The sequence below is a fragment of the Ruegeria sp. BE10 genome, assembly GCF_056538905.1.
The window spans coordinates 848,763-905,598 of sequence record NZ_JBQFTX010000001.1; the positions used below are offsets into that span (position 1 = coordinate 848,763).

Genomic DNA, 56,836 nt, shown 5'->3' on the forward strand with positions numbered 1-56,836 from the left:
CTTTGGATGCCCGTGCCAGTTCAGCGTTCTTCCAAGCCATGGCAATTGCGAGGCTGTTGTCGTGTTCGATATCGAATCCGGGAACTATGGCGACACCGATCTGGCCGGGGTGCGCGCGGCTGGCGTGTACCACTGGCCCGGCCCCATTCACGAGGGCAATGGCCAAATGCAGCTGATCATTGACGAAGCCGCCAGCGCCGACCAGCGCGCCGCTATTGAGGCCATCATGAAAGGTGAAGACACCGACGAAATGGCGACCATGTGGTACGTATACAGCGCCATGGCCCCGACAAAACATGAGACTTTGTATGCCCCGATCGAATTGAAGTGGGACCGGGATGAGCGTGCTGGATACGCCAAAGTTTCGGGTATCTTCGATGTAGAGGTCAGCCCGATCCCGCATATCGTCTCGGGCATGCCGCATCGTGCCTCGATACAATTGCCCAACGGGTTCGAGTATCGCCACGCCGAGGCAGCCTCGGGGACCGCCAAGACAACAGGCGGCGCGATCAGCCTAACCTTTGACGCGACACACGCGCATTTGGCGCATCTCAACATCTCAGGCCACGGAGTCCTCGGCGCATAGCGGAGGCTAACATGAGCACGTCCCCTCCCCGTCCCGGAGTCGTAGATCGGGTGCTGCGGCGCGACAGCGGCATCGTTGTGTTCTGCGTTCTGCTGATCATTCTGGGCGCGTCCTGGTACACGATTGCGGGCATCGGTATGAACATGTCCGCCATCGACATGACCCGAATGGCTGGCCCGATTGGCGAGCCGATGAGTATGGCGACAGAAACACGCTGGACACCGATCTACGCCGTTCTGATTTTCCTGATGTGGTGGGTCATGATGATTGCCATGATGACCCCCAGCGCTGCCCCCACCGTTCTGTTGTATACGGCGATCAAACGAATGGGGCCGGACAAGTTGCGGGCGTCGCGTCTCAGCCTGCTTTTTTTGACGGGCTATCTGGTTGCCTGGGCGGTGTTCAGCATCATTGCAACCGGGGCGCAATGGGCGATGGAAAGCGTCGGACTGTCCGATGGGCCGATGATGACGATCCATTCAAAATTTTTTGCAGGATGCGTGCTGACCGCTGCCGGTTTGTACCAGTTGTCCAGCCTGAAAAACGCCTGTTTGCGCCACTGCCGCAGCCCCGCCCAATTCCTGGCCGACCACAACAGGCCCGGTGCCTATGGCGCGTTTCGTACCGGCGCGCTGCATGGTGCGTTTTGCCTGGGATGTTGCTGGGCGTTGATGTTGCTGCTGTTCGTGGGCGGAGTGATGAACCTTTATTGGATTGTGGGCATTGCCGTTTATGTCGCGTTGGAAAAGCTGATGCCGCGGGTGCGGTGGTTCGTTCCGCTCACTGGTGTTGCGTTGATCGTCGTGGGCGTTTGGCTGATCGCAATCTCATAGATCGCGACAGGCTGAAACGTTCATAAGGGCTGAAGGACCGGCCAAATTTCGGGTTCTGCATTAACTTTTTTGACAGGAGGTAGTCATGCCTATTTTTATCACCTACGCGTCCTATTCGCCGGAAGGCGTTAAGGGAATGCTCAAGAAACCCGTGGACCGTTCGGGCGCGGTCAGGGCATTGCTGAAAAAAGCCGGCGGTAAGCTGGTGGCGTTTTACATGACCTCTGGCGACAATGACGTGGTGGTTGTCAGCGAATTGCCGGAAAGCACGGATGCAGTTGCTATAGGCATGGCCGTTGCAGCATCAGGCGCGGTGTCAAAAGTTGAAACCGTGCGCGCATGGAAGGCAAAGGACTTTGTCGCTGTGACCAAAAAAGCCGCAAAACTGACCGGGGCCTACAAGGCGCCGGGCCGTTAATCGGGATCTACGCGCGGAGGGCCTGTAAGCCGGATCTTGTTCCAGGGTTACCCCCTTCGATGACCATTCCTCTAGGCCGTGCATTGCTGCGCGGCTCAAGCTGCCAACCCGGTCCCTCTCGGCCAAGACGCGCTTAGCGGCGGTATCGGCTGACGCCGACCGGCCCGCGCGAGGACCCTATTTGGCATTGCTCCCGGTGGGGCTTGCCGTGCCGCCGCTGTTGCCAGCGGCGCGGTGGGCTCTTACCCCACCGTTTCACCCTTACCGCGTATTGCCTGAGGCGAACCTCTGCAATGGTGCGGCGGTCTGATTTCTGTGGCGCTTTCCGTCGGGTTGCCCCGCCCGGGCGTTACCCGGCACCGTTGTCTTGTGGAGTCCGGACTTTCCTCTCGGGCATACGCCCCAGCGGCCATCCGTCCCTCCGCGCGGGGTGTGGGTATGCTTTGGGTACGGCGGCGTCAAGTGCCGATCAGGTTTTCTTGATCAAGGGTATAAGGTCAGCTGGTTCCAACGGGCCGTCACCCCATGGACGATATCTGAGGCGTACCGCGGCCAGAAGCGTGTCATGGTCCGTCTCCGCCGAGTAACCTGCTGCGCGCGCCAACGCATTGAACGTATTTAAAGGGGTTTTGCCAGGGTCGTGTTGAGAGCGCTTTCCGGCAAGGGCCATGTGTTCCAGTCGCTGCCAAGGGAAGCGCGGACCGGGATCGGACTTACGGCCCGGTGCCATGTCGGAATGGCCAATTACATGTTCAGGGGGGATAGCCCACCGGTTCATGATCTGGTGTAACAGGGTTTCCAAAACGTCCAACTGCAGCTCGGAAAAAGGGTGCGCGCCGGTGTTGTCCAGTTCAATTCCGATCGAACGGGAATTGATATCGCTCTGGCCATGCCACTCACCCGCCCCGGCATGCCAGGCCCGATCCTCCTCGCGCACCATCTGCCAGAGTGTACCATCCCCACCGATCAGGTAATGCGCGGATACTTCATGGGCAGGGTCGCACAGCCGGTGCAGCGCCTCGGTTGCGCTGTCCATCGCGGTATAGTGCAGCACGATCAGCGACGGGGTCAGCCCATCCCTGCGTTCGCCAAAGTTAGGGGACGGGTGCCAGTTAGGCGTCAGTGGCTCAGTTATTGACGGCACTGCGGAACGGGCTGGGGTCCCAGCCACAGGCATAACCATCGCCATCCGGGTCAAGTCCCTTGCGGTCGCGTTGCGGTCCACCGTTGGACAGGAACTCAATCTGAGCTTGATCCGGGGATGGAAAGCGGGCGCAATTGCGCTGCGCCTTGGCTTGCAGGTTCAGACCTGCACGGCTGTATAGCTGGGTCCCGACTGGGTTCGATGTGTTCAGCGCGTATTGCACGATATTGGGCTGACCATCCGTTCCACGTTCCGGAACGGCGGTGGGCGCGACCACCTCATAGGTCTGGCGGTTCTGTTCGATCAATGCGGCGTCGGATTCGATGGTGCGACGGTCAGAGACCGCTCCAAAATCCTGCTCATCGGAAATCGCGTTGCTGATGGGGTCTTCGACGGGCGACGGTGCCGGAGTGATCGCGCCTTGTCCTGAGGTGCCAGCCAGCGCAGCCGCGGTCGCCGAAGCGATGTCGGCATTTTCGCCGGTTGGCAACGGGGCTACTGTGCCAGGCGCGCCCAGCTGCTGTTCTGACACGTCTGGAGGGCCAAGCAGCGGGTTACCAGTATATCCCTGCCCCACCAACTGCGCCTCTCGCTGTGCCTGATAGGTGGGGGTGTTGAAATCCGTGCCACCTATCGGGGCCACCGTATTACAGGCGGCCACGAACCCGATTGCGGGGATCAGAAGCGTAAAGCGCATCCAGCTGCTCCGTATTGCGTTGTCTTGCCTGACTTGAGGATTACCACCATTTGCCAGGCTTGGCCACAAACCCGGCGGCGTTTTCCAGCGCATAGGCCGTGTTGAGCAGATCGCCCTCTTCCCACGGGCGACCAATCAGCTGCAGACCCAGCGGCAGGCCCTGTTTGTCCAGACCGGCAGGCACAGAGATGCCCGGCAGACCGGCCAGGTTCACTGTCACCGTAAAGACGTCGTTCAGATACATCTGAACCGGGTCCGCCTCGGTCATTTCACCCAGGCCGAAAGCGGCCGACGGCGTTGCCGGGGTCAGGATCGCGTCGACACCTGCGGCAAAGACATCTTCGAAGTCTTTCTTGATCAGGGTGCGGACGCGACGCGCGCGATTGTAGTAAGCGTCGTAGAAACCTGCGGACAGCACATATGTACCGACCATGACGCGGCGCTGCACTTCGTGACCAAACCCTTCGGCGCGGGTCTTTTCGTACATCTCGGTGATGCCGTCGCCCTGCGCCAACTGCGCGCGGCGGCCATAGCGGACACCGTCATAGCGCGCGAGGTTCGACGAGGCCTCAGCCGGTGCGATCACGTAGTACGCAGGCAGCGCGTATTTGGTGTGCGGCAGCGAGATATCGACGATCTCGGCCCCTGCCGCTTTCAGCATTTCGGCCCCTTCAGACCACAGCTTTTCGATCTCGGCGGGCATGCCATCCATGCGGTACTCTTTTGGGATACCGATTTTCTTGCCTTTGATGTCACCCGTCAGCATCGCCTCGAAATTCGGAACGGCCAATTCGGCGCTTGTCGAATCCTTGGCGTCGTGACCGCACATGGTTTCCAACATGATCGCCGCATCACGTACGTTCTTGGTCATCGGACCGGCCTGATCCAGCGAGGATGCAAAGGCCACGATACCCCAGCGCGAACAACGACCATAAGTCGGCTTGATACCGGTGATGCCAACAAAGGCGGCAGGCTGACGAATCGAGCCGCCTGTATCGGTGCCTGTTGCGGCCAGGCACAGGTCGGCTGCAACAGCCGAAGCGGACCCACCCGACGAGCCACCTGGTGTCAGCTGCGCGTCATCATTACCACGGCGCCAGGGGCTTACCGCGTTGCCATAAACCGAGGTTTCGTTGGACGAACCCATGGCGAATTCGTCCATGTTCAGCTTGCCCAGCATCACGGTACCCGCATCGGCCAGTTGCTGCGACACGGTGGATTCGTATTCAGGCTTGAAGCCATCCAGAATCTTTGACGCGGCCTGCGAAGGCACGCCCTTGGTGCAGAACAGGTCCTTGATACCAATCGGTAGACCACACATTGACGGCGCGTCGCCACCCTTGATCCGCTCATCCGCCGCTTTGGCGCGTTCCAACGCAATCTCGGGCGTTTTATGGACAAAAGCGTTCAGCGCGTCCGCGTCATCAATAGCCTTAAGGCAGGATTCGGTCAGCTCGACCGAGGTCACATCACCCTTACGCAGCGCGTCGCGGGCCTCGGCCAGGCCAAGTTTGTTCAGATCGCTCATGTCTTACTCCACCACTTTGGGGACTGCGAAAAAGCCTTCGCGTGCGTCGGGGGCATTGGCCAGAACCTTGGCCTGCTGATTGCCGTCGGTGACCACATCCTCGCGACGTTTAAGGCGCATCGGCTCGACCGAGACCATCGGCTCGACGCCTTCGACATCGACCTCATTCAGTTGCTCGATGAACCCAAGGATTGTGTTGAACTCGGATGCCAGCGCGGGCAGCGCGTCATCCTCAACCTTGATCCGGGCCAGTTTGGCCACCTTGGCGGCGGTGCTTTGGTCAATCGACATCGGAAAACCTCATATGCGTTAGGGGGCATTTACCCGTCTGATGCCCGGGTCGCAAGTCCGCCGAAGAGCGGATGTGACCCTGTTTCCGTCGTGGGCGCGTCCAGCCATTCAAAACTGAATAACCAGTATACGCAAAAGTAAACCAATTAGTTCAGTTTTCGCCTTGAAAAAGTGAACCAAACTGTTCACCTCATGATCCATGGCACAGCCAGAAACCGGAGAAAGAAAATGAAAACCTTCATTACCGCAGCCCTTTTGACCGCAACCATTCTGAGCACCCCCGCCATGGCCTTCGGCCCTACGACGCAAACCCTGATCCCCGACGTCTCGTTCCCGACCCCCTCGCCCGAGACGGTGACACAGGATAGCGCCAAAGTCGGCAAATAAGGTGCCTTTTGCCGCCGGGCCAGAATCCCCCCGACTGGCCCGGCCAGGGTGCAATTGACTGCTGCATCCGATGAAACCAACCGCTACGATGGTGCGAACTAACCGGTCGGATTGCATCGTAAATCCGGCAAAACCCAACGGAGCGGAAGATGAGCGCACGCAAGCAAGCGGTTCTGGACGCAATAGATGCGGCCAACAGGCAAGACCCCACAATCGAAGATGGCCAACCCGCTGCCCTGCTATACGGCCAGAGGATGAGCGCCGAGTTGGACCGGCTGTTTCCAGACGCGTCGGACCCATTGCAGATCGCGGCACGCGGTCAGCATGTGGAACGCTGGAAGCTGGCTCGTAGCGAATACCCCGAAGGCCGAACCGGATACCTGACCTGGCGCAAGGCACAGGCTGAACATCACGCCGAGATTGTCATGGGGCTGATGGAGCAAGCTGGATACAGCAAAGACGAGGCCGAATCCGCCGGTCGCATGCTGCGCAAACAGGGCATCAAGCGCGATGACGAGGTTCAGGCGCTAGAAGACGTCATCTGTTTCGTTTTCCTCAAGTGGTATTTCGCGCCTTTCGCGGAAAAACACTCGGCCGAGAAAATTCAACGCATTGTGGAGAAAACCGCGCGCAAGATGTCAGGCGACGGACGGACGCGGGTGCTGTCCGAATTTAACCTCCCGGAACATCTGGCCGCCGCGTTTCAGGTCTGAGACACGCGCGCCAGATGCCTACGATAGACCTCGATCATCCATCCCAGCATGGTGGCGTTCAGGATGTGCCACATGAAATGCGTGCCCAGCGGCACCTGCGCACAAATGGGGTCATCGAGCGCCCGAAATGCAATCGAGACGATAAGGATCACCGCCCCGATGGCCAGTCCCTGCGCTGTATCCGGCGCCCGATTGCGCAGCAGGAATGCATAAATCAGGATCAGCAGCGGAACCGGAGCGTAAGCCGCTGATCCGCCCAGTCCCGGAACAAGTTGGAACACGGGCACGGTCAGCGCCGCGTAAGGTATGAACAGGGCCGTCAAGATTGCCGCGATCATCGGTCTAAACCGCCAGACATCCCGGTTGATGGCAAAGGTATAGACCAGAATGTACAGCAGGATCGGCACGACATCCGCCATGGCCGCCCAGGTCTGCGCATGGGTATGGAACAGAAAACTGCCAACACCGATGGTGGCCAGAATGACTACAAGCGCCATTGCCAGCGGCATCCCCCGCCCCTGAACGCGCCGCCACATAACAAACGCCGCGATCAGAAACGCCGCGTTTGTCACAGCGTTGATCGGCTCGGCCCAATAGGCGGGCGACAGACGCTCACAATAGCCGTCAATTTCCTGAAACCAGTCCATGCACTTTTACATAGCCGATGCTAGGTTGATGCCAACAGTATGATCAGGAGGATTTTTTCAATGAATATCATCTGGCTGGGCCACGGCAGTTTCCGTATTGAAACCGGCGGGCAGGTGCTGTTGATCGACCCGTGGCTGACCGGTAACCCGGTGTTGTCCGAGGACCACCATGACAATGCGCTGGATGGTGCGACGCACATTCTGCTGACGCACACACATTTCGATCACGTCGCAGACGTGGTGTCGCTGGCCAAGCATCTGAAGGTTCCCGTGGTCGGCCAATACGACCTGATGGGGTATTGGAGCGAGACCGAAGGGCTGGAAACCGTCGGCTTCAACAAAGGCGGCACAGTGGATTTGAACGGGGTCAAGGTATCCATGGTGCCTGCCTCGCACAGCTCGACCTTTTCAACGCCGGACGGCCTGCGGACCGGAGGCAGCGAGGTCGGCTTCATGATCGCCTCGGAAGATCACATGCTTTACGTGTCAGGGGACACCGACATCATGGCGGATATGGAGTGGATGGGCGATTACTACAAACCCGACATCGGCATCCTGTCAGCAGGCGGACATTTCACCATGGACATGAAGGGCACGGCCTATGCGGCCAGACGGTATTTCAACTTCAAGACGGTGATTCCCTGTCACTACAAAACTTTCCCAATTCTGGAACAGTCTGCTCAGGCGCTGATTGATGGGTTGCCGGGGGTGGACGTGATCGAACCTGAGTTGATGAAACCTATCACTCTTTAATATCACGGCGTGCAGCGAAGAAGGCTCTCAGAAGATCGGCGGCTTCTTGGGCTGCGATGCCGTCGTAAATCTCGGGGACATGGTGCGCCTGTGTGTGGGTGAAAACCCGCGCGCCATGGGCCACACCGCCAGATTTCGGATCGGCAGCCCCATAATAAATGCGCCGGATACGCGCCGCGGCCAAAGCTGCCGCGCACATGGCGCAGGGTTCCAGCGTGACGTAAAGGTCATGATCCGGCAGCCGTTCAGACCCGGCCTCGGCACAGGCTGTGCGCAGGGCCAGAATCTCGGCATGGGCAGTGGGGTCGTTCATTTCGCGTGTTCGGTTGCCCGCCGCAGCCACGATCCGGCCGTCAGGCGCGACAATTACAGCCCCAACCGGAACCTCTCCGCGATCTGCCGCAGCGCGCGCCTCGACCAACGCCTTATCCATATGTGATTTGAACGTCATGCCTCTGACTGCATCAGAAACCTGTCTTTCGCAAGCGGGCGGGATGCGCTATGGGCTGCGGATGACAAAAACCCCTCCTCCCGGCGACCGGATCGCCAAAGTGCTGGCCCGCGCGGGCGTTGCCTCGCGCCGTGAAGCGGAACGCATGATCGAAGCTGGCCGCGTGGCAGTGAATGGCAAGCTTATTGATAGCCCAGCCCTAAACGTGACCGCCAAAGACAAGATCGTCGTCGACGGCAAACCTGTGTCGGAACCTGAACCCTCGCGTCTGTGGCTGTATCACAAGCCGTCCGGTCTGGTGACAACGACCCGCGACGAAAAAGGCCGCGCCACCATTTTCGACAACCTGCCCGAGGACATGCCCCGCGTCATGAGCGTGGGGCGGCTGGACCTGAATTCCGAAGGGTTGCTGCTGCTGACCAATGACGGCGGCATCAAACGCAAGCTTGAGCTGCCTTCGACCGGTTGGCTGCGCAAATACCGCGTTCGTGTGAATGGCCGCCCCAAGGACGAAGACTTTGCACCGCTGCGCAGGGGGCTTGTGATCGACGGAGAACGCTTTCTGCCGATGGACGTGTCTCTGGACCGCCAGCAAGGCGCAAACGCATGGCTGACCATCGGCCTGCGCGAAGGCAAGAACCGTGAGATTCGCCGCGCAATGGAGGATATCGGCTATGCCGTGAACCGCCTGCTACGGGTATCTTACGGACCGTTCCAGCTGGGCAGTCTGAAACCCGGCGAGGTTGAAGAGATCCGCCGCCGCGTTATGCGCGACCAACTGGGGCTGGACGCTGAGCCCGAAACCAAACCCAAACGCCCTGCTCGTCCGCAACGAAAACGACCGCCGGTCGGCAAGAAATCTCGCAAGTGACGCGGGTTTAGCAACCTTCCCCCTAGCGCCAAGCCCACGTATCGCCTAAATTTTCCGTAAGTTATTCCACGGGGGAACGCCATGTCAGGGACCGGAGTGCAAAAACTGGCCTATGCGGCCCTTCTTGTGCTGATGTTTGGTGTTTGCACCGGCGTGCTGGGGGGCCTGTAGCGCATGGCTAAGCGGTATGGCGGAAATTTCAGCCCCGAAGGCGGCAGCTCTGACGACGACCAACCGCAGCGCGGGCAATTTCATGGCGCGCGTGTCGAACCGGCGGGCGCACGGGCCAATATCCTGTTTCTGCCTGCCATTCCTCTGGTGTTTCTGTCGCTAAACGACGGTGCAGTCGGGATGACGATCGGGCTGATCGCCGCTGGCCTGCTGACCGCCGCTGCCTTTCTGTTGCGCGAAGGGTTGCGCGCCGAGGCCGAATTTAACACACGTCGCACCGCGCGACGCCCGGCCTTTCCACGCAAGATTTTCGCTAGCGTGTTGACCGGTATTGGTGTCGCTGTGGCCGCGTACCGGACGGAATACCTGGATGCCGAAACTGCTGCTCAGGCCAGCCTGCTGGCCCCGATCCTGTTCGGGGTGGTAGCAACGGTCCTGCATTCCCTGTCCTTCGGTCTGGACCCGATGAAAGACAAGGGCATGGAAGGGATCGATACCTTTCAGCAAGACCGCGTGGCCCGTGTGGTTGAAGATGCCGAAACCCATCTGACAGAGATGACCGATGCCATCAAACGTGCGGGCGACCGCCGGATCGAGGCGCGCGTCGAACGGTTTCAGGACACCGCCCGCGATCTGTTTCGCACGGTCGAAGAAGACCCGCGCGATTTGGCCGGTGCCCGCAAATACCTGACTGTCTACCTGCAGGGTGCCCGTGATGCGACCGTGAAGTTTGCCGATGTCTATGCCCGCACGCGGGATGCGCAGGCATTGGCTGACTATTCGTCCCTGCTGGACGATCTGGAACAGAATTTCGCGGCCCGCACCCGCAAGATGCTATTGGATGACCGCAGTGATCTGACGGTTGAAATTGACGTGTTGCGCGAACGGCTGCAGCGCGAAGGCGTCCGGTTGGACTAACCGGCCCATTTTTTGAGAAAGGATTACCCCATGTCCGATGAGATCAAGAACAAGGCGGTCGAAGCAGAAACGCTGGTACAGGAAGTGACCGCCGTTGCGTTGCCTGAACCCACGGCCGAAGTCATCTCGCTGGAAGACGCAGACGACCCTGTCGGCGCTGAAATCCGCAAACGCATGGACGAGCTGGATATGAGCAACACGAATTCGATCGTATCATTCGGTTCGTCCGCTCAGGCGGAATTGCAGGAAATCAGTCAGGCCATGCTGGCAGATGTGCGCAACAAGGATGTGGGGCCCGCTGGCGACAGCCTGCGCGATATCGTCACCTCGATCCGGGGCTTTTCGGTTAGTGAACTGGATGTGCGCCGTGAACGCAGCTGGTGGGAAAAGCTGATCGGCAAAGCTGCGCCCTTCGCCAAGTTTACCGCACAATACGAAGAAGTTCAGAGCCAGATCGACAGGATCACTGACGACTTGCTGGGTCATGAACACACGCTGTTGAAAGATATCAAGTCACTGGACTTGCTGTATGAAAAGACCCTTGGGTTTTACGATGAGCTGGCGCTTTATATCGCGGCGGGCGAGGAAAAGCTGACTGAACTGGACAGCCAGGATATCCCTGAAAAAGAGGCTGAGGTTCAGGCTGCGCCCGAGGATCAACAAGTGATGAAAGCGCAGGAGCTGCGCGACATGCGCGCTGCGCGGGACGATCTGGAACGCCGCGTGCATGACTTGAAACTGACGCGGCAGGTGACAATGCAATCGTTGCCCTCGATCCGGTTGGTTCAGGAGAACGACAAGTCGTTGGTGACCAAGATCAACTCGACGCTGGTTAATACTGTACCACTGTGGGAAACCCAGCTGGCCCAAGCCGTGACCATCCAACGCAGCGCCGAGGCCGCCTCGGCCGTGCGCGATGCAAATGACCTGACCAACGAATTGCTGACTTCGAATGCTGCGAACTTGCGTGAATCGAACAAGATGATCCGCGAGGAAATGGAACGCGGCGTGTTCGATATCGAAGCGGTCAAACAAGCCAATGCCGACCTGATCGGCACCATCAATGAAAGTCTGGCCATTGCCGACGAGGGCAAGGCCAAGCGTGCCGCCGCTGAGCAAGAGCTTCAGAAGATGGAGGCCGAACTGCGCGATACGCTGGCCGCGGCCAAAGCCCGCAAGGATGGTATTGGCGACAATGCCGGTACGGCAGTACCGGGCTGACGGCGGGCGAAGGGTGCGGTTTTCGGGATATCTGAAGCCGGTCATGGGCTTTCTATTGCTATTGGCTCTGGCCAATTGCGATGAAACGCTGACATCCTCTGTCGTTCCGCAACCGCGCCCAGAGGCACTGGCGCCTGCTGCCAATGCCTATGTCCCCCCATCCGCTGCCAGTCAGGACCTGGCCCGGTTCTATCAGCGGGTCGAGCGAGATCTGCTGACCCGCGGTTTGCTGCGAACAGACGGAGGAGGCCCTGACACACCGTATGACGCTGATGATTTAGCTCGCAATTTTGGCAAAATTGCTTTCATCAACGAACACTCCGGCAAATCCGCCGCATTTGTCAGCGGCCCGAGCGAGATTAAGTTAAATCGCTGGAAGAGCCCGATCCGCATCAGGACTGAGTTTGGTCCGAGCGTTTCTATGGAAAGCCGCGATGCTGATCGGCAAACCATTCAAAACTATGCCAAACGGCTGCAAAAAACGACCGGGCACAACGTTCGAAGTGTAAATGGTGACGGGAACTTTCTTGTTTTCATAGCAGGTCAGGACGACGTGGCTTACGCTCAGGATAGATTAAAATCACTTGTTCCGGGTATCCCTGACGACAGGTTGAATTTGCTGAGGACGCTGGACCGGCCGTTTTATTGTTTTGTCTTTACGTTTTCCGGCCAAGAGGACACCAATACCGTAATCCGTGCCGTAGCTTACATACGTGCAGAACTACCCAATCTGCTGCGGTTGAGTTGCATCCATGAAGAAATTGCGCAGGGACTTGGCCTTCCAAACGACAGCCCCGCAGCGCGGCCTTCGATTTTCAACGACGATGATGAGTTTGCGCTGCTGACCAGCCATGACGAAAAACTACTGACCATGCTTTACGACCCGCGCCTTCAGCCCGGGGTGACGGCGGATGACGCCCGCCCCGTGGTGCGGATCATTGCACGCGAATTGATGGGCCAGCAGCTCTGAGCCCAAGGAAAGGAGACCCCAAATGGGTATTTTCGATTTTCTGACCGGAGAATTTATTGATGTCATTCACTGGGTCGACGACACCCGAGATACGATGGTCTGGCGGTTCGAGCGTGAGGGCCATGAAATCAAGTACGGCGCTAAGCTGACGGTGCGCGAAGGTCAAGCCGCCGTGTTCGTGCATGAAGGGCAGTTGGCGGATGTGTTCACGCCGGGTCTCTATATGCTTGAGACCAACAATATGCCGATCATGACGACCTTGCAGCACTGGGATCATGGCTTTCAGTCGCCCTTCAAGTCCGAGATCTATTTCGTCAATACGACACGGTTCAATGACCTGAAATGGGGCACCAAGAACCCGATCATGCTGCGGGATCCCGAATTCGGCCCGACGCGCATCCGGGCTTTTGGTACTTATACAGTACGGGTAAAGGATGCCGCGAAGTTCCTGATCGAGATCGTTGGCACCGACGGTGAATTCACGATGGATGAGATCAGCTTTCAGATCCGCAACATCATCGTGCAGGAATTCAGCCGAGTGATCGCCGGATCAGGCATTCCGGTTCTGGACATGGCCGCAAACACCGCCGATCTGGGCAAGCTGATTGCAGCCGAGGTTTCCCCAGTGCTGGATGGCTACGGTCTGGAGATGCCGGAATTCTACATCGAAAACATCTCACTTCCGCCTGCAGTTGAGGCGGCCCTGGACAAACGGACCTCAATGGGGTTGGCGGGCGATCTTGGCAAATTCACTCAGTATTCCGCCGCCGAGGCGATGACAGCCGCGGCCAACAACCCCGGTCAAGGCGGCGGCATGGGCGCCGGGCTTGGCATGGGTATGGGAATGGCGATGGCCCAACAAATGTCGAACATGGCAGCGGGTCAACCCAGCGGCCCGTGGGGCAGTTCCGCCCCCGCTGCACCGCAACCGGCAGCACATGCCGCACCGCCACCTCCACCTCCGGTCGAACATGTGTGGCATATCGCGGTGGGCGGGCAGACCAGTGGGCCGTTCTCGAAAGCCAAGATGGGACGCATGGCAACTGACGGAGAGATCACCCGCGACACCCATGTCTGGACCGCCGGTCAGGACGGTTGGAAAAAGGCCGGAGACGTGCAGGAACTGGCGCAGCTGTTCACCATCCTGCCGCCGCCACCGCCTGGAGCCTAATGCGCCAGTCACCGGCGTAAGAATAAGGCTACACGATGAACGAAGAACACAGATTTCCCTGCGAGCAATGCGGCTCAGACTACCGATTCAACCCCGGCGACGGCAGCCTGACCTGTGACCATTGCGGGCATTCCGAAGCGATTGGCGCAGGCCCCTGGGGCGGTGCCAGTTTGAAAGAACTGGATTTCAACGCCGCCATCGCAGAACAGCTTCCGGACAGCGAGATCGAGGAAACGCGTGTTCTGTCCTGCCCCAATTGCGCGGCTCAGGTCGAGTTCGACCCCGCCACCCATGCCGCCGAATGCCCGTTCTGCGCGACGCCCGTAGTAACGGATACCGGCGTCAACCGGCATATCAAACCGCGCGGTGTACTGCCCTTTGCGCTGGATGAACGCACGGCGCACAAGGCGATGGGGGATTGGCTGGGACGGCTCTGGTTCGCGCCCAACGGGTTGAAAGAATATGCCCGCAAAGGTCGCAAAATGCAGGGCATCTATGTGCCGTATTGGACCTTTGATGCGGACACCACGTCCAACTACCGCGGTGAGCGGGGCGTTGTTTATTACGAGACCCGCACAGTTATGCGCGACGGAAAGCGCGTACAACAGCAAGTTCCCAAGGTGCGGTGGTCTCCGAAATCCGGGCGGGTCGCGCGATTCTTTGACGACGTGTTGGTGTTGGCATCACAGTCTTTGCCCAAAAGCTATACCGACGCATTGGAGCCCTGGGACCTGCCGGCGTTGGAACCTTATCAGCCAGAATATCTGGCCGGCTTTCGGGCCGAGGCCTACACCGTGGAACTGCAGGAGGGTTACACCGAGGCCCGCGGGTACATGGCGCGGGTGATCGAACGCGACGTGCGCTTTGATATCGGTGGCGACCGTCAGCGGATACACGCGATTGACACCGATGTGCGAAACGTGACCTTCAAGCATATCCTGCTGCCGGTCTGGATGGCGGCCTACAAATACCGTGGGCAGACCTATCGGTTCGTCGTGAACGGACGCACGGGCCGCGTTCAGGGAGAACGCCCCTGGTCCGCTATCAAGATCACCATTGCCGTTGTACTGGGTCTGCTTGTGGCGGCAGGCGTCGGGTATCTTATGGCAACCGGCCAACAATGATAGAGCTGTCGGCAAGCCAAGAAATCAGTCGATGTTAGCGCTTGAACTTCCCGCTGCGTGACGCCATCCTCCACGGCGTCGACGCCTAAGGGGAGAGGCCAGAGTGACACTATCCGATCTGAACCGGTTGCTGGCCTCGCGGTATTCCTGCCGGGCCTTTCGCCCCGATCCGGTGCCCAAGGATCAAATCAAACAAATCCTGAACAGCGCCGCGCGTGTGCCTAGCTGGTGCAACGCTCAACCCTGGCACGTCACTATCACCAGCGGCGCAGAAACAGACCGGTTTCGCACGGCAATTCAGGCCGAGGCCGCAACGGGCACCCCCTGCCCCGACATTCCCTTTCCAACCTCTTATTCCGGTGTATACCAAGATCGCCGTCGAACCTGTGGTTGGGCTTTGTACGAGGCTGTCGGGGTTGAGCGCGGTGACCGCACTGCTTCGGCCCGGCAGATGATGCAGAATTTCTCTCTTTTCGGGGCACCCCATTGCGCCATCGTCACAAGCCCGGCTGAGCTTGGTACCTATGGCGCGCTGGATTGCGGCGGGTTCATCACCGCATTTTCACTGGCCGCGCAGGCGCTTGGTATCGCCACAATCCCGCAGGCAGCACTGGCTACCTACAGCCCGTTCCTGCGCAGGTACTTCGATATCCCGGAAGACCGGTTGATTTTATGCGCGATTTCCTTTGGCTATGCGGATACAGATCATCCCGCCAACGGCTTTCGCACCGACCGCGCCGATCTGAGTGAGATCGTAAACTGGGTCGGATGACAAGCACACCAAGCGGAGAACAAATTTGCGCGCTGTTCTACAACGAGTTTCACGTGCCAACGTCTCGGTCGACGGTCAGGTGATCGGTCAGACCGGACCGGGGTTGATGATTTTGATCTGTGCCATACAAGGCGACGATGAAGCCAAGGCAGATCAGCTTGCCGCTAAGGTCTCCAAGCTGCGCATCTTCAAGGATGAAGCCGGAAAAATGAACAGGTCCGTGAAAGATATCGAAGGGTCCGCGCTGGTGATCAGCCAGTTCACGCTGGCGGCCGATACCTCTCGCGGGAACAGGCCGGGATTTTCCGAAGCCGCCGCACCGGATGTCGGCAAACATTTGTATGAGGTCTTTGCCCAGCGGTTGCAGGCGCATGGTGTGCCGGTAGAGACCGGACAATTCGGTGCTGATATGGCCGTGGAACTGGTCAATGACGGGCCCGTCACGATTTGGATGGAAAGCTGATGGACAGGAAAGAACAGGCAATTCGCATCTGGCAGGCCGGAGTCGATGCTGTGGGTGGCCACGTAGCAACTACCAAGGTTTTGCAGGACGTCCCCGAACCCGATCACATATTGGCGGTCGGCAAACCCGCCGCGTCCATGGCTCGTGCGGCCCTTGAGCATTTCGGCCCGCGCCCGACACTGGTTGTCACCAAGGATGACCACGGGCGTGATCTGCCGGGTTATGTGACTGTGATCGAAGCCTCGCACCCCGTTCCGGACGCGCGCAGCCTTCAGGGTGGTCAGGCATTGCGCGAGGCGGTTGAGGAAATGAAGCCGGGCTCGCATCTGTTGTTGCTGGTTTCGGGCGGGGCATCCTCGCTGGCCGAGGATTTGCTGCCGGGTAAGACACTGGATGATCTGGAACAGCTAAACAAAAAACTGCTGTCCGAAGGGCTGGACATCACCACGATGAATGCGGAACGGCGCAAGCTGTCGCGGATCAAAGGGGGCGGATTGCTGTCCCATTTCCAGGGCGACAGGGCGACCGTTCTGGCGATTTCGGATGTACCGGGCGATGATCTGAATGTTGTCGGGTCGGGCATCGGAGCGCTGCCGGGTAAGGTTGATTTTGCGGCGACGACTCAAATCGTGGCTTCAAACGCCCACGCCCGCGCAGCCGCTGCTGAATTGGCAAATGACGACGGCATCCCGGTACACGCCAACGAAGAATGCCTGCACGATGATTTCCTGAAAATTGCCGAAGCGCTTGGCGAACGTATCCGCACCATGCCCAAAGGGGCATTGATCTTCGGCGGTGAACCAACCGTCGTACTACCCGACAATCCGGGGCGCGGCGGGCGCAATCAGGCGCTGGCACTGGCACTCGCGCGCAAGATTGCAGGGTCCGACGGAATCACGGTGGTAGTCGGCGGCACCGACGGCACAGACGGGCCGACGCAAGCCGCCGGAGCTGTCGTCGACGGCACCACTTGGGGCGACGGCGCCGAGTTGGCGTTACAACAGGCAGACAGCGGCAGCTATCTGGATCGCGTGGGCGCCTTGCTGGTGACGGGTCCGACCGGAACAAACGTGATGGACTTGCTTGTCGCGATCCGCTCATGATTTGACGGTTTTCGGACTGCTCGGGTTATAAAACACCCGGACAATATCCGAATGACGCCGCCCTTAAACGCGCTACAAAACATGCAAGACCTTTCCAACGTTGGCATTAGTTTGCGCGATGATTGTCGCCGGTCGGCCCGCGTGTCCCGCCCCTCGGATGCTCTGAAAACCTCTGCCCCCGCCATTTTTGGCATTCTGCTTATTGAGAAACGCGACGGCGTCTCGATGTGGGATACGCTGGCCCCTTTGAGGTTCGCGAAACACGGCTGTGGTCACATTCGTTTGATATGCGCGTCAATGACAGCAGTGAAGACCTGATAAGAGAAGTTTACACCCGCCAAGCGCTAGACAACAATTGGTGGCGCTGCTCGGTCTGGGAAATGTTCGGGGCAATCAAAGCCATGAATAATGCCGCCGCAGGCAGGAAATCAGTCGGATTGGTATCGATTTGAGAACAGGGACGTCTTGCGAAATGCAGGAAGAAGAACCGACATTCTACCCCTTGGCAGAAATGAATGCCTTTGATGGTGAATGCTTGCTATCAACAAAGCAGGTGGAGGATACCATTTCACGCGATCAAATATAAATCATTCGCCGGATTGAGTCAGACATTTACCCTTGCTCGGCTGACCGAAATGCGCCTACTTTGACTCATGCGTCAATAAAAAGCCCGCAAAGGGCTAGTAATCCAATCAACTGGGAGATCTTTGAATGAACGAACAACTCACTCACATGACCAAGCAGGTCACAGCGGGCAAGCTGACCCGCCGCGAATTCATGGGGAAAGCGGCGGCTCTGGGTGTCACCGCAGCGGTGGCAAGCACCATGTTTGCAGATGCCGCGCGTGCGGCGGGCCCGAAAAAAGGCGGAGATTTGAAGCTCGGCCTTCAAGGTGGCGAGTCGACCAATTCTCTGGACCCGGCAACTTATGCAAGCACAGTGCCATATATGAACGGTCGTCACTTCGGCGATGGCCTGGTTGAAGTTGCGGCGGATGGGTCTATCGAACCGCGTCTCGCAGAAAGCGTCGAAGGCAGCGCCGATGCCAAGGTCTGGACCTTCAAGCTGCGGGAAGGTGTTGAGTTCCACAACGGCAAGACCCTGACCAGCGAAGATGTACTTAAGACCATGGAACGCCACTCGAACGAAGAATCGAAGTCTGGTGCTCTCGGCATCATGAAGGGCATCGAGTCCATGAAAGCTGATGGCAACAATTTCCAAGTCACCTTGACTGAACCAAACGCCGACCTTCCCTATCTGCTGGCGGATTATCATCTTGTTATTCAACCAGATGGCGGCATGGATGACCCCGGCGCCGGAATCGGAACCGGTCCGTATCAGGTGGAAGTAAACGAACCCGGTGTACGGCACCTGTTCACCAAATTTGCGAATTACTGGAACGACGATGGATATTTCGACACCGTTGAGAACATCGTCATCAACGATGCTACCGCGCGCACCGCGGCACTGCAGTCAGGGCAAGTCCAGATTATCAACAGGGTCGAACCAAAAGTTGCCGATCTGTTGGGGCGTGCACCAAATCTGACCGTTCACTCAACCCCCGGACGTGGCCACTATGTGTTCATCATGCATTGCGATACTGCGCCGTTCGACAACAATGAACTGCGACTGGCGCTGAAATACGCGATCAACCGCGAGGAAATGGTCGACAAAATCCTGCGTGGTTATGGTTCAGTCGGGAACGACATGCCGATCAATGCTGCCTACCCACTATTCGACGACTCTCTGCCTCAGCGCGAGTTCGACCTTGAGAAAGCAGCCGAACACTACAAGAATTCCGGCCACGACGGATCACCAATCATCCTACGGACGTCGGATGTAGCCTTCCCGGGCGCAGTAGATGCAGCCGCCTTATTCCAACAATCGGCAGCTCAGGCGGGCATCAACCTTGAGATCAAGCGCGAACCTGGTGACGGCTACTGGAACGAAGTCTGGAATGTTCAGCCCTTCTGCGCCTCGTACTGGAGCGGACGCCCAGTTCAGGATCAGATGTACGCGACTACATACCTGTCCACGTCGGATTGGAATGATACACGCTACAAGGTTCCTGAATTTGACGCACTGCTCTTCCAAGCGCGCGCCGAGTTGGATCCTGCAAAACGCAAAGAGCTGTATGCGCAGATGGGTATGATGGTCCGCGACGAAGGCGGCCTGATCTGTCCAATGTTCAATGACGGTGTCGAAGGTATCAGCAACCTGCTGGAAGGCTGGGAGAGCAATCCGGGTCTTGAACTGATGAATGGTCAGGTATCGCGTCAATTGTGGTTCTCCTGATAAGGCCCACAGATAATGCATCCTATCATCAAACTGGTTTCCCAGCGCCTTGCGCTGGGACTCCTGCTTCTCTTCGGTGCATCGGCTCTGATATTCGGCCTCACCGAAGCCCTTCCTGGGGACGCTGCGCAAGCGGTCCTAGGCCAAGCTGCAACCCCCGAGGCGCTGGCAAACCTGCGCGAGGAAATGGGCCTTAACCGCCCCGCCCTGACCCGTTATTTCGAATGGCTGGGCGGCATTGTTCAGGGTGATCTAGGTCAATCTCTAACCAATAAACTTGATATTGCCGAGTCTGTCGGCAGCCGTTTGGGCAACACGCTGTTTCTGGCTTTCTGGGCCGCCCTTATTTCGGTTCCGCTGGCCATCTTTCTCGGCCTGCTGGCCGTGCGTTACCGCAACCGCTGGCCGGACAAGCTGATTTCGGCGGTTACACTCACCACTATCTCGATACCCGAGTTTCTGATCGGTTACGTGCTGGTCTATTTCGTTGCTGTTAAGCTGGGGATGTTCTCGCCTCTGGCGATGATCAATGACAGCATGTCATTTTGGCAAAAGCTGAATTCGATCGCTCTGCCCGTTATCGTTCTGACGATGGTCGTTCTGGCGCATATGATGCGCATGACCCGCGCCGCGATCCTGAACGTGATGCAGTCTGCATACGTCGAAACCGCAGAGCTGAAGGGTCTGAGCAATTTTCAAGTTATCTATCGCCACGCCTTCCCGAACGCCGTCGCGCCCATCGTCAACGTGGTGATGCTGAACCTGGCCTATCTGGTCGTCGGCGTCGTCGTGGTTGAGGTGGTGTTCGTCTATCCCGGCATGGGGCAGTACCTTGTGGACCACGTGACCAAGCGTGACGTTCCGGTGGTACTGGCCTGCGGCGTCATCTTTGCCGCGATCTATATCGGACTGAACATGATTGCAGACATTGTTGCCATTCTGGCCAACCCAAGGCTGAGGCATCCGAAATGAAGAACATCCCTATCTCTGCAATGATCGGGCTGGCCTTTACAGCCCTGTACTTCATCATCGCCCTCCTCGCCCCTCTGCTGGCCCCTTATGGCATGGCTGAGGTCGTGGGAGATGTATGGGAGCCGTCCAGCTCGCAATTCTGGCTGGGTACCGACAACATTGGCCGCGATCTTCTTAGCCGGATGATCTATGGCGGGCGCACGACGATCTTTATCGCCACGGCGGCCACGATCCTTAGCTTCGTGACCGGGTCCATCCTTGGCTTCCTGGCCGCGGTGCTGGGTGGTTGGGCCGATCAGGTCATGTCGCGCGCGGTGGATTTGATCATGTCGATCCCGACACTGATCTTTGCGCTGGTTGTTCTGGCCATGGTGCCGGTGACAATCCCGGTTCTGATCCTTGTCATGGGCCTGTTGGACGCCACCCGTGTCTATCGTCTGGCCCGCGCCGTTGCCGTGGATATTGCGGTCATGGACTATGTCGAGGCCGCGCGCCTACGTGGTGAGGGGCAGGTCTGGGTCATCTTCCGTGAAATCCTGCCCAACGCCCTGTCGCCGCTGGTTGCGGAACTGGGCCTGCGGTTCATCTTCATGGTTCTGTTTGTCTCGACCCTGTCGTTCCTGGGTCTGGGCGTTCAGCCGCCGTTGGCGGACTGGGGCGGCATCGTGAAGGAAAACAAGGATGGCATCGTCTATGGCATCGGCGCAGCGCTTTACCCTGCTGTGGCCATCGCAACGCTGGCGATCTCGGTCAACCTTGTGGCCGACTGGGTCCTGAACCGTACCACATCGCTGAAAGGAGGCCGGGGATGACAGAAGCCCTTCTCAAGGTCCGCGACCTCAAAATCGGCGCGACCGTCTACCCGCCGGGTGAAAAACCCCATGACATCGAAATCGTGCATGGGGTCAGCTTTGACCTCGCGCCTGGCAAGGTGCTGGGGCTAATTGGCGAATCCGGTGCCGGTAAATCGACCATCGGCCTGGCCTCGATGGCTTATGGCCGGGGTGGCGTGGAAATCACCGGTGGTGAGGTTTGGGTCAACGGGCGCGATATCCTCAAGACATCCCATGGCGATATCCGCAAGCTGCGCGGGGGTGAAGTCACATATGTGTCCCAATCCGCCGCAGCCTCCTTCAATCCCGCTAAAAAGATCATGGATCAGGTGGTTGAAGCCGCGGTCGAACAGAAAAAGTTCAGCCGTAAAGAGGCCGAAGGCCGCGCCCGGGAACTGTTCGCCAAGCTGGGTCTGCCCGATCCGGATAACATTGGTGATCGCTATCCGCACCAGGTTTCAGGCGGTCAGCTACAGCGTTGCATGACGGCGCTGGCGCTATGCCCCGAACCTGATCTGGTGGTGTTCGATGAACCCACCACCGCGCTGGACGTGACGACTCAGATCGACGTTCTGATGGCGATCAAGGAGGCCATTGCAGACACCGGCGTTGCCGCGCTTTACATCACCCATGATCTGGCGGTTGTGGCGCAGGTAAGCGACGACATCATGGTGCTGCGGATGGGCAATACGGTCGAGTATGGCAATACCGACCAGATCATCAACAACCCGCAGGAAGAGTATACGCAGGCTCTGGTCTCGGTCCGCTCGATCGAGCACGAAGAAAAGAAACCCACACCAGATCCCGTGCTGAGCGTTGACGGCATCACCGCGCGCTACAAAGGGTTGAATTTCGATGTGCTGCACAACGTAAATGTCGAGCTTCATCCGGGGCAAACGCTGGCTGTTGTGGGCGAATCCGGTTCGGGCAAGTCCACGCTGGCGCGAGTAATTACCGGCCTGCTGCCGCCGCGCGATGGTGAGATCACCTTTGCCGGTCGCAAGCTCAGTGGCGATCTGAAAGGCCGCACCCGCGAAGACCTGCGCGAGTTGCAGATGATCTATCAGATGGCTGACGTGGCGATGAACCCGCGCCAGACCGTCGGCACGATCATCGGGCGTCCGTTGGAGTTCTACTTCAACATGCGCGGCGCGGAAAAGCGCAAGCGGATCATCGAACTGCTAGATGAGATCGAGCTGGGCGAAAAGTTCATGGATCGCTATCCGGCCGAGCTGTCCGGCGGTCAGAAACAGCGTGTCTGTATTGCCCGGTCACTGGCGGCCAAGCCCAAGATGATCATCTGTGATGAGGTCACCTCGGCGCTCGACCCACTTGTGGCGGACGGCATCCTCAAGCTGTTGCTTGACCTGCAAAAGATCGAGGACGTGGCCTATCTGTTCATCACCCATGATCTGGCGACGGTTCGTGCGATCAGCGACAGCATCGCGGTGATGTATCAGGGCCGCGTGGTCCGCTATGGCCCCAAAAGCCAGGTGCTGAGCCCACCGTTCGACGATTATACCGACCTGCTGCTCAGCTCGGTGCCCGAGATGCATCTGGGTTGGCTGGAAGAGGTTGTCGCCCATCGCAAGATGGAGAGTGCGGGGAACTGACCCGGTTCGCGACAGGTTGAAAAACTGAAAATCCCGGCGCTTTGTCTGATGACAGGTGTCGGGATTTTGCTAATGGGGGCGGGAACAGGCAGCCCATATGCAACGAATCCCCTAGGGTCGCCTGAGGGACTTTAAGAAAGGGTCAGGGAATGGACCGAAAACTCCTCCTCATCATTCTAGACGGTGTTCCGTGGCGCAATTTTCGCCGCCTGTTCGGCAACCTGGAAGGGTGGGTCGACAGTGGCGAGGCGCAGGTTTGGAAGCATCGCGCGGTGCTGCCATCGATCTCGGCCAGTTGCTATGCCTCGATCCACACCGGCGTCACGCCGCAGGAACATGGCTGTACCGGCAACGGCAACGTCTTCCGCCTAAGCCACAAGGACGTCTTCAGCCAAGTCCGCGAAGCGAACGGAGTGACCGGGGCCGTGACCCACAGCTTTTGGTCGCAATTCTTCAACCGTCACCCGTTCGATTATGTCCGAGACGTCGAATATGACGAGCCCGAGAGCAAAACGATCAACCATGGCCGGTTCCACTCGATGACCGGCTACAGCAAAGTGAACCAGATGACGCCGTCGGACGTTGATCTGTTTGGCACTCTGACCAATCTGTGCCTGCGCTTTGGGCTGGATTACGGCGTCCTGCACACTTGCACGCTGGACAGTATGGGTCACCGGTTTCATCACGACTGCGAGGAAATGGACCACGCCTGTTTTGTCATGGACGAAATGCTGGCCCCTTTCATCCCGCGCTGGCGGCAACTGGGGTATGAGGTCATCGTGACCGCCGATCACGGTCAGGACGAACGCGGCCATCATGGCGGGCGCAGCCCGCTTCAGCAGGAAACTGCATTGTATTATTTCGGCGATGCCGAAGGCCCCGAGGCTGATGCGGTGATCGACCAGCTGCAACTGGCACCCACGATCCTGAACCGCATGGGCGCACCGATCGCCGAGACGATGAAAGCCAAGCCTTTCCTGAAGTAACGGATCAATCGTAGGGCCAGATCTGCTGGCCCAGCGCCTCGATCGCAACTGATATCCGTTCAAAACTGTCTGCAGCGCGTTTCACTGAGGTGCGCGCCCGCAGGTACCCGTGCACAAGGCCGGGCTCATTCACCCAATGCGCCCTCCCGCCCGCTTCGGTGATCTTAGTGCAATAGGCCAGGCCATCGTCGCGCAACGGATCGCAATCGGCGGTGACCACCACAGTAGGCGGCAGGCCCGAGAAATCTTTATCCTGCAGCGGCGCAAACGTGGGATCGTTCTGCGGCGCAGGTCCGCCACAGCGCACTTTTTCGTAGAACCGAATTTCTTCCAGCGTCAAAAGCGGTGCCTGGGCGTGCTCGACATATGACCCTGTGGATGTGTCCCCGCCCAGACCGGGATAAATTAGGACCTGCCCCAGCACTCCATCAAGCCGCCCCCGTGCATGCTGCGCCACCGCGGCGGCCAGATTGCCACCCGCGCTGTCACCGGCCAAAATCAACGGGTCGCCGTATTCCTGCACCACCCAATTCGTTGCGGTCCAGCTATCCTGAAACTGTGCCGGGTGCACATGTTCGGGGCACAGGCGATAGTCTACGGCAACAACCCGATACCCAGTCTGAACGCAAATCTCAGCACAAACGTCATCATGGCTATCCAGCCCACCAACGACGAAACCGCCGCCATGAAAATAGACGACGGTTCGGGTCGGATCTCCGGCGGTGTAAACCCGGACAGGCACGCCATTGGCGGACCTGTCCTGCACATCCAGACCTGCAGGCCGGGGTTGGCGAAAGTCCTGACACATCTTGTTGTAGACGCGGCGCTGATCTTCGATCGAAAGGTCGACAGCGTCATCAGGATAGCTTTCAGCCGTTCGTCTAATGAACGCCCAAGTCTCTTCATCAATCAGACGTTCATAATCCATTGTCCCTCCCGGTCAGGCAGCCCATTCCCATGGCCGGGTAAACGTTCCCAGCACCTTACCGACATCGTCGTCCGAGCAGCCGTTCGCGTCAAGCTGCGCGACAAGCCCGCGCTTTTTGTCGTCAAGCACGGATACGACGCGCGCGTCCAGCCCGGCCTCTTCCAGCGCGCCATTATAGATGCGGGTGATTGCCTGCTTGCGTAGTTCGGGTTTAAAGACCTTACCCACGGCGGTTTTCGGCAATTCGTCCAGAATGGTCATGTGCTTGGGTCTTGCCGCACGTTCGTGAACATGCACGCCGCAATACTCCATCAATTCCTTCTCGGTCACACTGGCCCCGTCGACCAGTTCTACAAAGGCGCAGGGCACCTCGCCCGAGTGCGCGTCGGGCTGACCGATGGCGCCGGCGAAGGCAACGGCGTCGTGGCCCAGCAAAGCCTCTTCGATTTCGGCTGGGTCGATATTGTGGCCGCCGCGAATAATCAGGTCCTTGGCGCGGCCGGTGATCCACAGATACCCATCGTCGTCAAACCGACCCAGATCACCTGTGCGCAGGTACTTGTCGAAATGGTACAGATCAACGTTCTTGTCCGCCTCGGTATAGGTGTTGCCCGCATAGACGCCGGGATTCGAGATACAGATTTCGCCGATCTCATCCGCGCCGCATTCCTTGGGGCCGTCCGGCCCGTCCTGCAGGATTTTCACATCCGTATAGGGGAATGGAATCCCGATCGATCCGATTTTCTTTTCGCCATCCACCGGGTTGCACGACACCAGACAGGTAGCCTCGGTCAGTCCATAGCCTTCGACGATGGTCACACCCGTCGCTTCTTCGAACCGGCGGAACAGTTCGACCGGCAGCGGGGCCGAACCCGAGAAGGCTGTTTTCACGCTTGAGATATCGGCATCCACCGGGCGTTGCATCTTGGCGGCAATCGCGGTGGGGACGGTGATGATGAAACTGACCTTCCAGCGCTCGATCAACTTCCAGAAGTTATCAAACACGCCATCGCCCCGATACCCGGCAGGGGTCGGGAAGACCACATGCGCGCCCGACGACACCGCGGCCATCACGATCACATGCACAGCAAAGACATGGAACATCGGCAACGGGCACATGATCACGTCTTCGTCCGAGAACAACAGCGTGTTTCCAAGCCAGCCGTTGTAGATCAGGCCCGCGTATTTATGCTGCGCCACCTTGGGCATACCGGTGGTTCCGCCGGTGTGGAAATAGCAGGCGACACGATCTTCGGTGCTGTCCTCGAAGGTCAGCGTAGTGGGCTGTTTGGCCAGTTCCTTGTTGAAGTTCTTATAATCCGCATGCGCGAGATGTTCCTTGTCGCCCATCTTGGGACGCAGGAGCGGAACCAGCCAGGATTTCGGTGGCGTCAAATAGCGGTTGAGGTCGATTTCAAGAATGGTTTTGACGTTGGGCGCATGGCGCACGGCCTCTTCGACCTTTTGCGCCACATCGGCCTTGGGGAAGGATTTCAGCGTAACCACCACCTTGGCGCCGGTTTCGCGCAGGATCGCGGCTATCTGCTCGGGCTCCAGCAACGGGTTTATAGGGTTCACGATCCCTGCAACCGCGCCACCCATCATGGTGATCAGCGTCTCGTTACTGTTGGGCAGCACGTAGGCCACCACATCCTTTTCACCAATCCCGAGCGAGCGGAACAGGTTGGCGGCCTGATTGACCTTACCCAGCAGCTCGGACCAGGTCAGCGTTTCGGCCTTGTCGGTCGGCCCGGACAAAAGCTGAAAACTGATCGCATTGCTGTTGGGGAACTTGCTTGCCGTGCGCGACAACAACTGATGGAAGGTGACCGGAACATCGCGGTCCTCCCACGGCATTTCCTGCTCCATCCTTGCCTTGTCTTCCAAACCCACAAAGGCCATATGACTCCTCCCTTATCTCTCCCGTGTCCGGCACGGGTTTTGTATCCACCGCCAAGATGGAAGCAAAACCGTGCATGATCAAGAAAGGGCTTAGCTGTGAAGCCCGGAAAGAGGTAGAATTACGCTGCGGAGCGAATTGCCCTGCCCCCGCGTCACTTTATTCTGCCGCCATGCCGTCGGTGAACTGCAGACGCGCCAATCTGGCATACAGGCCGTCCTGTGCCACCAGATCGTCATGGGTGCCCTGCGCCACGATACGGCCGGCCTCCATCACCACGATCCGGTCAGCCTTTTTCACCGTCGCTAGCCGGTGCGCTACGATCAACGTGGTGCGCCCGGCGCGCATCTGATCGACAGCGCCTTGAACCGCACGCTCGCTTTCGGCATCCAGCGCCGAGGTCGCCTCGTCCAACAGCAGTACCGGCGCGTCCCGCAGGATCGCACGAGCGATGGCGATACGTTGCTTTTGCCCGCCAGACAGCATCACACCCCGTTCACCAACGAAACTGTCGTAACCTTCGGGCAAAGCCGAAATGAAATCGTGTGCGGCGGCGGCCCGGGCGGCGGCCTCAACCTCGGCATCGGTGGCGTCCAGACGACCAAACCGGATGTTTTCACGCGCTGAAGAGGCAAAGATGATCGGGTCCTGAGGCACCAGCGCCATGTGGCTGCGGAACTCGGCCCGGTCGATGTCACGCAGATCGACGCCATCCAGACTGACCTGCCCCGAGACCGGATCATAAAACCGCTGGATCATCTGGATGACGGTTGTCTTGCCCGCCCCCGAGGGGCCGACAAATGCAACCGTCTCGCCGGGGTTAACCTGCAATGACAGATGTTCCAGCGTGACAACATCGGGGCGTGACGGATAGCGGAAGGTCACATCGCCAAAGCGGATCTCACCCCGAACCGGTAATGGCAGCGTCTTGGGATTGGACGGATCGGTGACGGTGTCCTGTGCATTCAGCAATTCCACCAGTCGTTCAGTTGCGCCTGCGGCGCGCTGCAATTCACTCCAGATTTCAGACAAGGCCGCCACAGAACCCGCCATGATAATCGAATAGATCACGAACTGGATCAGTACGCCTTCGGTCATCACGCCGTTGCGGACATCATTTGCGCCCATCCACAACACGCCAACAATGCCCGAAAACACCAGAAAGATGACGATCACGGTCAGAACCGCACGAGTCTGAATACGGCGCAGCGAGACGACGTAAGACGTTTCCGTCATATCCGCGAATTGCTTGCGGCTGGCCTGTTCATGAGTAAATGCCTGCACCGTTTGCACCGCGCTCAGCGCCTCACCTGCGTTACCGGACGAGGCTGCGATCCAGTCCTGATTTTCGCGGCTGATCACCCGCAGGCGGCGCCCCAGCACCAGAATCGGCACCACCACCACCGGGATCAACAACAAAACCAAACCTGTCAGCTTGGCCGATGTCAGCAGCATCAACACCAGCCCGCCGAAGAACAACAACATGTTGCGCAGCGCGATGGACACAGACGAGCCAAGCACTGACTGGATCAGCGTCGTGTCGGTGGTTATCCGGCTCAGGACCTCGCCGGTCATGATACGTTCGTAGAATTCGGGGCTCATTCCGATGACGCGGTCGAACACGGCCTCGCGGATATCGGCGACCACCCGTTCGCCCAGCCGGGTCACCAGCGCATAGCGCAGGCCGGTGCCCACGGCCAGAACCCCGGCGATGCCCAGCGCGGCCAGAAAGTACCACTCTAACAACTCGCCATCTTCGATGCGGAAATTGTCAACCACACGGCGCACGGCCAGTGGCAGCGCAAGGGTCATGCTTGCCGTCAGCACCAACGCCAGTGTCGCCCCGGCCATCAACATCCGATAGGGGCGCATGAAGGGCCACAACGACGCCAGAACGCCAATTTTCTTGGACCGGGCGCGCTCTTCACTGGCGCCGGGTGCGGGTTGTTGTGCTGGACTGGCTGGGGCGGTTCTTGCCATGCGTGGCCCTTAGTTCAAATTCGCAATCAGGTGGTCGCTTCTTGGCGGCAGCAGACGGCGGGGTCAAGCAGCGCGTCACCAATTCACGGCCTGTAAGGGCCATTTGACGCAGAATTTCGGGGCTGATTTGGAGCGGGCGGCGGGAATCGAACCCGCTTCATCAGCTTGGAAGGCTGAGGTAATAGCCAGTATACGACGCCCGCTCAGCGCAGGTCGGTTTAAGGGATGCGTCTGGTGTCGTCAAGCGCCGTTCGGCGCAGGAAATCAATTTCTGTAATCGCGTTCCAATGCAGGAGACAGACGCCCTTCCCTCAACCCTGTGAACATATCCAACAACAGGATTCGAAGTCCGAGGAAATCCGGATCATCGACTCGGCACGCAGCGGTTGCGCAACCGGCTGGCCGATCAGAGACGCCGGATAGGTCGTGGCTGCAGCCAGCGCCTCCTTAAGCGGCACGTCAGCATGTGTGACCAGAATGCGGATCGCAGTGGTCAAGTCCAAATCGGCCCCGGCCAACGTTCCATCCTCAAGTGTCAGGCGTCCGTCCGTCCGCGTGATCAGGCGACCTTCCAGCTCGAACGCAGCCTGATCTGTACCCGCAACAGCCATGGCATCGCTGACCAGAAATATCTGACCGGGCGCTTTCTTGGCAGCCCAGGCCGAGCGGATAACCTCGGGGTGGACATGGATACCGTCGGCGATCAACCCCGCCGACAGCCCGCCCGTCGCCAGCGCCGCACCCACCAGACCAGGTTCGCGGCTGCCCAGTTGGCTCATGGCGTTGAAAAGGTGTGTGACGCAGCGCGCGCCTGCCGCAGCATAGCGCTGACACGTCTCGAAATCTGCATTGCTATGTCCTAGCGACACCAGAATCCCGGCGTCCGACAAAGCTTGCACTTGCTGCAGGGACACGGATTCGGGCGCAAGGGTCACCTTCAGGCACGGCAATTGCTCTGCTGCCGCAATCAGCATGGTCAGGTCCGCGTCCTCCATCGGACGAATTAGCGCCCCGTCATGCGCGCCCTTTCGCGCCACCGACAGGTGTGGCCCTTCAAGATGCAGCCCAGCCACACCCGGAACCCCCACGCGAACCGCCTCTATCGCGGCTGCAACGGCGGCTTCGGTTTTCTCGGGCGTGTCGGTGATTAGTGTCGGCAGCAAGGACGCCACACCTAGACGGCGATGCGCTTCGGCGATCTGCCGGATCGAATCAACCGAGGGGTCGTCATTGAACATCGCGCCGCCGCCGCCGTTCACCTGCAGGTCGACGAAGCCGGGGCACAAGATATCCCCGTTCAGGTCGATGACTTGCCCTTCGATCTGTGCGGTTTCCTCAGCCGCAAGCGCGGCAAGGACGCCGTTGCGAAAGGTCATGACCTGATCAAAATGCAGGCGCTCTCCATCGAACAGGGCACCATTGCGAAATGTCATGGATTCTGAGGTCATACCGTCTCTGTCACCTTTCTCAGATGGCGCGGAGTATCTGGGTCGATCCCGCGCGCCTGCGCCACGGCTTCGACCATGCTGTAAAACGACGTGATCGTGGCAATGGGGTCAGTCAACCAGTGATCGGTTCGGGTTACCGGCAGGCTATGCGCTTTGGTGACCTTATCAGTGGCCGCGAAAACAGCCGCACCTTTGCCTGCCAACGCATCAGCCGCCTCGGCTGTCGTTTGCTCGGCGGCATCTGCGGCGGCAAAAACGATGGCAGGAAACCCCTGTTCAACGATTGAGACCGGACCATGCAGAACCTCGGCCGCCGAATAGCTTTCGGCGTGAATCTGGCAGGTTTCCTTGATTTTCAGAGCAGCTTCATTGGACATTGCAAAGGACGGACCGCGGCCCAGCGTGAACAGTGACCGGCCGGTGATTGCATCTGCCGCCGCCGACCAATTGCATTGCGCGGCCTGCCCCAAATGACCGGGCAAGGATCGGATCGCGGCCGTCAAATCACCATCCCCCTTGATTTCAGCCAACAACCACAACCCGGCCACAAGCGAGGTGACAAAAGTTTTGGTCGCAGCGACACTCAGTTCCGGCCCTGCGTGCAGGGGCAAGACCGCATCCGTCACTTCAGCAAGGCGCGAGGCCGTGTTGTTGGTGATCGCAACCGTCACCCCGCCCGAAGATTTCAGCGTTCGGGTCATCCCTACAATGTCTGGACTTTGGCCCGACTGCGACACTGAAAGGCACACTGCCCCAGCCGCACGCAGATCAGCCCCATAGATCGAACTGACCGACGGCCCGACCGAGGCCACAGGCAGGTTCAGCAACAATTCGGCAGCGTATTTCAAATACGCGCAAGCGTGGTCCGACGACCCCCGCGCCACTGTGATCAGAAACCGGGGATCGGCCTCTTTCACCCGCCTTGCCGCATCCTGAATATTGGCGGCACCCTGGCTTAGCAATCGGTCAACGGCGTCGGGGATTTCCAAAACCTCCTGACGCATTTTCGAACTGTGTTCTGACATGCTCACTTGCCTTTCCGGCTACAGCCGCAACTCGGCGACAAAGTCATAGGTGTCGCCTCGGTAGAGGGATCGGGTCAATTCCGCGACCCGCCCGTTTTTAAGAAATGAAACGCGTTCGATGTTCAGTCCGGCGGCCCCTTCGGGCACCTCCAGCAACTCAGCCTCTCGCGCTGCGAGGTTAAGGGCCGATATCTTCTGTACCGCGCGCACTGGTCGTCGCCCCAGACCGTCTAGCACCTCATAGAGCGAGGTCGTCACCTCGATCGGGTTTGGCAGGATATCCAGCGGCAGCGCAGCACGTTCCAGCGCCAGCGGGCGGCCATTTGCCTCGCGCAGGCGATAGATTCGGGAAATTTGCTCGCCCTCTTTCAGGCTCAGGGCCTGGACCTCCTCGGGGGTAGGTGCAAAGACGCCGCGTTCCAGCCATTTTGAGGTGGTCTGCATACCGCGGCTCGACATGTCCTCGGTGAACGAGGTCAAATGAGTCAGCGATTGTTCGACCCGCGCCACACGTTCGCGAATGAACGATCCTGACCCCTGACGTTGTTCGATCACACCTTCCTGCACCAGTTCCTGAATCGCTTTACGAACGGTAACGCGCGAAAGATCGGTGATTTCAACCAGCTCACGTTCCGACGGCAGCGAGGAATTCGGAGGCAACACGCCGGTGTCGATCCCCTCTTGCAGCCTGTGCCTTAGCTGAACATAGCGCGGCCCTTTGTCCGGGCTCAGCCACAAATCGGCACGCAGGAAGTCAGAGATGCTCATGTCGGATCTCCTTCGCAAGGGCCAAGGCCCCGGTCAGCGGCTCACCCAGCGAGGGGCGAATGGCCGATTGCATGTCATCAGGTAAATAGTGCGCATATTGCCCCGCAATCCCACCGGTCAGGCAGATCGTCTGACCCGCCTGCCAGCCCAACTGTTTGGCGGTATCCGAGATATAGCCAGCCCCCGCTCGTAGAATATGTGCGGCAACCGCATCGCCTTTTTTCGCAGCGGACGTCACTGTAGGTGCGAGCACTCCGAATTGTGCGGGCGTGGCCGTTCCAGCAAAGCGCACAATACCAGCCGGGCCCTGAAGGTCAGCCAACAGCATTTGCGTCAGATCGGTTTCGGCTTGCGTGCCATCATATGCACGCAGCGTCTCAGCCAGGGCTCTGCGCCCAACCCACTGGGCCGAGGCCTCATCCCCCAGAATCGAACCCCAACCTCCGGCAAAACGCATCGCGCCATCCGCCTGCACCGCAAGAAAAGACCCGGTGCCGCAATGCGCGATCAAACCGTCCCGCGCGCCCAATGCCCCCCGAACGGCGGCGGGGCGGTCATCTTCGACCCGCGCGCAGGTCAGGCCCAGCGCATCCCGCAACCGCCCTGCGATCGCGGCATCAGTAACGCCCGCCAGTCCCACAAAAGCAGGCAGAGTGATTATACCCCCTATGGTCACCTCGATCTGACGCGACAATTGATCCAGCCCAGCCCGAATCTGCGCCAGCGCGCTGTCAAAATCGGTCGAAACATTGGCCGCTCCGGTCTCGACACTGTGGACCACACCCCCGATTTCACAGGCGACGCGGCATCGCGTCCCCCCGCCATCAACGGCCAACACAGCATTATCTCGAGACTCATTCATGACAATACCATTATAATACCTTTCAGCGATAGAAAAGGCCAAATTCAGCACTGAATGGCCACATCATCAACTAAACGGATGAATTACCTCGATAAGTCTCAGTCAGAAATAAAATTCTAGACAAGTGGTATTAGATAGGTATTGTATTAGGGAAACGTGGGAGGATTCTCTTGACGCTGCCGTCAACCGAACAATTACACCCTGATGCCGCGCGCCTGTCACCAGGCGATCTGGCCACTTCGGCTCGCGCGTTGGTCGAAGGTCAAATCAAAGCTGCCGCAGCTGTTCGCGACGCCGAGGACAACATCGTGCGGGGCGCCAAGGCCATGGCAGAAACCATTCGCGCAGAGGGGATATTGCACTTTGTGGCCGCCGGGTCATCTGGCCTGATGGCCGCTGCTGACGCGCAAGAGCTGGGCGGCACATTCTCGATCCCCCCTGCCCGTCTGCGCATACATATGGCAGGTGGCCTGCCCACCGGGGTTGAAATGCCGGGCGGGGCCGAGGATGCGACCGAAGGGTTGGAACAAGCCTTGGACAGCTTACAAGCCAAAGACACGGTGATTGCGGTTTCAGCAAGCGGCTCTACGCCGTACACCGTGGCTGCCATGAACATCGCCCGCGACAAGGGCGCAACTGTGATCAGTATCGCCAATAACGGCGGCAGCCCCTTGCTGCTCGGCGCTGACATTCCCATCCTGTTGACCACGCCGCCCGAGCTGATCTCAGGCTCCACACGCATGGGTGCTGGAACAGCACAGAAGATTGCGCTGAACATGCTGTCTTCGCTTATGGCGGTTGAGCTTGGCCATGTGCATGGCGGCATGATGGTCAATCTACGTGCCGACAATGACAAGCTGCGGGGCCGCGCCGCCGGGATTGTCGCCCTCATCGCCGAAGTGGATACAGAAACGGCGCAAAACGCACTGAACGTTGCGCATGGCGACGTAAAACCCGCCATTCTGATTGCCGCACAAGACCTGTCGTTGGCGCAAGCGGATGCTCGCCTGCGAACCACGAACGGAGTTCTGACTGCAGCATTGGCCAAGGATTAACAACTAAATAACGGGAGAGAGAGATGAAACATAAAAGCCTTAAGCTGGCCTTATTGGGGACAACCCTGATGGCCACAACTGCCTATGCCGAAGACGTAACCCTGACCATCGAAAGCTGGCGCAATGATGACCTGACCCTGTGGCAGGACCAGATCATTCCCGCGTTCGAAGCGCAGCACCCCGGAATCAAGATCGATTTCACCCCGTCAGCACCGGCAGAGTATAACGCCGTTTTGAACTCGAAACTGGACGCGGGTTCAGCCGGTGATCTGATCACCTGCCGCCCCTTTGACGCCTCTTTGGCGCTGTATGATGCAGGGCACCTGACCGATCTGTCCGGAGTCGATGCGATGAGCAACTTCTCGGACGTGGCAAAATCGGCCTGGCAGACGGATGATGGCGCGGTCACATTCTGCGTTCCGATGGCTTCGGTAATTCATGGGTTCATATATAACAAAGACGCATTTGCTGAACTTGGGATCGAAGTTCCAACGACCGAGGATGAGTTCTTTGCCACGCTCGACAAGATTCGGGAAGATGGCACCTATATTCCGATGGCAATGGGCACCAACGACCAGTGGGAAGCCGCCACTATGGGTTACAACAACATCGGGCCGAACTACTGGAAGGGTGAGGAAGGCCGTCAGGCCCTGATCGCGGGTGAGCAAAAGCTTACCGATGAGGCCTGGACAGCCCCTTATGCCACATTGGCACGCTGGGGTGAGTATCTGGGCGACGGGTATGAGGCACAGACCTATCCCGATAGTCAGAACATCTTCACACTGGGTCGCGCGGCGATCTATCCCGCAGGCTCATGGGAAATCTCGGGCTTCAACACACAGGCCGATTTTGAGATGGGTGCATTCAAGCCGCCAGTCCGTAACGCTGGCGACACCTGCTACATTTCGGACCACACAGATATCGGCATCGGCATGAACGCCGCGACTGAACATCCCGAGGCCGCCGAGACATTCTTGACCTGGGTCGCAAGCCCGGAATTTGCAGAAATTTTCGGCAATGCCCTGCCCGGCTTCTTCCCACTTTCCAACACGCCTGTCGAATTGCAAGATCCACTGGCCAAGGAAATCGTGGGCTGGCGCGACGAGTGTGAATCGACCATCCGCTCGACCTATCAAATCCTGTCGCGCGGCACACCGAACCTTGAAAATGAAACCTGGGGTGCATCGGTTGCCGCCATCAAAGGCGCCAAATCCCCCGAGGATTTGGGTGCAGAATTGCAGGAAGGCCTCGCCTCCTGGTACGCACCACACCAGTAAACCCAATCATACCCGGGCGGCGGTGATCGCCCGGGTAAACCCGACACCCCATTGAAAGCAGTCCAATGAACCGCCCCCGCTTCCGCTGGCATATCGTCGTGTTTCTGGCACCGGCCGTGCTGGTCTATACCGCGGTTATGATCTTTCCGCTGTTCAACACGCTGCGTCTGGCGCTGTTTACCGAGGTCGATCAGACCCGTGTGTTCGTAGGCCTACAGAATTTTCGAACGCTGTTCTTTGACCCGATCTGGTCCGAACAGTTCTGGAATGCGCTGGGGAATAACTTCTGGTTTTTCCTGATCCATATGCTGGTGCAAAACCCCATTGGCATCGCACTGGCCGCGCTTCTCAGCCACCCACGGCTTCGATTTGCGGCCTTGTACCGGTCGGCGATCTTCATCCCTACGATCCTCAGCTTTGTGATTGTCGGCTTCGCCTGGAAATTGATCCTGTCGCCGATCTGGGGCATCGCTCCGTCAATGCTGGACGCGATTGGGCTGAAATCCCTGTTCGCTCCGTGGCTGGGAAAAGAGGAATACGCCCTGACCACGCTGGCGCTGATCTCGGTTTGGCAGTTCGTGGGCATACCGATGATGCTGATCTATGCCGCCTTGTTGACCATCCCCGAAGAAATCCTTGAGGCGGGTGAGATTGACGGCATTACCGGGGCCTCGGCCTTTTGGAAAATCAAGCTGCCGCTGATCCTGCCGTCGATCGGGATCATCTCGATCCTAACCTTCGTAGGCAATTTCAACGCGTTCGATCTGATCTATGCGTCTCAAGGCGCGCTGGCCGGGCCGGATTTCTCGACCGATATTCTGGGTACATTCATGTATCGCACTTTCTTTGGCTTCCAATTGCAACTGGGCGATCCGCATATGGGATCAGCCATCGCCGGGGCCATGTTTGCCATCATCCTGGTGGGTGTCTGCATCTATCTGTTTGGCATCCAGACCCGGATGCGCCGGTATCAACTGTGAGGGTGAACGGATGAACAAAGCACGCCAAAATCCCTTCAACACCGCCGCGATGCACGGTGCGTTGATCCTGTATACGCTGATCGCCCTGTTCCCGGTCTTTGTCATTCTGATCAACAGCTTCAAAACCCGCCGCGCGATCTTTCGCGAACCCCTGGCCCTGCCCAGCGCAGACAGCTTTTCACTGATCGGGTACGAGACGGTGATGAAGCAGGGGGATTTCTTCCTCTACTTCCAGAACTCGATGATCGTCACGGTCGCATCGCTGTTCTTCATCCTACTGCTTGGCGCCATGGCGGCCTATGCGCTGTCTGAATACCAGTTCAAAGGCAACCTGCTCATGGGGCTTTATCTGGCGCTGGGGATCATGATCCCTATCCGCATCGGCACTGTGGCGATCCTTGAGATGATGGTGGCGACCGGGCTGGTGAACACGCTGTGGGCACTGATCCTTGTCTACACAGCGCAGGGGTTACCGCTGGCCGTATTCATACTGTCTGAATTCATGCGGCAGGTCAGTGATGACCTGAAAGACGCAGGCCGCATTGACGGTCTGTCGGAATACACGATCTTTTTCCGACTGGTCCTGCCACTGGTTCGTCCGGCAATGGCAACTGTAGCCGTGTTCAACATGATCCCTATCTGGAATGACCTGTGGTTCCCGCTGATCCTTGCCCCGGCTGAAGAAACCAAAACACTGACGCTGGGCAGTCAGGTCTTTATCGGCCAGTTCGTGACCGACTGGAACGCGGTTCTTTCGGCCCTGTCGATGGCAATCCTGCCGGTTCTGGTTCTCTACGTAATTTTCTCGCGCCAACTGATCCGTGGCATCACATCCGGAGCTGTCAAATGACCCGTGTACTGATCGCAGGTCTGGGCAATATGGGGCTAAGCCATGCGCTGGCCCATCACCAACACCCCGATGCGCAAATCGTCGGGCTGGTGAACCGATCCGGGCGCGTAGATCACCCCGAACTTTTGGATTATCCAGCGTATTCGAATTTCGAAACTGCTCTGAATGAGACCCGCCCCGATCTGGCTGTGATCGCGACCTATTCTGACAGCCACGCCGACTACGCCTGTGCGGCGATGCAGGCAGGCGCGCATGTCTTCGTCGAAAAGCCGCTAGCCACCAACGTCGCTGACGCGCGGCGGGTGGTGGAAACCGCCACGCGGCTGAACCGCAAGCTGGTCGTGGGCTATATCCTGCGCCACCACCCGTCTTGGATGCGCTTGATCACCGAGGCGCGCAATCTCGGAGGGCCATATGTGTTCCGTCTGAACCTGAACCAGCAATCCTCGGGCGCGGAATGGGAAACGCATATGGCGCTGATGCAAACGACCTCACCCATTGTCGATTGCGGAGTTCATTATGTCGACGTCATGTGCCAGATCACCGAGGCGCAGCCTGTCCGGGTTCATGGGATGGGTCTGCGCCTATCCGATGAGATCGCCGAGGACATGTACAATTACGGTCAGTTTCAGGTGGTTTTCGATGACGGCTCGGTCGGCTGGTACGAGGCCGGATGGGGCCCAATGATGTCTGAAACAGCATTTTTCGTGAAAGATATCGTGTCGCCCAACGGATCGGTTTCAATCACCGATGGCAACAAAGGCGCATCTTCCGATATTGATGGGCATACAAAGGTCGGCGGCCTTCTGGTCCATACGCCACAAGGTGATCGAACCATCGATATGCCCGATGAACCCGGCCATCAGGAACTCTGCGATGCCGAACAAGTCTATATGCTGCGCGCAATCGCCGAAGACATCGACCTGACCCGTCATATGAATGACGCCGTTCAATCCCTCGCCATTTGTCTGGCCGCGGATGAAAGCATCCGCACCGGCCAGCCCGTTTCCCTTGAGGAGCCCGCAAAATGACCGCCCTGACGTTGAGCAATGTGAACAAATCCTTTGGCAATGTGCATGTCCTCAAGGACATCACGCTTGAGGTTGAAGAAGGCGAGTTTGTTGTCTTCGTCGGCCCCTCGGGTTGCGGCAAGTCCACCCTGCTACGTGTGATTGCGGGGCTCGAAGATGCCTCCTCGGGCGAAATCAATATCGGTGGTCAACAGGTCAATCTGGTGCCGCCATCCAAGCGTGGCATAGCTATGGTGTTTCAAAGCTATGCACTTTACCCGCACCTCAGCGTGCGCGGGAACATGACACTGGCGCTGAAGCAGGAAAAGCAGTCCAAAGCGGTGATAGAGGAACGCGTTGCCAATGCCAGCCGGATGCTGAACCTCGAGCCCTATCTGGATCGCTATCCGTCTGAATTGTCGGGTGGTCAACGCCAGCGGGTCGCTATCGGCCGCGCCATTGTACGGGAACCCAAGCTGTTCCTGTTTGACGAACCGCTGTCCAATCTGGACGCCGCCTTACGGATGAACACACGGATCGAGATTGCGAACCTGCACCGGGCACTGGACGCCTCGATGATCTATGTTACCCATGACCAGACCGAGGCGATGACGCTGGCCGACAAGATCGTCGTTTTGCGTGACGGGCGGGTGGAACAGATCGGTAGCCCGATGGAGCTGTACAACAACCCTGCAAACCAGTTCGTTGCCGGATTTCTAGGCTCACCGTCTATGAATTTCCTACCCGAAAGCCTGTTGGGGGATAGCGGCCAGAACATCATTGGAATCCGCCCCGAAGACCTGTTTCTGTCCGACGACGGCCCGCTGACAGCTCAGGTCAGCCATGTGGAGAAACTGGGTGGGGATACAAACGTTATCGCCAAAATACACGACCAATCCGTGACCGCGCGGCTATTCGGTCAGCACGCCATTTCCGAAGGTCAGGAATTGCGGCTCGCCTATACTGCTGACAAGGCCTATCGGTTCGACGCAGCTGGTCAGCGTTTGCGCTAAATGTCGCAGGCACGCGTGTTTTTCTGCGGAACAATCGAGCACCAGAACGCGCGGATTCCCGCAGAGAAAAGGCCTTTTCCCTTTTCATTGCACGCAAAATTCTGAAAGATCAGGCCTCTCCCTTAATGGGGTTGTTATCAAGCTGTCACAAAGAAATTCTAATTGCCTTTCATCTGCTATTTTCTGACAGCCAGGAGCTATCCATGAAAGACATTGATCCCACCACCCTGTCCGCCGACGATTGGGACGAGCTGCATTTCCCCCGCCCCGAAGAAAACGACTTTGACCGTGTTGTAGAAAGCGCCATTTCGCGCCGAGGTTTTCTGGGTGGTGTGCTAGCATTTGGATCAGGCGCTGCCGCTATGGGCGCGGGTCTGATGGGGTCGACTGCCGCTCATGCCGTCACCACGTCGCGCTTTGCATTCACGCCGATTGCTGCGCAGACCGATGGCACCGTGCATGTGCCCGAAGGGTATGAGTGGAAAATTCTGATGCGTTGGGGCGATCCACTGTTTTCCGATGCCGATGGCTATGACCTGACGGATGGCGGCCCATTGGACAAATCAGACCGTATCTTCGGTGAAAACACTGATGGGATGGAGACATTTTCGTTCCGGGGTCACGAGCTGATCGCCATCAACCACGAATACCCGAACCGCAAGATCAACATGCCAGCTGCGCAGGAAGGCGTGCCCGCCAACGCGGACGATGTTTTGAAGCTGCAAAACATTCAGGGTGTGACCGTGATGGAGATCGCCGAAGGCCCCAATGGCTGGTCGGTTGTCAAAGACAGCCCATTCAATCGCCGTATCCACCACAATACGCCGATGAAGATCGTAGGCCCCGCTGCAGGTCACGATCTGCTGAAGACGCAGGCCGACCCAACCGGCACCGCATCTCTGGGCACCATGAACAACTGTGGCGCGGGTAAAACGCCATGGGGCACATACCTGACCTGCGAAGAGAACTTTAACGGCTATTTCGGATCGTCCGATGAAAACGCCAGCTACGACCAGAAGGTGGCAGACGGCTTCAAGCGTTACGGTGTCAAAGCCGAAAGCTGGAACGGGTATGAGCTTTTCGATCCGCGTTTCGACACGTCAAAAAACCCAAACGAACCGCACCGCGCGGGTTGGATCGTGGAAATCGACCCAACTAAGCCGAACAGCACGCCGGTCAAACACACCGGCTTGGGCCGCTTCAAACACGAAAACGCCGAGGTGACACTGGCCGCAGATGGCCGTGTGGTTGTCTATATGGGCGATGACGAGCGCGGCGAGTACTTGTACAAGTTCGTCTCGAACGGCACCTATCAGCCGGGTGGCGAAACCGAGAGCTTGCTGAATGACGGAACGCTGTACGTTGCCAAGTTCAACGACGATGCGACCGGCGAATGGCTGCCACTGACGCCGGAAACGACTGGCATGGATGATGCTGAAATCCGGATCTTTACCCGCATGGCAGCGTCGGCCGTAGGTGGCACCACTATGGACCGCCCAGAATGGGTGGCGTCGAGCCCGGTTGCGGTCGAGGCCTATTGCTGCCTGACCAACAACAAAAACCGTGGTGTCAAACCGAATGCCGGTGGTGACGACACGTCGGTCAATGCCGCCAACCCACGTGAGGCCAACAAGTACGGTCAGATCGTCCGCTGGCGACCCTCGAATGACGATCACGCCGCAGACACCTTTGACTGGGATCTCTACGTCATGGCGGGCAACCCAATGGTGCATTCCGACGACCGCGCTGGCTCGCCGAATGTGAATGAGGGTAATCTGTTCAACTCGCCCGATGGCATGGTCATCGACTCGACGGGCCTGATCTGGATTCAGACCGACGGTAAGGACAACAACGAGGGTGACTTTGCTGGCAATGGCAATAACCAGATGCTGGTTGGCGACCCGGTGACCGGCGAAATCGTACGGTTTATGACGGGCCCCAATGGTTGCGAGGTCACCGGCCTGACCTGGTCCAACGACCTGCGCACCATGTTTGTGGGCATTCAGCATCCGGGCAGCAACTGGCCCGATGGCGGTACACCGCGATCATCGGTCATCGCCATCAAGCGCTCCGACAACGGTTTGGTTGGCTAAACGTCGAAAAAGCCCCCACTCTATAGTTGGGGTGTTTTGTCAGATATCCTCACCCGGAGGCGCCAGTGGCCCTCCGGGTGCCAGAAGATGCCGCTCCGAAAGCCACGGGTTCAGTTCCAGCGCTTGGTTCAAAGCTTCGCGCGCCTCATCAATCCTTTGCAATCCCAACAAGGTCAGGGCGCGCCCGCTAATGGCCGCCACATGGTTAGGCGACAGTTCGATCGCCTTGTCCAGATCGGGTAACGCGGCCTGAAAATCCTGCCGCAAATAATGCGCAAATGCGCGCTGGTTGTACCCTTCGGCATATGACGGGCAATAGGCGACCAGCTTGTTGAAATCCTCGATAGCGCCCAGCAGATCCCATGCGTTTCGGCGCGTCATGCCTCGGTCCAGAACCGCCTGCGCGCTTTCATCAGGTGCGTCCGTCCAAAACTCCCACAATTGGTTCGATAAGAGACGGGCGGCCTGTTCGTTTTCGGCCTGTTGTATCTGGGCGATTACGCCACTGACATCGGCGCTGTGATCCGGCGCAACAGGGCATTCATCGGCATGCGCTGTTGTGGATGTTATTAACAGGATGGTGGCATAGGTGATCTGTTTCATGACCCAATGGTGATGCGTGCGGGGTTTTCGTCAACCCATCCCGTCAATGGCACCGGACACGCCCGTCTCCTTCACCGCTTCCATAGCGACGAAGGTCGATGTGTTGGCCACATGCGGCAGGGATGAGATTTTCTCGGCCAGCACCGCGCGGTATTCCGACATCGAGCCGGTACGAATTTTCAACAAATAGTCAAAATTTGACGCAATCATATGGGCTTGCTCGATCTCGGCCACCCTACGCACTGCCGCGTTGAACTCGGCCAGGGCCTTTTCGCGCGTGTCGGTCAAACGCACCTCGACAAAGGCGACGTGATCCAGACCAAGACGGATCGGGTCCAGCAGGGCACGGTATCCGGTGATGATACCCTCGGCCTCAAGTCTTTTCACACGTGCTTGAGTTGGAGATTTCGACAACCCGATCCGCCGCGCAAGGTCGGCAACCGAAATGCGCCCGTCCTCGGCCAGAATCGCCAGGATCGACCGGTCGAACCGATCCAGATCGGGATTACCTTTTTGCATCGCTGAACCTCGAAATTTCAGATCATTCGCCTACCATTTTCTGAACTTAAGGCGATTGTCCTGAAAAATCGACTGTATACTCCCCAAAAGCCCGGAGGATACATGACACACAGCCTGCGCACCCATATCGACGGCCCGACCTATGCTGACCAGTCTGCAGTATTGGATCAGTTGGTCGAACAGACCAACCTGCCCCAAGCCGACCGCACGGCGATCTGTGCAGCAGCGGCTCAGTTGGTGCGTGACATCCGGTCCAGTACTTCGCCCGGCATGATGGAAGTGTTTCTGGCCGAATACGGCCTGTCCACCGACGAGGGCATCGCGCTGATGTGTCTGGCCGAGGCGCTGCTGCGCGTCCCTGATGCCGACACCATCGACGCGTTGATCGAGGATAAGATCGCACCGTCGGATTGGGGCAAACATTTGGGGCAGTCCTCGTCTTCGCTGGTGAACGCGTCAACCTGGGCGCTGATGCTGACCGGAAAGGTTCTGGACGAGGGCAAAGCGTCGCCCGTCGGCGCCCTGCGCGGGGCCATCAAACGATTGGGCGAACCGGTGATCCGTACGGCCGTTGGCCGCGCGATGAAGGAAATGGGCCGTCAATTCGTACTGGGTGAGACTATCCAGTCCGCCATGGACCGGGCCGCCGGGATGGAGGCAAAGGGTTACACCTATTCCTACGACATGCTGGGCGAGGCGGCGCGCACCGAAGCTGACGCCGCCCGTTATCACCTGTCTTATTCTCGCGCTATCGCGGCCATTGCCGATGCCTGCACCCATGACGATATCCGGGCCAATCCGGGGATATCGGTAAAGCTGTCAGCCCTGCATCCGCGCTATGAGTTGGCGCAGGAACAACGGGTGATGGAAGAGCTTGTTCCTCGCCTGCGCGCCCTGTGTCTGTTGGCCAAAGCCGCCGGTATGGGCCTGAATGTAGACGCCGAGGAAGCCGACCGCCTGTCGCTTTCCTTGCAAGTGATCGAAGCCGTGATGAGTGAACCCGCATTGGCCGGTTGGGATGGTTTCGGCATTGTCGTGCAAGCCTATGGTCCGCGTGCGGGGCTTGTTCTGGACACGCTCTATGACATGGCAGAACGTCATGACCGCAAACTGATGGTCCGGCTGGTCAAAGGGGCCTATTGGGATACCGAGGTCAAGCGAGCGCAGGTCGAGGGTGTCGACGGTTTCCCGGTTTTCACGCGCAAGGCGGCGACCGATATCTCGTACATCGCCAATGCCCGCAAGCTGTTGGGTATGACCGACCGGATTTACCCGCAATTCGCCACCCATAACGCCCATACGGTCAGCGCAATCCTGCATATGGCCGACGCGCAACCGTTCGAGTTTCAGCGTTTGCATGGCATGGGCGAAACTTTGCATCAGATCGTTCGTGATCAAAGCAACACTCGCTGCCGAATTTACGCTCCGGTCGGAGCACATCGCGATCTTTTAGCCTATCTGGTTCGGCGGCTGCTTGAGAACGGCGCGAATTCGTCCTTCGTGAATCAGATCGTCGATGAAAATGTGCCACCCGAGGAGGTCGCGTCGGACCCATTTGACAGCATTGCAGAACCAAAACCATCGCTGCCAACCGGCCCTGAACTGTTTCAACCCGAACGGCCCAATTCTAAAGGGTTTGATCTGCAACACACACCGACCCTCGATCAGATTGACGCCGCTCGCGATGCATTTCGCGCACATCACTGGTACGCGCAGCCGCTTTTGTCACAAGACGCGTATCCCGACGCTGACGAACCCGTCACCAATCCGGCGCATCCGCAGGACCGACCGGGCGCGGTCGCCCCGGCCAGCGCTCAGGATGTCGAACTTGCGTTGGCCACGGCGTCCCCGTGGAATGCTCCGGCTGAACAACGGGCGCAGGTATTGAATACGGCAGCTGATCTGTACGAAGCACATTATGGTGAGCTTTTCGCTCTGCTGGCGCGAGAGGCTGGCAAATCGATTCCCGATGCGGTCGCTGAACTGCGCGAGGCTGTCGATTTCCTTCGTTATTATGCTGCTAATATCCCGGCGGCTGAACTGGCGGGCACGTTTACTTGCATCAGCCCCTGGAACTTTCCGCTGGCAATCTTTACCGGGCAGATTTCGGCGGCTTTGGCCACCGGCAACGCCGTTCTAGCCAAGCCTGCGCCGCAAACGCCGTTGGTCGCGCACCGGGCTGTCCAACTGCTGCACGAGGCCGGAGTACCGCGCGACGTTCTGCAACTGCTGCCCGGTGGGCCGTCCGTCGGGGCGGCGTTGACGTCAGACCCGCGCGTTTCTGGGGTCGCCTTTACAGGCTCGACCGCCACCGCATTGAAAATTCGTTCAGCAATGGCAGAGAACCTGAAACCTGGCACGCCTTTGATCGCGGAAACCGGCGGATTGAACGCCATGATTGTGGACAGCACCGCACTGCCTGAACAAGCCGTGCAATCCATCATCGAAAGCGCATTTCAATCTGCGGGTCAGAGATGCTCGGCCCTGCGCTGCCTCTATGTGCAGGAAGATATCGCCGACGACTTGCTGACCATGCTGACCGGCGCGATGGAGGCTTTGCAGGTCGGAGACCCATGGCTTTTGTCGACCGACTGCGGCCCGGTCATTGATCAGGACGCGCTGCAAGGCATTGCGGACCACATCGCGCAAGCGCGCGCAGAAGGCCGGGTGGTGAAGGAACTGAACACGCCCCCCGAAGGGACATTCATCGCCCCTACCCTGATCGAAATCCCCGGTATCAGCGCACTGGAGCGAGAAGTGTTTGGCCCGGTCCTGCATGTCGTCCGCTTCAAGGCTGCTGAGATTGATCAGGTCATCGCCGACATCAATGCCACGGGTTATGGGCTGACTTTCGGCCTGCACACCCGCATCGATGACCGGGTCCAACACATCACCGAGGCCGTTCACGCGGGCAACATTTATGTCAACCGCAACCAGATTGGTGCGATCGTGGGATCTCAGCCCTTTGGCGGCGAAGGTCTGTCGGGCACCGGACCCAAGGCGGGTGGGCCGAACTACATGGCACGCTTCTGTGCTCCGGATCGTCAACACAGCACGGCGAATTGGAACAACACGATGGGCGATCTACCCGATCCGCAAGGCCAGCCTGCTGCCGTACGCACGCAATCCCTGCCCGGCCCGACCGGCGAATCCAACCGACTGAGTGAATTCCCCCGCGCGCCATTGTTGTGCATGGGGCCAGGACCCGAGGCCGCACAAGCGCAGGCCGAAGCAGTCGCAGCCCTGGGTGGCACCGCCATTCTAGCGACCGGCATGGTGGACCTGCACAGGCTAGAGAACATCGCCAATATCTCAGGAGTTCTGTGGTGGGGAGATGACGAAACCGCGCGCGAGATCGAACGCCACCTGGCCCGCCGTGATGGCCCGATCCTGCCGCTGATCCCCGGTCAACCTGACCGGCCGCGGGTTCTGGGCGAGCGTCACGTCTGCGTCGACACCACCGCCGCCGGAGGCAATGCGGCCTTGTTGGGAGGTGCGGCGTAACCGTACCTTGACGCTGGGCCGGGAAAAGCCCAGCGTCCCCCCATGTTTCCGATCCGTGACCACAATCCGTCGGGGCGCACGCCCTATGTCGTTTACCTACTGATGGCAGCCAATATCCTGATTTTCTTCAGCTATGTGGGGATTATGGATAATGCGCCGCTGATCAACAGGCTGTATTTCGACTATGCTATCATCCCAGCTCGGATCACCGATGGATTTGCCTTTGAAACCCTTGTGACGTCGATGTTTCTGCATGGTGGATGGATGCATCTGGCCGGGAACATGCTGTTTCTCTGGATTTTCGGGGACAATCTTGAGGATGAGATGGGCCACCTGCCCTTCCTGCTGTTCTATTTGCTGGCTGGTGTCGGCGCAGGCCTGATCCACGTTGCCACCGCGCCGGATTCGGTGGTGCCAACCATTGGAGCCTCGGGTGCGATTGCCGGGGTGATGGGCGGCTATCTTTTGCTGTTCCCCAAGGCGCGCGTGGACGTTCTGCTGATTCTGATCGTCTATTTTCGGATTTTCACCATCCCGGCTTTCCTCATGCTGGGCATCTGGTTGGGCCTTCAATTCATGGGCAGCCTTGCAAGCAACCCAGACGAAGGTGGAGTTGCCTATTGGGCGCACACGGGGGGCTTTTTTGTCGGCCTGGTCCTGTGCGTCCCGCTTTGGCTGAAACGAGGTGGCCCCGCGTATTGGGGCCGCACCCATGGCCACCCGCCCCACCCCGAACACAAATACAAATTATCGCAATCCCGTATTCCACGGGTCCCGCGAAAATAGGCGCTAGTCCTCAGGCGGCTTCGGTAATCGACCGCCGCTGAGCTGCGTGATCTCTTCTGCGGCGTCCCGAACCAACGCACCCAGTTCTGTTGCCCGGTCGGCAATGAACCGGACAGACGGCCCAGACACGGAAATCCCGGCACAGGGTTCGCCCCGGTCGTTGTAGATGGCGGCACCAATACAGGACATGCCTTCGTACCGTTCCTCATGATCATGCGACCAGCCGCGGGCATGGGTTTTAGCCAAATCCGCCTCTAACCCTTCGTTCGGCAGCAACGTATGTGAGGTGAAACGAACAGCGTCAGCCGCCAATGCTTTGCTGGCCGCAGACTCGCTCATCGCGGCCAATATCGCTTTGCCAGTGCCGGACGCGTACATCGGCGTCCTAGCACCCGGTGGGAAAAACGCCCGGATCGGGTTCGGCGTTTCAACCTGTCCGACAAAAACCACTTCGGACCCGTCTGGCACGGCCAAATTCGCGGTTTCGCCACTTTCTTGCATCAAACGCCGCAAGATCGGTCGCCCGATTTCAATCACGCTGTTTCGACGCAGGAACGAAGCGCCGGTGCGATACGCTTCAATCCCGATCATCCATTCCTGCCGCTCGTCATCGAAGGCGACAAACCCATGTTTCTGCAACGTCGCCAGAATGCGGTGCGTAGTGGCTGTAGGTACATCCACTTCGCGCGCAAGATCGCTTAGCGCAGCGCGTTCCATTCGTGCCACAGCGGTCAGAACAACCAGCGCCCGATCCAGTGATTGCATGGTCCCGGCCGAGCTTTCCTTGAACAGCGATTTGGGCCTGCCGCGCGGCCTTTTGGGGGTGTCCGTCACTGATTTCTCCTTTCAGCCCGGCAAAGTTTTTTTATCCCGCTTTCTGAAACTCAAAAATGAAAAACGGAAAATCACATCTATTCAATGGATTATTTATTTAATTGCAAAAATGAAAATATTTTTCAAGAAAATTGCACCAAGGAGCGATTTCTACAACACTCTTCTTCAAATCGGAGGATCTAGAAATGTCCAATCAAAACCCGGTATTCATTCCCGGCCCCACCAATATCCCGGATCGGTTGCGCCTAGCGATGCAGGTCCAGACACAGGACCACCGCGCGCCTGATTTTGTCGAAACCTTTGCCCCTGTGCTGGAAGACACCAAAAAGGTGTTTGGAACCAAAGAAGGGAAGATCATCACCTTCCCGGCCAGCGGAACAGGCGGCTGGGAGGCATCGGTGACCAATACGCTCAGCCCCGGCGACAGCGTACTGGTTGCGCGCTATGGCATGTTCAGCCATCGCTGGATCGACCTGTGCCAACGGCACGGCCTGGATGTCCGCATCATCGAATGCCCCTGGGGCAGCGGCGCGCCCGCCGATAAGTTTGCTGAAGCTCTTGCCGCAGACAAAGAGCATAAGATCAAAGCAGTTCTGGTAACGCATAACGAAACGGCGACCGGCGTACGCTCGGATATCGGAGCGGTGCGCAAGGCAATGGATGCCAGCGACCACCCGGCGATGCTGTTTGTGGATTGCGTCAGTTCACTGGCCTCGATGCCGTTCGAGTTTGATGGCTGGGGCGTCGATATCGCGGTGTCGGGTTCGCAAAAGGGCTTCATGCTGGCAACCGGTATGGCAATCCTGTGTGTCAGCCCCAAGGCGCTGGCTGCGATGGAAACGGCCCAACTGCCGCGCACCTTCTTTGATTTCCGCGACATGATGAACGCAAATGCGTCGGGCGGGTTTCCCTATACCCCACCACTGCAGCTGATCTATGGTATGCGCGAAAGCCTGAAGATGCTGTTCGAGGAAGGGCTGGACAACGTATATGCCCGCCATTTCCGTCTGGCCGAAGGGGTCCGCAAGGCAACTGCCGCCTGGGGGCTGGAGTTGGTGGCGCAATCGCCCGACCTGTATTCCGATACCGTCAGTGCGATTTACGTACCTGAAGGCTTTGACAGCAATGCGCTGACCGATCACGCCTTTAATGCCTATGGCGTAAGCTTTGGCATCGGGCTGGGCGAAATGAACGGCAAAGCCTTCCGTATCGGCCATCTGGGAAGCCTGACGGATGTAATGGTTCTGTCCGGTCTGGCCACGATCGAAATGGCGATGGCTGATCTGGACTATCCGATCACGTTGGGCAGCGGTGTTGCAGCAGCGCAGGAGTACTTCCGCAGCGGCAGCGCCACACCGATGCAATCCGCAGCTTAAGGAGGAGCTTGATGTTGGACGCACTCACCACAGCTGAAAGCCTGACGCTGGCCGACATGCGCGAAGCGCACGAGCGGATTCGGCCACATATCAACCGCACCCCAGTGATGCGTTCGGACTATCTGGACGAACTGACCGGCGCACAGCTGTTCTTTAAATGCGAAAACTTCCAAGAGGCCGGGGCCTTCAAAGTGCGCGGGGCCTGCCATGCGGTCTTTGGGCTGGATGACGACGCTGCACAGCGCGGCGTGGCCACCCACTCTTCGGGCAACCATGCGCTCAGTTTGTCATATGCAGCCGGACGGCGGGGTATTCCCTGTAACGTCGTGATGCCGCGCACGGCACCGCAAGCCAAGAAAGACGCGGTGCGCCGTTATGGCGGGATCATCACCGAGTGTGAACCTTCGACCACCTCGCGTGAGGCCGTGTTTGCCGAAGTGCAAGGCCGGACGGGCGGTGAGTTCGTTCACCCCTACAACGACCCGCGCGTAATTGCAGGGCAAGCCACCTGTTCGGCCGAGCTGCTTGAGCAGACCGACGGTGTGGACGCTGTAGTCGCACCCATTGGTGGCGGCGGCATGATCTCGGGCACGTGCCTGACCCTGTCGAACGCGGCCCCCGAGGTAAAGATATACGCCGCCGAACCGGAACAAGCCGACGACGCCTATCGCAGCTTCAAGGCCGGGCACATCATCGCCGATGACGCGCCGATCACTGTCGCCGACGGTCTGAAAGTGCCGCTGAAGGAAAACACCTGGCACTTCGTGTCCCGCTTTGTCACCGACATTCAGACCGCCAGCGAAGACGAAATCGTCGAGGCGATGAAGATCACCTGGAAATACCTGCGTGTCGTGATGGAACCCAGCAGCGCCGTGCCGTTAGCCACCATCCTGAAACACCCCGAAGTGTTCAAAGGCAAACGCGTCGGCGTGATCATCACTGGCGGCAACGTGGATTTGGATAAATTGCCCTGGATCAAGGGCTGAGGAGGAAGAAATATGAACAAGCCTGTGAATATTGATCAGCTTGAAGTTGGCTTTGACATTCCTGCCGCGATTGGCACGGACGAGGCCGAAATTCAGACGCCGAGCCTGGTGCTGGACCTGGACGCGCTAGAGCGCAACATTAAAAAGATGGGTGACTATGCCAAGGCCCATGGGATGCGTCACCGGGTGCATGGCAAGATGCATAAATCCGTCGATGTGGCAAAGCTGCAGGTCGAGCTGGGCGGGGCCTGTGGGGTATGTTGCCAGAAAGTCTCTGAGGCCGAGGTCTTTGCCCGCGGCGGTATCAAAGACGTTCTGGTCTCGAACCAAGTGCGCGACCCGGCCAAGATCGACCGCCTTGCGCGCATGCCCAAGCTGGGCGCACGGACGATCTGCTGTGTCGACGACATCGACAATGTCGCCGATCTGTCCGAGGCGGCACAACGCCATGGCACCCAGATCGAATGTCTGGTCGAGATTGACTGCGGCGCAGGTCGCTGCGGCGTGACGACGACACCCGAGGTAATCGCCATCGCCAAAGCCATCGACGCGGCTCCGGGGCTGAAGTTCTCTGGCATTCAGGCTTACCAGGGCGCGATGCAGCACATGGACCTTTATGAGGACCGCAAGGCCAAGATCGACGTTGCCGTGGCACAGGTCAAAGACGCAGTGGACGGGTTGGCCGCAGAGGGTCTGGAGTGTGACATTGTCGGCGGTGGCGGCACCGGGTCCTACTATTTTGAAAGCACTTCGGGCGTATACAACGAACTGCAGTGCGGTTCCTACGCCTTCATGGACGCCGATTATGGTCGTATCCTTGATCAGGACGGCAACCGCATCGACCGTGGAGAATGGGAGAACGCGTTCTTCATCCTCACCAGCGTCATGAGCCACGCCAAGGCCGACAAGGCCATTGTCGATGCAGGCCTCAAGGCGCAGTCGGTGGACAGTGGCTTGCCGGTGATTTTTGGGCGCACCGATGTGGAATACATCAAGTGTTCGGACGAACACGGTGTTGTCGCTGATCCCGACGGTGCGTTGAAGGTGAACGACAAACTGCGTCTGGTGCCGGGTCACTGCGATCCCACCGCCAACGTCCATGATTGGTATGTTGGGGTGCGCAACGGCAAGGTCGAAACCCTCTGGCCAGTATCCGCTCGCGGTAAGGCGTATTAAGCCGAACCGCATTGATCCGGGCGGCGGTTCTTCCCTTCCCTGCCGCCCGGACCTGTCCTCAAGCTAAGGAAAAGGTCATGAAAGATATGTCGGAAAAACCCTTGCTGATCGTCGGAGAAGATCTGTGCCAGCAACTGGTTGGCCGCAGCGACGCGTTTGACGCGGTGCAGGACGTGTTCGCCGCAATGGCGCGCGGAGATGCTTACAACTTTCCGGTCATCCGTGAAGCGATTGGCTATGCCGATGCGCTTTATGGATTCAAATCCGGCTTTGACCGGGCCGGTCAGGTGCTGGGTGTCAAATCTGGCGGCTACTGGCCGGGCAATCTGGACAAAGGGTTGACCAACCACCAATCCACTGTCTTCCTGTTCGACCCGGACACCGGGCGTCTATCCGCACTGGTCGGCGGCAACTACCTGACCGCCGTGCGCACGGCGGCATCGTCTGCCGTTTCCATCGCCCATCTGGCCCGAAAGGACTCCAAGGTTCTGGGCATGGTTGGCGCTGGCCATCAATCCGCCTTCCAACTGCGCGCCGCAGCCGAGCAACGCGACTTTGAAAAAGTCGTTGCCTGGAACCCCCACCCCGAGATGCTTCCGCGTCTGGGTGAGGTCGCGAAAGAAATCGGCCTCGACTTCGAAGCTGTTAGTCAAGAAGAGCTGGGCGCACAGGCGGATGTCATCATCACCATCACGTCGGCGTTTGAACCTTTGCTGATGAAAGACTGGATCAAACCGGGCACCCATCTGGCCTGCATGGGCACCGATACGGTAGGCAAACAAGAAGTCGATGCCGCTCTGGTTGCCAGTGCAACGGTTTACACTGACGAAGTAGCCCAATCGGTCACCCTTGGCGAAGCTCAGCATGCCATCGCAAACGGCTCGTTGACCGAAGATCAGATCACCCCAATCGGTGCCGTCATCAATGGCGACCATTCGGGGCGGGCAAGCGCGGATGAGATCACCTTGTTCGACGGAACCGGTGTTGGGCTACAGGACCTGGCGGTTGCATCTGTTGCCGCACGGCTGGCGGATGAAGCCGGGCTGGCGCAGCGCGCAACCCTCTGAATCCAGTCTCTTTGAAACGACAAAGCGCGCCTGTAACAGGGCGCGCTTTTTTTAATGGATTTACAGGAAGCTTAGCCCCGGATCACCTTGGCGAACTGGTCAAAGATCGGCTCATTGGCGCAGATCACCTCGCCATCCTCAAGCACGTTGCCTTCGGGGTTCAGGGCTTGCACAAAGCCACCGGCCTCTTTCACGATGATGATCCCAGCGGCCACATCCCAGGCGTTCAGGCGACGCTCCCAGAACCCTTCATAGCGGCCTGCGGCCACATAGGCCATGTCCAGCGCCGCAGCGCCCCAGCGGCGCACACCAGCGCAGGCAGGCATCAGCCGGGCCAGATCCTGCAACGTGGCAGGCAGGTCCGAGCGGCCCCCGAATGGCAAGCCGGTCGAAAAGATGGACTCGATCATGCGATGACGGCCCGAGACACGGATGCGGGTATCGTTCATCCATGCGCCTTCACCTTTTTCGGCAAAGAACATTTCATCCTTGGCGGCGTCATAGATCACACCGGCCACGATCTTACCCTTGTGTTCCAGCGCAATCGACACCGCCCAGTGCGGCAGGCCGTGCAGGAAGTTGGTTGTGCCGTCCAACGGGTCTACGATCCAACGGCGGGTTGGGTCCTCACCATCAATCGCGCCGCCCTCTTCGGCCAACCAGCCATAGGTTGGGCGCGCACCCAGCAGTTCCTCTTTCAGGATTGCCTCGGCGGCAATATCGGCCTTGGAGACAAAGTCGCCCGCGCCTTTCATCGACACCTGAAGGTTCTCGACTTCACGAAAATCCTTGACCAAAGAACGCCCCGCCTTGCGCGCGGCTTTGATCATGATGTTGAGGTTTGCACTGCCAACCATTGTCCAAAGGCTCCTGTCCGGTCAAACCGCGCGTATACTGGTGCAACGCGCCCTTGCCAAGAGGAATGATGCGCATAGCAGACCCGCGTTTATTACCTATTGCTCTTGCAGCTTGCGCGCCTCGGTTCCCGCCAGCTCGATCAGTTCCTGCACATAGGGTTTTTCCAGGTCTTCCGAGCGCACAGCCGCGTACAATGTGCGGGTAATTCCGTTTTCCGTCAGCGGGCGGGTGACATAGTCCGAGTTGTATTTTACCTCGCGCACGACCCAGTCAGGCAACGCAGCAACGCCCCGGTTCGAGGCCACAAGCAACAGGATCACTGCCGTCAATTCCACCTGCCGGATTGCGGCCGGTTCAACGCGTGCCGGGATCAGCAATTGGCTGAACACATCCAGACGTGTGCGTTCGACCGGGTATGTAATCAGGGTTTGCCCTCGGAAATCCTCGGCCTCGATGAACTCTTTCTGCGCCAAGGGGTGCGAGGACGACGCGACAAAGACCGCGTCATAGTCAAACAGTTCGATGAATTCTATGCCCGGCAGCTCCTCAGGGTCGGACGACACCACCAGATCGACCTCTTCCTTCTGCAGGGCAGGCAAAGCGTCAAAGGCCAGACCTGGGCGGATATCGACATCTACGTCGCCCCAGGATTTGCGGAAAGACTCCAACACCGGGAACAGCCATTCGAAACAGGCGTGACACTCGATGGCGATATGCATCCGCCCCGTGCGGCCGTCCCGCAGAGAGGAAAATTCCTGTTGCGTCGCCTCAAGTTGCGGCAGAATCTGCTCTGCCAGCCGTAACAGACGCAAGCCCGCCGCCGACAGTTTCATCGGCTTGGACCGGCGCAGGAACAATTCGACCCCCGCCTGATCCTCCAACCCCTTGATCTGATGGCTCAGCGCGGATTGCGTGATGTTCAGCTGATCCGCCGCACGGGCCAGGCCGCCGCATTCATGGATGGCCTTAATCGTACGCAGGTGTCGGAATTCGATGTGCATTGTAGTGCGGCTCATGTTGTTCTTGAGTAATATGAGTTTGTCTCACAATGCGCAAACTGGCACAAGGGCCACAGATAGGACCAGTGAGGCAGCCATGACGAAACCAGAAATTTCATTCGAGTTTTTCCCGCCGCAAACGCTCGAGGCCTCATTCCGCCTGTGGGATACGGTTCAGACGCTGGCCCCGCTTGAGCCGCGCTTTGTCTCGGTCACCTATGGGGCGGGCGGCACAACCCGCGAACTAACCCGCGATGCCGTGGCCACCCTGCACAAATCATCCGGCCTTCCTGTGGCAGCGCACCTGACCTGCGTGGACGCCTCGCGCCAGGAAACGCTGGAGATCGCCGACACATTCGCGCGTGCCGGGGTTCAGGACATTGTCGCCCTGCGGGGTGATCCGCCGAAAGGTCAGGATCGGTTCGTGCCGCATCCCGATGGGTTCGCAAACTCGGTCGAGTTGATCGAAGCCCTGGCTGAAACCGAAATGTTCAGCATCCGCGTCGGCGCCTATCCCGACAAGCACCCAGAGGCACAGGATTTTTCGGCTGATGTCGACTGGCTCAAGGCCAAGCTGGATGCCGGTGCGGACGAAGCCCTGACGCAGTTCTTCTTTGAGGCCGAGACCTTTTTCCGCTTCCGCGATGCCTGCGAAAAAGCCGGGATCGACAAGCCCATCGTGCCCGGCATCCTGCCCATCGAGAACTGGAAAGGTGCCCGCAATTTTGCCCGCCGCTGTGGTGCGCATATCCCTGACTGGGTCGAAAACGCCTTTGAAAAGGCGATTCGCGATAATCGAGAGGATCTGCTGGCCACAGCACTATGCACCGAACTGTGTTCGGACCTGATCGACGAAGGCGTGGACAAGCTACATTTCTATACCCTGAATCGGCCTGAACTGACGCGCGACGTGTGTTTTGCACTGGGTATTAGTCCAAAGGCCGAATTGCAAAACGTCGCCTGATTTGATCCCTGTTGGTTACTTTGCCCGGACCCTGCCAAGGCTCCGGGCTTTTTTGTGGGATCACAAGTACAAGCGGGATGTGAACAATAGCGCGACCTCCTTCGAACTGTCCCCCAAATAGCGATAAATTTTTGATAAAGTTTGACAAATTTGTGAGCCTCCACACACTGAGTTCGTAGTGTTTGTTTAATGAGTGTTTTGGCTATGGAGCCTGTTGAAAAGATAAATGCACGCGCTGACGCGCTCGAGGCTTTGGGCTTGGACCAGAATGCAGGGTCCGACGATATCCGGGATGCTTGGCGCCACATCGCATTTCACGCACATCCAGACCACAGAAACGGCGATTGCACACATTTCGCGCGCGCCAAAGAGGCGTATGATTTTTTACGCCGCGAAGGGCTGACCGTCAAAGGACGTGCCACCGGCATGCCGCGCCGGCCGAAGCTACGCAAACGTGTCATTGAATTGGAAAGCGGCGATATCGACGCCTGCCGCGTGTTGCTGAACACAGCTCTGGCGCACAGCCCGGATGGCGCAAACCCGGATTCTCAGACCTTAATCGAAGCGGACCATGTCCCCGAAGCCGTTGGGTTTTATGGCCGTCATCTGACTTATTTTGTTCCAACACCAGTTTGTGAGGGGTCCAACCGGGTGGCGCTGCCAACCTCGGTTCTTGCCTCGGCCCGGCGGACAGAAACCGAAGTGCTGAGCTTTCAGTCGAACGATGCAGGGGCCGGTGAAGTCGTGGTTCCCGACACGATCACCGAACGAAAGTTTCCCGGCGCGAAAAGCGTTCGCATCAAGTTCGACGCGGATCAACAGATGCGCGACGACTTCTGGCTGGCTGGCTAACAGCAAAAACCCGGCCTAGTGTGGACCGGGTTTAGCTTCGGTGAGTAGCGTATTAGTTTGCGATCGGACCTTCCGAGGTGAATTTCGGAATAACGCTAGTCGATGCGTCATCACCTTCGATCCCAGGCCAGTTGCCTTCGGCCAGATTGATGTTGCCGGGGATATCCTCTTCAAAAAAGCCGACAACAACATCAGTGATGTTCAGGTACAGCTTGTCATCGACAATCCGCCACAGGTTCGGGTTCGCCGGAACCTTGCCACCACGCGATACACCGTAAGCGCAATGCCCATCATAGGCCGGGGCGTAATAGGCGGGGTTTTCAAGAAACTTATCGCGGTTCTCTTCGGTCGAGAACGCCCAGGTGGCACCGTTATAATCCGCTGTAATATCAGAATGGCCACGCACAGCCTCGGGCTGGGCTTGGCCAACCGGCGCCTGATCCAGGCCACGATAGGCGACAACGTCGTAACCCGACACGGCAAAGCCGGTGCCATCTACATACTGATCACCGGCGAAAGCCGGCACGGCAAAGGCCAAAGCTGTCACGAAAGTCAGGGCAAAGCGTTTCATGTGGTAAATCCTTTTGTCCTCGGGGTTGGGCACTTGCTGAGAGAATAGATATTTTCGCCCCAATGGGCAGTCCTGCTCGCGCCGCTGTGACATCGCATGAAGAAATGTGAGAGGTCCGATCCCGAATGTTACAAAACTGCCCCAACATCCGGGGTTGGACTCGGGGCTTTGCAACATTAGCTGTTGAGACGGACATAAACTTTACCAGAACGTAGCTGAGAAAGACGACAGATGAGCGAGCAATCCCCATACACGCCCCCCGCGGTCTGGACATGGGACAGCGAAAGCGGTGGTCGATTTGCCAATATCAACCGACCCATTGCCGGGGCGACCCACGACAAGGACCTGCCGGTCGGAAAGCATCCACTACAGCTTTATTCACTGGCCACCCCAAACGGCGTCAAAGTCACAGTGATGCTGGAAGAACTACTGGCGCTAGGTCACGAAGGCGCTGAATACAATGCATGGTTGGTTAATATCGGCGAGGGGGACCAATTCAGCTCGGGCTTTGTCGACGCCAATCCGAACTCTAAGATTCCTGCACTTTGGGACCGCTCGGGTGATGCGCCTGTGCGTGTTTTCGAAAGCGCCTCGATCCTGTTCCATCTGGCTGAAAAGTTCG

At 58.5% G+C, this 56,836-nt stretch carries 54 protein-coding genes, 1 tRNA gene, 1 other RNA gene and 1 pseudogene (2 of these 57 only partly in view); 36 read left to right on the plus strand and 21 right to left on the minus strand.

All coding sequences use genetic code 11. The features are described from left to right. The 3 genes from ACR0M2_RS04220 to ACR0M2_RS04230 all read left to right on the plus strand — a co-directional run. Positions 1 to 586 carry the 3' portion of a DUF1326 domain-containing protein gene (locus ACR0M2_RS04220; protein ID WP_170516522.1) on the plus strand. The gene continues 50 nt to the left of window position 1, outside the view, so only the last 586 of its 636 coding nucleotides appear in the window; its start codon lies off the left edge, out of view; it ends in the stop codon at positions 584 to 586. An 11-nt stretch (positions 587 to 597) separates the two neighbouring features. Then, positions 598 to 1,419: a DUF2182 domain-containing protein gene (locus tag ACR0M2_RS04225; protein ID WP_480704110.1), complete on the plus strand. Its 822-nt coding sequence runs from the start codon at positions 598 to 600 to the stop codon at positions 1,417 to 1,419. Between the two features lie 85 nt (positions 1,420 to 1,504). Next, positions 1,505 to 1,837, plus strand: coding sequence for a GYD domain-containing protein (locus tag ACR0M2_RS04230; RefSeq protein ID WP_170347947.1), 333 nt, complete (start codon positions 1,505 to 1,507; stop codon positions 1,835 to 1,837). Positions 1,838 to 1,846: 9 nt separating this feature from the next. Here the strand turns inward: ACR0M2_RS04230 and rnpB are convergent. From rnpB to gatC, 5 genes are all read right to left on the minus strand, one after another. After that, an RNA gene (gene rnpB, locus ACR0M2_RS04235) (RNase P RNA component class A) lies at positions 1,847 to 2,262 on the minus strand. Between the two features lie 44 nt (positions 2,263 to 2,306). Beyond that, positions 2,307 to 3,008 (minus strand): N-acetylmuramoyl-L-alanine amidase, encoded by a 702-nt coding sequence (locus ACR0M2_RS04240; protein ID WP_480704111.1) that lies wholly within the window; start codon positions 3,006 to 3,008, stop codon positions 2,307 to 2,309. After that, the gene (locus tag ACR0M2_RS04245) at positions 2,965 to 3,678 is read right to left on the minus strand and encodes a hypothetical protein (RefSeq protein WP_480704112.1); all 714 of its coding nucleotides are present in this window, start codon (positions 3,676 to 3,678) and stop codon (positions 2,965 to 2,967) included. The genes ACR0M2_RS04240 and ACR0M2_RS04245 overlap by 44 nt, the downstream gene beginning before the upstream one ends. 40 nt (positions 3,679 to 3,718) lie before the next feature. Next, a complete protein-coding gene (gatA, locus tag ACR0M2_RS04250) occupies positions 3,719 to 5,206 on the minus strand; it encodes an Asp-tRNA(Asn)/Glu-tRNA(Gln) amidotransferase subunit GatA (protein WP_480704113.1) in 1,488 nt (495 codons plus the stop codon). 3 nt (positions 5,207 to 5,209) lie between these two features. After that, positions 5,210 to 5,497, minus strand: a complete 288-nt coding sequence (gene gatC, locus ACR0M2_RS04255) for an Asp-tRNA(Asn)/Glu-tRNA(Gln) amidotransferase subunit GatC (protein WP_058280141.1) — start codon at positions 5,495 to 5,497, stop codon at positions 5,210 to 5,212. A gap of 228 nt (positions 5,498 to 5,725) precedes the next feature. Here gatC and ACR0M2_RS04260 point away from each other — a divergent pair, with 228 nt between their 5' ends. Next, the gene (locus ACR0M2_RS04260; protein WP_170360410.1) at positions 5,726 to 5,884 is read left to right on the plus strand and encodes a hypothetical protein; all 159 of its coding nucleotides are present in this window, start codon (positions 5,726 to 5,728) and stop codon (positions 5,882 to 5,884) included. Positions 5,885 to 6,033: 149 nt separating this feature from the next. Further along, on the plus strand, positions 6,034 to 6,597 hold the full coding sequence (locus ACR0M2_RS04265) for a DUF4202 domain-containing protein (RefSeq protein ID WP_480646070.1): 564 nt from the start codon (positions 6,034 to 6,036) through the stop codon (positions 6,595 to 6,597). Here ACR0M2_RS04265 and ACR0M2_RS04270 read toward each other — a convergent pair. After that, the gene (locus ACR0M2_RS04270) at positions 6,588 to 7,244 is read right to left on the minus strand and encodes a ceramidase domain-containing protein (RefSeq protein ID WP_480704114.1); all 657 of its coding nucleotides are present in this window, start codon (positions 7,242 to 7,244) and stop codon (positions 6,588 to 6,590) included. The genes ACR0M2_RS04265 and ACR0M2_RS04270 overlap by 10 nt on opposite strands. Positions 7,245 to 7,304: 60 nt before the next feature. Here ACR0M2_RS04270 and ACR0M2_RS04275 point away from each other — a divergent pair, with 60 nt between their 5' ends. Beyond that, positions 7,305 to 7,997 (plus strand): metal-dependent hydrolase, encoded by a 693-nt coding sequence (locus ACR0M2_RS04275; protein WP_170516530.1) that lies wholly within the window; start codon positions 7,305 to 7,307, stop codon positions 7,995 to 7,997. On the opposite strand, the gene ACR0M2_RS04280 is transcribed toward ACR0M2_RS04275, so the two are convergent. Then, positions 7,987 to 8,448, minus strand: coding sequence for a nucleoside deaminase (locus ACR0M2_RS04280; protein ID WP_170347939.1), 462 nt, complete (start codon positions 8,446 to 8,448; stop codon positions 7,987 to 7,989). The two genes, ACR0M2_RS04275 and ACR0M2_RS04280, sit on opposite strands and share 11 nt — an antisense overlap. Before the next feature lie 61 nt (positions 8,449 to 8,509). Between ACR0M2_RS04280 and ACR0M2_RS04285 the strand changes: the two are divergent. The 14 genes and pseudogenes from ACR0M2_RS04285 to ACR0M2_RS04350 all read left to right on the plus strand — a co-directional run. Beyond that, a pseudogene (locus ACR0M2_RS04285) lies at positions 8,510 to 9,316 on the plus strand (pseudouridine synthase); the annotation flags it as partial. Between the two features lie 177 nt (positions 9,317 to 9,493). Further along, positions 9,494 to 10,408 carry a 5-bromo-4-chloroindolyl phosphate hydrolysis family protein gene (locus tag ACR0M2_RS04290; RefSeq protein WP_170347937.1) on the plus strand — a complete coding sequence of 305 codons (915 nt, stop codon included), beginning with the start codon at positions 9,494 to 9,496 and terminating at the stop codon, positions 10,406 to 10,408. A gap of 30 nt (positions 10,409 to 10,438) precedes the next feature. Further along, entirely contained in the window at positions 10,439 to 11,629 is a 1,191-nt protein-coding gene (locus ACR0M2_RS04295; protein ID WP_170347936.1) for a toxic anion resistance protein, read from the plus strand. Continuing rightward, the gene (locus tag ACR0M2_RS04300; RefSeq protein WP_480704115.1) at positions 11,604 to 12,599 is read left to right on the plus strand and encodes a DUF2927 domain-containing protein; all 996 of its coding nucleotides are present in this window, start codon (positions 11,604 to 11,606) and stop codon (positions 12,597 to 12,599) included. The genes ACR0M2_RS04295 and ACR0M2_RS04300 overlap by 26 nt, the downstream gene beginning before the upstream one ends. A gap of 22 nt (positions 12,600 to 12,621) precedes the next feature. After that, entirely contained in the window at positions 12,622 to 13,770 is a 1,149-nt protein-coding gene (locus ACR0M2_RS04305) for an SPFH domain-containing protein (RefSeq protein ID WP_480704116.1), read from the plus strand. Positions 13,771 to 13,805: 35 nt separating this feature from the next. Beyond that, on the plus strand, positions 13,806 to 14,894 hold the full coding sequence (locus ACR0M2_RS04310) for a TFIIB-type zinc finger domain-containing protein (protein WP_170360425.1): 1,089 nt from the start codon (positions 13,806 to 13,808) through the stop codon (positions 14,892 to 14,894). A 103-nt stretch (positions 14,895 to 14,997) separates the two neighbouring features. Continuing rightward, positions 14,998 to 15,666 (plus strand): nitroreductase, encoded by a 669-nt coding sequence (locus tag ACR0M2_RS04315; protein ID WP_170347933.1) that lies wholly within the window; start codon positions 14,998 to 15,000, stop codon positions 15,664 to 15,666. Positions 15,667 to 15,691: 25 nt separating this feature from the next. Further along, on the plus strand, positions 15,692 to 16,129 hold the full coding sequence (dtd, locus tag ACR0M2_RS04320) for a D-aminoacyl-tRNA deacylase (RefSeq protein WP_480704117.1): 438 nt from the start codon (positions 15,692 to 15,694) through the stop codon (positions 16,127 to 16,129). Continuing rightward, on the plus strand, positions 16,129 to 17,232 hold the full coding sequence (locus ACR0M2_RS04325; protein WP_480704118.1) for a glycerate kinase type-2 family protein: 1,104 nt from the start codon (positions 16,129 to 16,131) through the stop codon (positions 17,230 to 17,232). The genes dtd and ACR0M2_RS04325 overlap by 1 nt, the downstream gene beginning before the upstream one ends. Positions 17,233 to 17,943: 711 nt before the next feature. Continuing rightward, positions 17,944 to 19,527 (plus strand): ABC transporter substrate-binding protein, encoded by a 1,584-nt coding sequence (locus tag ACR0M2_RS04330; RefSeq protein WP_170395526.1) that lies wholly within the window; start codon positions 17,944 to 17,946, stop codon positions 19,525 to 19,527. A gap of 15 nt (positions 19,528 to 19,542) precedes the next feature. Further along, entirely contained in the window at positions 19,543 to 20,499 is a 957-nt protein-coding gene (locus ACR0M2_RS04335; RefSeq protein WP_170395524.1) for an ABC transporter permease, read from the plus strand. Beyond that, positions 20,496 to 21,311, plus strand: coding sequence for an ABC transporter permease (locus ACR0M2_RS04340; RefSeq protein WP_170347927.1), 816 nt, complete (start codon positions 20,496 to 20,498; stop codon positions 21,309 to 21,311). Before ACR0M2_RS04335 ends, ACR0M2_RS04340 begins: the two co-directional genes overlap by 4 nt. Beyond that, the gene (locus tag ACR0M2_RS04345) at positions 21,308 to 22,945 is read left to right on the plus strand and encodes an ABC transporter ATP-binding protein (protein ID WP_170347926.1); all 1,638 of its coding nucleotides are present in this window, start codon (positions 21,308 to 21,310) and stop codon (positions 22,943 to 22,945) included. The genes ACR0M2_RS04340 and ACR0M2_RS04345 overlap by 4 nt, the downstream gene beginning before the upstream one ends. A 149-nt stretch (positions 22,946 to 23,094) precedes the next feature. Further along, a complete protein-coding gene (locus tag ACR0M2_RS04350) occupies positions 23,095 to 23,931 on the plus strand; it encodes an alkaline phosphatase family protein (RefSeq protein ID WP_480704119.1) in 837 nt (278 codons plus the stop codon). A gap of 4 nt (positions 23,932 to 23,935) precedes the next feature. On the opposite strand, the gene ACR0M2_RS04355 is transcribed toward ACR0M2_RS04350, so the two are convergent. The 8 genes from ACR0M2_RS04355 to ACR0M2_RS04390 all read right to left on the minus strand — a co-directional run bounded on the left by ACR0M2_RS04355 (position 23,936) and on the right by ACR0M2_RS04390 (position 32,842). Beyond that, positions 23,936 to 24,859 carry an alpha/beta hydrolase gene (locus ACR0M2_RS04355; RefSeq protein ID WP_425081063.1) on the minus strand — a complete coding sequence of 308 codons (924 nt, stop codon included), beginning with the start codon at positions 24,857 to 24,859 and terminating at the stop codon, positions 23,936 to 23,938. Positions 24,860 to 24,871: 12 nt separating this feature from the next. Further along, positions 24,872 to 26,761 carry an acyl-CoA synthetase gene (locus ACR0M2_RS04360; RefSeq protein WP_480704120.1) on the minus strand — a complete coding sequence of 630 codons (1,890 nt, stop codon included), beginning with the start codon at positions 26,759 to 26,761 and terminating at the stop codon, positions 24,872 to 24,874. Between the two features lie 157 nt (positions 26,762 to 26,918). Continuing rightward, positions 26,919 to 28,739: an ABC transporter transmembrane domain-containing protein gene (locus ACR0M2_RS04365; RefSeq protein ID WP_480704121.1), complete on the minus strand. Its 1,821-nt coding sequence runs from the start codon at positions 28,737 to 28,739 to the stop codon at positions 26,919 to 26,921. A 128-nt stretch (positions 28,740 to 28,867) separates the two neighbouring features. Continuing rightward, positions 28,868 to 28,942, minus strand: a tRNA-Gly gene (locus ACR0M2_RS04370). A 108-nt stretch (positions 28,943 to 29,050) separates the two neighbouring features. Beyond that, the gene (gene nagA, locus ACR0M2_RS04375; RefSeq protein WP_480704122.1) at positions 29,051 to 30,187 is read right to left on the minus strand and encodes an N-acetylglucosamine-6-phosphate deacetylase; all 1,137 of its coding nucleotides are present in this window, start codon (positions 30,185 to 30,187) and stop codon (positions 29,051 to 29,053) included. Then, the gene (locus tag ACR0M2_RS04380; RefSeq protein WP_480704216.1) at positions 30,184 to 31,212 is read right to left on the minus strand and encodes an SIS domain-containing protein; all 1,029 of its coding nucleotides are present in this window, start codon (positions 31,210 to 31,212) and stop codon (positions 30,184 to 30,186) included. The genes nagA and ACR0M2_RS04380 overlap by 4 nt, the downstream gene beginning before the upstream one ends. 18 nt (positions 31,213 to 31,230) lie before the next feature. Next, positions 31,231 to 31,980, minus strand: coding sequence for a GntR family transcriptional regulator (locus ACR0M2_RS04385; RefSeq protein WP_170347919.1), 750 nt, complete (start codon positions 31,978 to 31,980; stop codon positions 31,231 to 31,233). After that, positions 31,967 to 32,842: a glucosamine kinase nucleotide-binding domain-containing protein gene (locus ACR0M2_RS04390; RefSeq protein WP_170409023.1), complete on the minus strand. Its 876-nt coding sequence runs from the start codon at positions 32,840 to 32,842 to the stop codon at positions 31,967 to 31,969. The genes ACR0M2_RS04385 and ACR0M2_RS04390 overlap by 14 nt, the downstream gene beginning before the upstream one ends. Before the next feature lie 170 nt (positions 32,843 to 33,012). On the opposite strand from ACR0M2_RS04390, the gene ACR0M2_RS04395 reads away from it, so the two are divergent. The 7 genes from ACR0M2_RS04395 to ACR0M2_RS04425 all read left to right on the plus strand — a co-directional run bounded on the left by ACR0M2_RS04395 (position 33,013) and on the right by ACR0M2_RS04425 (position 41,120). Continuing rightward, positions 33,013 to 33,897 (plus strand): N-acetylmuramic acid 6-phosphate etherase, encoded by an 885-nt coding sequence (locus ACR0M2_RS04395; protein ID WP_480704123.1) that lies wholly within the window; start codon positions 33,013 to 33,015, stop codon positions 33,895 to 33,897. Between the two features lie 23 nt (positions 33,898 to 33,920). Continuing rightward, positions 33,921 to 35,174 (plus strand): ABC transporter substrate-binding protein, encoded by a 1,254-nt coding sequence (locus ACR0M2_RS04400; RefSeq protein WP_480704124.1) that lies wholly within the window; start codon positions 33,921 to 33,923, stop codon positions 35,172 to 35,174. A 65-nt stretch (positions 35,175 to 35,239) separates the two neighbouring features. Continuing rightward, positions 35,240 to 36,154: a carbohydrate ABC transporter permease gene (locus ACR0M2_RS04405; protein WP_170347915.1), complete on the plus strand. Its 915-nt coding sequence runs from the start codon at positions 35,240 to 35,242 to the stop codon at positions 36,152 to 36,154. A 10-nt stretch (positions 36,155 to 36,164) separates the two neighbouring features. Then, on the plus strand, positions 36,165 to 37,004 hold the full coding sequence (locus ACR0M2_RS04410; protein WP_480704125.1) for a carbohydrate ABC transporter permease: 840 nt from the start codon (positions 36,165 to 36,167) through the stop codon (positions 37,002 to 37,004). Further along, on the plus strand, positions 37,001 to 38,035 hold the full coding sequence (locus ACR0M2_RS04415; RefSeq protein ID WP_480704126.1) for a Gfo/Idh/MocA family protein: 1,035 nt from the start codon (positions 37,001 to 37,003) through the stop codon (positions 38,033 to 38,035). Before ACR0M2_RS04410 ends, ACR0M2_RS04415 begins: the two co-directional genes overlap by 4 nt. Further along, positions 38,032 to 39,027: an ABC transporter ATP-binding protein gene (locus tag ACR0M2_RS04420; protein ID WP_170347912.1), complete on the plus strand. Its 996-nt coding sequence runs from the start codon at positions 38,032 to 38,034 to the stop codon at positions 39,025 to 39,027. The genes ACR0M2_RS04415 and ACR0M2_RS04420 overlap by 4 nt, the downstream gene beginning before the upstream one ends. 203 nt (positions 39,028 to 39,230) lie before the next feature. Continuing rightward, entirely contained in the window at positions 39,231 to 41,120 is a 1,890-nt protein-coding gene (locus ACR0M2_RS04425; protein ID WP_480704127.1) for a PhoX family protein, read from the plus strand. Between the two features lie 39 nt (positions 41,121 to 41,159). Here the strand turns inward: ACR0M2_RS04425 and ACR0M2_RS04430 are convergent, their stop codons facing one another. After that, the gene (locus tag ACR0M2_RS04430; RefSeq protein ID WP_170347910.1) at positions 41,160 to 41,723 is read right to left on the minus strand and encodes a tetratricopeptide repeat protein; all 564 of its coding nucleotides are present in this window, start codon (positions 41,721 to 41,723) and stop codon (positions 41,160 to 41,162) included. A gap of 30 nt (positions 41,724 to 41,753) precedes the next feature. Then, positions 41,754 to 42,242 carry an Lrp/AsnC family transcriptional regulator gene (locus ACR0M2_RS04435; RefSeq protein WP_170347909.1) on the minus strand — a complete coding sequence of 163 codons (489 nt, stop codon included), beginning with the start codon at positions 42,240 to 42,242 and terminating at the stop codon, positions 41,754 to 41,756. A gap of 102 nt (positions 42,243 to 42,344) precedes the next feature. Between ACR0M2_RS04435 and putA the strand changes: the two genes are divergently transcribed. Together putA and ACR0M2_RS04445 are read left to right on the plus strand one after the other, a co-directional pair. Then, positions 42,345 to 45,746, plus strand: a complete 3,402-nt coding sequence (putA, locus tag ACR0M2_RS04440; RefSeq protein WP_480704128.1) for a bifunctional proline dehydrogenase/L-glutamate gamma-semialdehyde dehydrogenase PutA — start codon at positions 42,345 to 42,347, stop codon at positions 45,744 to 45,746. Between the two features lie 42 nt (positions 45,747 to 45,788). Continuing rightward, positions 45,789 to 46,532 (plus strand): rhomboid family intramembrane serine protease, encoded by a 744-nt coding sequence (locus ACR0M2_RS04445; protein WP_170360462.1) that lies wholly within the window; start codon positions 45,789 to 45,791, stop codon positions 46,530 to 46,532. 3 nt (positions 46,533 to 46,535) lie between these two features. Here the strand turns inward: ACR0M2_RS04445 and ACR0M2_RS04450 are convergent, their stop codons facing one another. Then, positions 46,536 to 47,366: an IclR family transcriptional regulator gene (locus ACR0M2_RS04450; protein WP_170409018.1), complete on the minus strand. Its 831-nt coding sequence runs from the start codon at positions 47,364 to 47,366 to the stop codon at positions 46,536 to 46,538. 185 nt (positions 47,367 to 47,551) lie between these two features. Here ACR0M2_RS04450 and bhcA point away from each other — a divergent pair, with 185 nt between their 5' ends. The 4 genes from bhcA to bhcD all read left to right on the plus strand — a co-directional run bounded on the left by bhcA (position 47,552) and on the right by bhcD (position 51,971). Then, on the plus strand, positions 47,552 to 48,742 hold the full coding sequence (gene bhcA, locus ACR0M2_RS04455) for an L-aspartate--glyoxylate aminotransferase BhcA (protein WP_170360466.1): 1,191 nt from the start codon (positions 47,552 to 47,554) through the stop codon (positions 48,740 to 48,742). A gap of 11 nt (positions 48,743 to 48,753) precedes the next feature. After that, the gene (bhcB, locus tag ACR0M2_RS04460; RefSeq protein ID WP_480704129.1) at positions 48,754 to 49,728 is read left to right on the plus strand and encodes a beta-hydroxyaspartate dehydratase BhcB; all 975 of its coding nucleotides are present in this window, start codon (positions 48,754 to 48,756) and stop codon (positions 49,726 to 49,728) included. Positions 49,729 to 49,740: 12 nt separating this feature from the next. Continuing rightward, positions 49,741 to 50,904, plus strand: coding sequence for a 3-hydroxy-D-aspartate aldolase BhcC (bhcC, locus tag ACR0M2_RS04465; protein WP_170347903.1), 1,164 nt, complete (start codon positions 49,741 to 49,743; stop codon positions 50,902 to 50,904). Positions 50,905 to 50,981: 77 nt separating this feature from the next. Then, entirely contained in the window at positions 50,982 to 51,971 is a 990-nt protein-coding gene (gene bhcD, locus ACR0M2_RS04470) for an iminosuccinate reductase BhcD (protein ID WP_170347902.1), read from the plus strand. Positions 51,972 to 52,042: 71 nt separating this feature from the next. On the opposite strand, the gene ACR0M2_RS04475 is transcribed toward bhcD, so the two are convergent. Both ACR0M2_RS04475 and ACR0M2_RS04480 read right to left on the minus strand, forming a co-directional pair. Beyond that, entirely contained in the window at positions 52,043 to 52,828 is a 786-nt protein-coding gene (locus ACR0M2_RS04475; protein WP_170347901.1) for an inositol monophosphatase family protein, read from the minus strand. Between the two features lie 96 nt (positions 52,829 to 52,924). After that, the gene (locus ACR0M2_RS04480) at positions 52,925 to 53,830 is read right to left on the minus strand and encodes a LysR family transcriptional regulator (RefSeq protein WP_170349338.1); all 906 of its coding nucleotides are present in this window, start codon (positions 53,828 to 53,830) and stop codon (positions 52,925 to 52,927) included. A gap of 94 nt (positions 53,831 to 53,924) precedes the next feature. Between ACR0M2_RS04480 and metF the strand changes: the two genes are divergently transcribed. Together metF and ACR0M2_RS04490 are read left to right on the plus strand one after the other, a co-directional pair. Further along, positions 53,925 to 54,791, plus strand: a complete 867-nt coding sequence (gene metF, locus ACR0M2_RS04485; RefSeq protein ID WP_480704130.1) for a methylenetetrahydrofolate reductase [NAD(P)H] — start codon at positions 53,925 to 53,927, stop codon at positions 54,789 to 54,791. 189 nt (positions 54,792 to 54,980) lie between these two features. Further along, on the plus strand, positions 54,981 to 55,643 hold the full coding sequence (locus tag ACR0M2_RS04490; RefSeq protein WP_254428521.1) for a DnaJ domain-containing protein: 663 nt from the start codon (positions 54,981 to 54,983) through the stop codon (positions 55,641 to 55,643). 52 nt (positions 55,644 to 55,695) lie between these two features. Here ACR0M2_RS04490 and ACR0M2_RS04495 read toward each other — a convergent pair whose 3' ends face one another. Then, positions 55,696 to 56,214 (minus strand): YHS domain-containing (seleno)protein, encoded by a 519-nt coding sequence (locus ACR0M2_RS04495; RefSeq protein ID WP_170547979.1) that lies wholly within the window; start codon positions 56,212 to 56,214, stop codon positions 55,696 to 55,698. Between the two features lie 231 nt (positions 56,215 to 56,445). Here ACR0M2_RS04495 and yghU point away from each other — a divergent pair, with 231 nt between their 5' ends. Next, a protein-coding gene (yghU, locus tag ACR0M2_RS04500; RefSeq protein ID WP_170547978.1) for a glutathione-dependent disulfide-bond oxidoreductase crosses the window boundary here: on the plus strand, positions 56,446 to 56,836 show its 5' portion. Its footprint extends 488 nt past the window's final position; only the first 391 of its 879 coding nucleotides appear in the window; its start codon is at positions 56,446 to 56,448; its stop codon lies beyond the right edge, outside the window.

Coding starts and splice junctions, on each gene's coding strand:
- ACR0M2_RS04425 (WP_480704127.1), top strand. CDS start 39,231: ATGAAAGACATTGATCCCACCACCCTGTCCGCCGACGATTGGGACGAG.
- ACR0M2_RS04290 (WP_170347937.1), top strand. CDS start 9,494: ATGGCTAAGCGGTATGGCGGAAATTTCAGCCCCGAAGGCGGCAGCTCT.
- ACR0M2_RS04435 (WP_170347909.1), bottom strand. CDS start 42,242: ATGCAAAAAGGTAATCCCGATCTGGATCGGTTCGACCGGTCGATCCTG.
- ACR0M2_RS04330 (WP_170395526.1), top strand. CDS start 17,944: ATGAACGAACAACTCACTCACATGACCAAGCAGGTCACAGCGGGCAAG.
- ACR0M2_RS04300 (WP_480704115.1), top strand. CDS start 11,604: ATGCCGGTACGGCAGTACCGGGCTGACGGCGGGCGAAGGGTGCGGTTT.
- gatC (WP_058280141.1), bottom strand. CDS start 5,497: ATGTCGATTGACCAAAGCACCGCCGCCAAGGTGGCCAAACTGGCCCGG.
- bhcA (WP_170360466.1), top strand. CDS start 47,552: ATGTCCAATCAAAACCCGGTATTCATTCCCGGCCCCACCAATATCCCG.
- ACR0M2_RS04340 (WP_170347927.1), top strand. CDS start 20,496: ATGAAGAACATCCCTATCTCTGCAATGATCGGGCTGGCCTTTACAGCC.
- gatA (WP_480704113.1), bottom strand. CDS start 5,206: ATGAGCGATCTGAACAAACTTGGCCTGGCCGAGGCCCGCGACGCGCTG.
- ACR0M2_RS04390 (WP_170409023.1), bottom strand. CDS start 32,842: ATGAATGAGTCTCGAGATAATGCTGTGTTGGCCGTTGATGGCGGGGGG.
- ACR0M2_RS04410 (WP_480704125.1), top strand. CDS start 36,165: ATGAACAAAGCACGCCAAAATCCCTTCAACACCGCCGCGATGCACGGT.
- ACR0M2_RS04350 (WP_480704119.1), top strand. CDS start 23,095: ATGGACCGAAAACTCCTCCTCATCATTCTAGACGGTGTTCCGTGGCGC.
- bhcC (WP_170347903.1), top strand. CDS start 49,741: ATGAACAAGCCTGTGAATATTGATCAGCTTGAAGTTGGCTTTGACATT.
- ACR0M2_RS04400 (WP_480704124.1), top strand. CDS start 33,921: ATGAAACATAAAAGCCTTAAGCTGGCCTTATTGGGGACAACCCTGATG.
- ACR0M2_RS04265 (WP_480646070.1), top strand. CDS start 6,034: ATGAGCGCACGCAAGCAAGCGGTTCTGGACGCAATAGATGCGGCCAAC.
- ACR0M2_RS04335 (WP_170395524.1), top strand. CDS start 19,543: ATGCATCCTATCATCAAACTGGTTTCCCAGCGCCTTGCGCTGGGACTC.
- ACR0M2_RS04245 (WP_480704112.1), bottom strand. CDS start 3,678: ATGCGCTTTACGCTTCTGATCCCCGCAATCGGGTTCGTGGCCGCCTGT.
- ACR0M2_RS04385 (WP_170347919.1), bottom strand. CDS start 31,980: ATGAGCATCTCTGACTTCCTGCGTGCCGATTTGTGGCTGAGCCCGGAC.
- ACR0M2_RS04430 (WP_170347910.1), bottom strand. CDS start 41,723: ATGAAACAGATCACCTATGCCACCATCCTGTTAATAACATCCACAACA.
- metF (WP_480704130.1), top strand. CDS start 53,925: ATGACGAAACCAGAAATTTCATTCGAGTTTTTCCCGCCGCAAACGCTC.
- bhcB (WP_480704129.1), top strand. CDS start 48,754: ATGTTGGACGCACTCACCACAGCTGAAAGCCTGACGCTGGCCGACATG.
- ACR0M2_RS04225 (WP_480704110.1), top strand. CDS start 598: ATGAGCACGTCCCCTCCCCGTCCCGGAGTCGTAGATCGGGTGCTGCGG.
- ACR0M2_RS04280 (WP_170347939.1), bottom strand. CDS start 8,448: ATGACGTTCAAATCACATATGGATAAGGCGTTGGTCGAGGCGCGCGCT.
- ACR0M2_RS04420 (WP_170347912.1), top strand. CDS start 38,032: ATGACCGCCCTGACGTTGAGCAATGTGAACAAATCCTTTGGCAATGTG.
- ACR0M2_RS04490 (WP_254428521.1), top strand. CDS start 54,981: ATGAGTGTTTTGGCTATGGAGCCTGTTGAAAAGATAAATGCACGCGCT.
- ACR0M2_RS04305 (WP_480704116.1), top strand. CDS start 12,622: ATGGGTATTTTCGATTTTCTGACCGGAGAATTTATTGATGTCATTCAC.
- ACR0M2_RS04230 (WP_170347947.1), top strand. CDS start 1,505: ATGCCTATTTTTATCACCTACGCGTCCTATTCGCCGGAAGGCGTTAAG.
- ACR0M2_RS04325 (WP_480704118.1), top strand. CDS start 16,129: ATGGACAGGAAAGAACAGGCAATTCGCATCTGGCAGGCCGGAGTCGAT.
- ACR0M2_RS04365 (WP_480704121.1), bottom strand. CDS start 28,739: ATGGCAAGAACCGCCCCAGCCAGTCCAGCACAACAACCCGCACCCGGC.
- ACR0M2_RS04445 (WP_170360462.1), top strand. CDS start 45,789: ATGTTTCCGATCCGTGACCACAATCCGTCGGGGCGCACGCCCTATGTC.
- ACR0M2_RS04360 (WP_480704120.1), bottom strand. CDS start 26,761: ATGGCCTTTGTGGGTTTGGAAGACAAGGCAAGGATGGAGCAGGAAATG.
- bhcD (WP_170347902.1), top strand. CDS start 50,982: ATGAAAGATATGTCGGAAAAACCCTTGCTGATCGTCGGAGAAGATCTG.
- ACR0M2_RS04415 (WP_480704126.1), top strand. CDS start 37,001: ATGACCCGTGTACTGATCGCAGGTCTGGGCAATATGGGGCTAAGCCAT.
- ACR0M2_RS04495 (WP_170547979.1), bottom strand. CDS start 56,214: ATGAAACGCTTTGCCCTGACTTTCGTGACAGCTTTGGCCTTTGCCGTG.
- ACR0M2_RS04310 (WP_170360425.1), top strand. CDS start 13,806: ATGAACGAAGAACACAGATTTCCCTGCGAGCAATGCGGCTCAGACTAC.
- putA (WP_480704128.1), top strand. CDS start 42,345: ATGACACACAGCCTGCGCACCCATATCGACGGCCCGACCTATGCTGAC.
- ACR0M2_RS04275 (WP_170516530.1), top strand. CDS start 7,305: ATGAATATCATCTGGCTGGGCCACGGCAGTTTCCGTATTGAAACCGGC.
- ACR0M2_RS04405 (WP_170347915.1), top strand. CDS start 35,240: ATGAACCGCCCCCGCTTCCGCTGGCATATCGTCGTGTTTCTGGCACCG.
- ACR0M2_RS04480 (WP_170349338.1), bottom strand. CDS start 53,830: ATGCACATCGAATTCCGACACCTGCGTACGATTAAGGCCATCCATGAA.
- ACR0M2_RS04295 (WP_170347936.1), top strand. CDS start 10,439: ATGTCCGATGAGATCAAGAACAAGGCGGTCGAAGCAGAAACGCTGGTA.
- nagA (WP_480704122.1), bottom strand. CDS start 30,187: ATGACCTCAGAATCCATGACATTTCGCAATGGTGCCCTGTTCGATGGA.
- ACR0M2_RS04475 (WP_170347901.1), bottom strand. CDS start 52,828: ATGGTTGGCAGTGCAAACCTCAACATCATGATCAAAGCCGCGCGCAAG.
- ACR0M2_RS04355 (WP_425081063.1), bottom strand. CDS start 24,859: ATGGATTATGAACGTCTGATTGATGAAGAGACTTGGGCGTTCATTAGA.
- ACR0M2_RS04345 (WP_170347926.1), top strand. CDS start 21,308: ATGACAGAAGCCCTTCTCAAGGTCCGCGACCTCAAAATCGGCGCGACC.
- ACR0M2_RS04270 (WP_480704114.1), bottom strand. CDS start 7,244: ATGGACTGGTTTCAGGAAATTGACGGCTATTGTGAGCGTCTGTCGCCC.
- ACR0M2_RS04380 (WP_480704216.1), bottom strand. CDS start 31,212: ATGTCAGAACACAGTTCGAAAATGCGTCAGGAGGTTTTGGAAATCCCC.
- ACR0M2_RS04260 (WP_170360410.1), top strand. CDS start 5,726: ATGAAAACCTTCATTACCGCAGCCCTTTTGACCGCAACCATTCTGAGC.